Here is a 41638-nt window from a genome sequence, read left to right as displayed (position 1 = left end):
CGGTCTCGTCGTCACCGCCGGGGTCCTCGTCGTGCTGTGGCGGCGGGTGGAGAACATCGCCAGGCTCACCGTCGTGCTGTGGACGGTGATGATCGTCTCGACCGCGCCGGGCTCCATCCGGTACGTCGAGCCGCCGATGGTGAAGGTGCCCCGGTCGGCGCCGGACTCCTCGCCCGGCTGCACCGCGACGCCCGGCAGCAGATTCGCGATGTGGGCCGCCAGCCGGCGGTGCGCCGTCGGGTCCCCGACGCAGAACTCGGTGCGCGCCCCGAAGCCCTGCAGCCCGGTGTCGTGCGGGGCGACCTCCGGGTGCGCCCCGCAGTTCTCGATGACCGCGGCAAGGCCGAGCAGCGCCAGCGCGTCGTGCCGCGGGATGCTCCAGTGGGCCGAGGTGCTGTCCCGGTGGGTGACCAGCACGCACTCCGAACCGGACGGTAGCCCGAAGAAGCTCTGCTCGCGGGTCAGCTTCCGGCGGGCCGCCGCCGATTGCGCGGCCCAGCCGGCCGCGAGGCCCACGATGAGGGCCACGCCGGCCGCGGTCAGGAGCAGCAGGGTGTCGTCCATGGCGGGGGAGCGTAGCGGCTGTACGGGTGTGTGTTCGAGGGTGGGGCGGGCTGTGGGGGAGGCTCCTGGGCCCCCTTGTCCTGATCCATGCGGGCATATCCGTACGCGCCAACGGAACGGGTGCTGCGATGCCCTCTGTCGTCGCGCAGTTCCCGCGAGTAGGCTCCGGCCCCTGCCGCCGCCGCGCTCGCGCCCTGGAGGACATTCCGGTATGTCGAAAGCCCGTCGTCTCACCGTCCTTGGAGCGGCCGCAGCGTTGGCAGGCTCCCTGGTGGCGGTTCCGGTCAGTGCCCGGTCGGTGTCCCCGCATCCCGGCCCCTCGGCGCACGACCGCTCCACCACAGCCACACCGGCCAAGACCCCGGTCGCCGTCGGCCGCGGCGGGGCGGTGTCCAGCGTCGACCCGGACGCCTCGGCCGCCGGCATCGAGGTGCTGGTGAAGGGCGGCAACGCCGTGGACGCCGCGGTCGCCACCGCTGCCGCCCTCGGCGTCACCGAGCCCTACTCCGCGGGCGTCGGCGGTGGTGGCTACCTCGTCTACTACGACGCGAAGTCGCGCGGCGTACGGACCCTCGACGGGCGGGAGACCGCGCCGCGCTCGGCGGGCAAGGACCTCTTCCTGGAGAACGGCAAGCCCATCCCGTTCGACGACGCCGTCACCAGCGGCCTGGGCGTCGGCACGCCGGGCACCCCGGCCACCTGGGACGCCGCCCTGGACAAGTGGGGCAGCCGCTCCCTCGGGCAGGTGCTGCGGCCGGCGCAGAAACTGGCCCGGCAAGGATTCACGGTCGATGAGACCTTCCGCCGGCAGACCGCGGACAACGAGGACCGCTTCCGCGACTTCCCGGCCAGCGCCGACCTCTTCCTCCCCGGCGGCGAGCTGCCGGTGGTCGGCTCGACCCTCAAGAACCCCGATCTGGCCCGTACCTACGGGCAGTTGGCGCACCGTGGCGTCGAAGCGCTCTACGAAGGAGAGCTCGGCAAGGACATCGTGCGGACCGTCCGGAAGCCCCCGGTGCGCGACGGTGCCGAGCGCACGGTGCGGCCCGGCGACCTGACCGCGAACGACCTGCGGACCTACGAGGCACTCAGCCAGGCGCCGACCCGCACCGCCTACCGCGGCCTGGACGTCCACGGCATGGCGCCGTCCTCCTCGGGCGGCACCAGCGTCGCCGAGGCGCTCAACATCCTGGAGCGGAGCGACGTTTCACGGCTGAGCGAGAAGCAGTACCTGCACCGCTACATCGAGGCCGGGCGGATCGCGTTCGCCGACCGCGGCCGCTGGGTCGGCGACCCGGCGCACGAGGACGTGCCGACCAAGGGCCTCACCGCGCAGCGGTTCGCCGACTCGCGCGAGTGCCTCATCGACGACGACAAGGCGCTGACCAGCCCGCTGGCACCCGGCGACCCGCGCCACCCCGCGCGTTGCGGCAGCACGGGCGAGGCCGCGCCGACGACGTACGAGGGCGAGAACACCACGCATCTGACCGTCGCCGACAAGTGGGGCAACGTCGTCGCCTACACGCTGACCATCGAGCAGACCGGCGGCAGCGGGATGGTCGTTCCCGGCCGCGGCTTCCTGCTCAACAACGAGCTCACGGACTTCTCCTTCGCGCCGGCGAGCCCCACCGTGCACGACCCCAACCTGCCCGGCCCCGGCAAGCGACCCCGCTCGTCGATGTCGCCGACGATCGTCCTGCGCGACGGCCGGCCGGTGGTCGCCCTCGGCTCACCGGGCGGCGCGACCATCATCACCACGGTCCTGCAGACCCTCCTCAACCACCTGGACCGCGGAATGCCGCTGGTCGACGCCATCGCCGCACCGCGTGCCAGCCAGCGCAACGCCGCGACCACCGAACTCGAACCGGGCTTGTGGAACAGCACGGTGCGCGGCCAACTCGAAGCGCTCGGGCACGCGTTCAAGCAGAACCCGGAGATCGGCGCGGCGACCGGCATCCAGCGACTGCCCGACGGCCGCTGGCTGGCCGCGGCCGAGAAGGTACGGCGCGGCGGCGGATCGGCCATGGTGGTCCGCGGGTCGTAGCCGGACTGCTCTCCCGCACACCGTGTGCGGCGTCCGTGTGTCGTCGAGGCACCCGCCGCGCGGCGTCATTGCTGGCCCCCACCCCGGCGACTAGCCTCCTGGGACCGTTCGTTCGAACAGCGACGGTCCCAGGGAGGGCACGCACCATGAGCGTTGACGACAGCCGTGACAGCAAGGCCGGAGCAGCGTCGGCGGGCCCACCGCGGGCCGGGGAGTGCGAGGGCCTCGCCGAGCAGGCGCCGGCGCTGGCCGACGGACGGGTGAGTTCGACCGCGCTGGTCCTGCGGTCACTGGACCGCATCGAGGCCACCCAGGGCAGCGTCAACGCCTTCCGGCGGGTACGGGCCGAGGCGGCGATGGCGGAGGCCGAGGAAGCCGACCGCCGGCTCGCGGCCGGCGAACGGCTGCCGCTGCTCGGTGTGCCGGTCGCGGTCAAGGACGACACCGATGTGGCGGGTGAGCCGACCGCGTTCGGCTGCGCCGGGGAGTTCCCGCCGAAGCAGCGGGACGCCGAGGTGGTCCGGCGGCTGCGTGCCGCCGGGGCGGTCATCGTCGGCAAGACCAACGCCTGCGAGCTGGGGCAGTGGCCGTTCACCGAGGGCCCGGCCTTCGGCGAGACGCGCAACCCGTGGAACCTCGGCCATACGCCGGGAGGTTCCTCCGGCGGCTCGGCCGCCGCCGTCGCCGCGGGTCTGGTGCCCGCCGCGCTGGGCACCGACGGCGCCGGCTCGGTCCGCATCCCCGCCGCCTGGTCCCATCTGGTCGGCATCAAGCCGCAGCGTGGCCGCATCTCCACCTGGCCGGACGCGGAGGCGTTCCAGGGCATCACCGGCATCGGCCCGCTGGCCCGCACGGTCGAGGACGCGGCCCTGCTGCTTGACGCGGCGAGCGGAAACCACGACGGCGATCTGCACCGGCCGCCCGCGGTCGCGGCACGGGAGGCTGCCGGCCGGGACCCGGGCCGGCTGCGCATCGCACTGTCCTGGAAGCCGGCCTTCACCGGAACACCCAAACCCCTGCACCCCGACGTCCGGACGGCGGTCACCGCGCTGGCCCGCACCCTGGCCCGGCTCGGCCACTTCGTTGAGGAGGCCGAACCGGACTACGGGCTGGTGGGCCTGGCGTTCGTCCCTCGCGCCACGGCGGGTGTGGGGGAGTGGGCGGCCAGGGTCCCCGACCGCTCACTGCTGGACCGCCGCACCCGTGGGGCGGTGCGGCTGGGGCGGCTGCTCGGCGGGCCGGTGCTGCGCCGGGCGCGGGCCGTGGAGAAGCGTCAACAGGGGCGTATCGGGGCCCTGTTCGGGTCCTACGACGTCTTGCTGACGCCGACCACCGCAACGCCGCCACCGCGCATCGGCACGCTCGCCAAGCTCAGCGGGTGGCGCACGGACCAGGCCATGATCGCGGCTTGCCCGTACGCCTGGCCGTGGAACGTCCTCGGCTGGCCGGGCATGAGCGTGCCCGCCGGGTTCAGCGCGGACGGGCTGCCGCTGGGCGCGCAACTCCTCGGTCCCGCACACAGTGAACCGCACCTGATCTCCCTGGCCGCGCAGCTCCAGGACGACATGCGCTGGCACGAGCGCCGGCCGGCGGTGCATCCGGCGCGGTGAAGCGGGATGCGCCGCCGGCGGCGCTGATCTGCCGTTGGGTCGGCCGTCTCAGCGCCCCACCGGCCTCATCGGCCGCCGTCGAGGAGGGCGAGGATCGCGTCCGTCGTGTCGGTCTCGCCCAGCCGGGGGAAGATCTTCTCCAGGGCGCGGCGGTGTGCCTCCTCGTCCAGGTCGGTGACCGCGTCGGTGGCGACCGTGACGTGGTAGCCGTGCTCGTGCGCGGCACGGGCGCTGGACTCCACTCCGATGCTGGTGGCGATGCCGGCGAACACCACCTGCGTCACGCCGCGGCGGCGCAGCTCCAGGTCGAGGCCGGTGCCGTGGAAGGCGCCCCACTGCTTCTTGGTGACCTGGATGTCCTCGGGCTGCCGGTCGAGTGCGTCGACCAGCTCGGCCCAGTCGGCCGGCGGGGTGCCACCGCGCGCCGCCGTCTCCGTACGGCCCGGGGCGCCGCCCGTGACGTTCACCAGGACGACGGGCAGCCCGTGCGCGCGGAAGGCGGCGGCCAGCCGCGCGCCGCGTGCGATGACCTCGTCGGCGGGGTGGACGGTGGGCAGCGCGGCGATGCCCTTCTGCAGGTCGATCAGGACCAGCGCGGACCTGGCATCGAGCGTGGTGGCGGGCATGGTGGCTCCTCGTGGGGGTGTGGGGCGGTGCGCGGAACGGTCCGTGGCGGTCAGCCGCCCGGTCCGGCTGGCCGGGTGACGGCGGCAGGTCATTCCTGTGTCAGCCGGCGCATCAGCTCGGCCGCCGCGGCGAGTGTGCGGCGTTCCTCGGCGGTCAGCCGGTCGGCGATGGCCACGGTCAGCCAGTCGTGCTTGGCGCGGCGGACGGCGGCGAGCGTCCTGCGGCCCTCGTCGGTGAGGGAGAAGACGACCTGTCGTCCGTCGGTCGGGTGCGGGCTGCGGGCGAGAACGCCGCGCTCCTCCAGCGCGGCGAGGGTCACCCGCATCGACTGCGGGCGGACCAGCTCCGCGCGGGCGAGCGCCGCGGTGGTGGCCGGCCCCCCGGTGTCGATGCGGGAGAGGACCGAACGCTGGGTGGGGGTGAACTCGCCCTGGGGGGACGCCGCGCGAAGGTGTCGCATCAGCTGCGCCACGGTGGCGCCCACGTCGGCGGCAAGCTCTTCCGGCTCGTTTTCCGGCATGCCGCCAGCCTAAAAGTTCAACAGCTAAACTTGCAAGTTCGACTGTTATGTGCGGCGCAGGAAAACTCCCCGTAGCACGACGGTCACCCTCGCGGAAACATCGCTGGTGTCGAATGCGGGCGGGATGGCGGAGTCCGGTCGCAGGGGAGGGGTGCAGGCATGTCGGAGACTCAACTCCGTCGGCCGGTGGTGGAGTTCGCGCACTTTCTGACCGATCTCGCGCACCGGCTCGACCCGGCGGCCGGCTGGTACGGAGTCTTCCTGCACCGCGACCCGGAGGGTCTGCGCGCCTGTCTGGAGGGGCGCGACGTGCCTCCGTGGGACGTGGTGGAATCGATGCTGTACGACCTTGCGGGGCTGCGCGGCGACCAGTCCCTGGGGGCCGAGGGGCCGAGGGCCCGGCAGTTGCACGCACGGGCGTCCGCGGACCACGACGCCGGGCCTGGCGGCCGTCACGCGCTGCGCGAGCGTCTGGAAATCATGCGGGGCGAGCACCAGCAGGCGGCGCTCCGCGCCCGCGAACTCCAGGGCGCGGTGTGGGCGGCGACGGGCACGCCCGAAGGGGAGCGGCTGGCCGAGGAATTGGCCTGGGCCGAGGATGACCACACCCGCGCGGGCGTGCGCGTCCGCGAGCTCGGCACCCGGCTGGAGGCGCTCGGCAGGGCCGAGGCGGAGGCGAAGGGCGGCACGGCCGCACTGACGGAGCCCCCGGCCCCGCTGCGGGCGGTGGGGCCGGTCGCGGCAGCGGGGGCCGTCGTGGAGGCTTCCGCGGACACCGTCGTGGCGGCCGTACCGCAGCAGGCGCCCGAGCGGGGCGCGCGGACCAAAGCCAAGGGCAAAGGGAGGAAGTCACCCAAGGGCAAGGGGGCCGGACGGCCGCGTGGCGCACGTTTCGCGGGGCTGGAGCCGACCGAGGAGGCCGCAGGGGCAGCGGATGCCGCGCCGCTGCTCCCGACCATCGGTCCGTTCGCCACGCCGGCCCCGGCGCCGGACGGTCCCGCGGAGGGCGACGGGCAGGGCGTACCCGCTGCGGCTACCCCACGCGGAGCCCGGTTCGCCGGTGCGTACGACGACGTGCCGCCGGCCGAGGACGCCGCCCCCACCGCCATCGATCCCGTCGCGCACCGGGCCGCCGCCGACGCCGTGGCGCGGCTCGCGCACCTGCGCGCAGCCGGCGACGGCGGCCTCGCGCACGCCGAACTGTGCGCCGCTGCGAACCGCCCCGCCCCCGAACTCCCGCTCCTCGTTGGCGAACTGGAGCGCGCCGGATTGGGCTCCGATGTGCCCACCCTGCTCTGGGAAGCGGCCTGCCTGCCGCCCGACGGGCTCGCCGCAGCCGCCGACGCGCTGGCCGGCGCGGGCCGTACGGAGGACAGCGCGAAGCTGCTCCGGCAAGGGGTGGCCCGTCCCGTCGCCGAGGTGGGCCGGGCCGCGCTGGAACTGCTGGCGCGAAACCGCACGGCACAGGCCCGCGAGCTGCTCGCCGCCCTCGTCCGTGCCCGCACACCGGAGGAGTCCGCCGCCATGGCCGCGGTCGCCCCCGACACGCTCGGGCCCCTGCTCCTGGACGCGGCCACCGAGGTCTCGCCGCACCGGCACAGCGACATCGCGCACGCGCTGCGCACCATAGGTCACGACGGCCCCATCTGACCGCGCCTGCGCGGACGCGCCGCAGCGAGAGATGGTCTTGCCACCGTGCGTGACGGGGCTTACGGTCACCTCCACACGCGTAGACCCGCGTGGCCTGCAGGCTGACGCACCGACAAAGGAGCAGCTCATGGCCGATGTTGTGCGTGCCGCACTGGTCCAGGCGACCTGGACCGGCGACACCGAATCGATGATCGCGAAGCACGAGGAGTACGCCCGGGCGGCGGCCGCGCAGGGCGCGAAGGTGATCGGCTTCCAAGAGGTCTTCAACGCTCCGTACTTCTGCCAGGTGCAGGATCCGGAGCACTACCGCTGGGCCGAGCCGGTGCCGGACGGGCCGACCGTACGCAGGATGCAGGACCTCGCCCGGGAGACCGGCATGGTGATCGTGGTCCCGGTCTTCGAGATCGAGCAGTCCGGCTTCTACTACAACACCGCGGCCGTCATCGACGCCGACGGCACCGTCCTCGGGACGTACCGGAAGCACCACATCCCGCAGGTCAAGGGCTTCTGGGAGAAGTTCTACTTCAAGCCGGGGAACGCCGGCTGGCCGGTCTTCGACACCGCCGTCGGCAAGGTCGGCGTCTACATCTGCTACGACCGCCATTTCCCCGAGGGATGGCGCCAGTTGGGTCTCAACGGCGCCCAGCTCGTCTACAACCCCTCCGCCACCTCCCGCGGCCTGTCCGCCTATCTGTGGCAGCTGGAGCAGCCCGCCGCCGCGGTCGCCAACGAATATTTCATCGCGGCGATCAACCGGGTCGGTGTGGAGGAGTACGGCGACAACGACTTCTACGGGAGCAGCTACTTCGTCGACCCGCGTGGCCAGTTCGTCGGCGAGGTGGCCAGCGACTCCAAGGAGGAGCTGATCGTCCGCGACCTCGACTTCTCGCTGATCGACGAGGTGCGCCGGCAATGGGCGTTCTACCGCGACCGCCGCCCCGACGCGTACGAGGGACTGGTGCAGCCGTGACGCACGACTCCCCGAGCCTGCACAGCAGGCACCGCGCGGTGTTGCCCTCCTGGCTGTGCCTCTACTACGAGCGGCCCCTGGAGATCACCCACGGTGAGGGCCGGTACGTCTGGGACGCCGAGGGCAACCGCTACCTCGACTTCTTCGGCGGCATCCTCACCACCATGACGGCGCACGCGCTGCCCGAGGTCACCAAGGCGATCAGCGATCAGGCCGGCCGCATGATCCACACCTCGACGCTCTACCTCTCGCGCCCCATGGTGGACCTGGCGGAGCGGATCGCCGCGCTCTCCGGCATCCCCGACGCCCGCGTCTTCTTCACCACCTCCGGCACGGAGGCCAACGACGCGGCCCTGCTGCTGGCCACCACGCACCGCCGCTCCAACCAGATCCTGGCGATGCGCAACAGCTACCACGGCAGGTCGTTCTCCTCCATCGGCGTCACGGGCAACACCAGTTGGTCCCCGACCAGCCTCTCGCCGCTGCAGACCCTCTACGTCCATGGCGGGGTGCGCAGCCGTGGCCCGTACGCGCACCTGGGCGACGGCGAGTACATCGCTGCCTGCGTCGCGGACCTGGAGGACATGCTGGAGCAGACCGCTGGCGGTGTGGCCGCGCTGATCGCCGAACCGATCCAGGGAGTCGGCGGGTTCACCGCGCCGCCGGACGGCCTCTACGCGGCGTTCCGCGAGGTCCTCGCCCGGCACGGCATCCTCTGGATCAGCGACGAGGTGCAGACCGGCTGGGGCCGCACCGGCGACCACTTCTGGGGCTGGCAGGCGCACGCCGACAACGGCCCGCCCGATCTGCTGACCTTCGCGAAGGGCATCGGCAACGGCATGTCCATCGGCGGCGTGGTGGCCCGCGCCGAGGTGATGGACTCGCTCAGCGCGAACTCCATCTCGACCTTCGGCGGCAGCCCGGTGACCATGGCCGCGGGCCTCGCCAACCTCAACTACCTCCTGGAACACGACCTGCAGGGCAACGCCCGGCGGGTCGGCGGCCTCCTCATCGAACGGCTGCGGGCGATCACCGCCCGGCTCGACGTCGTACGGGAGGTGCGCGGCCGCGGTCTGATGATCGGTATCGAGATGGTCCGGCCGGGCACCGACGAGCGGTCGCCGGAGGCGGCGATCCTGGCGATGGAGGCCGCCAGGGAGCGCGGCCTGCTCATCGGCAAGGGCGGTCGGGGCGGGGCGTCGCTGCGGATCGCGCCCCCGATGTCGCTGAACGTTGCCGAGGCCGAGGAGGGCGCGGACCTGCTGGCCGAGGCGTTGCAGGAGGCGCAGGTGAAGTCGGCCGCGTCGTAAGCGGTGCGAGGGGTGACCGCGGTCGGGGCGAGGGCGTCGTCCCGGCCGCGGCGTGCGGGGCAGGAGTGTGCAACCGGCCCCACGGCCCATCGTCCTGCGCGGCGGCGAGCAGGAAGTGCCCACGAACCGTCGACGGACCGAGGATCCGCCGGCAGCCTCACCCCGTGGTGGCCGCTTCCCGCACGGCGTCCGCCACCTGGGTGAAGAATCGGGTATGAGCGCTCCGGCTGCACGGAGCCTCGGGGTTCCACGGCAGCACCCGGGCCCTGGCCTCGATCGCCCTCCAGTGGGCGTCGGTCCGCAGCCGCTCGGGGCGCGCGGCGTTGACCCGCACGTCCATCAGCACGATGTCGGGGTCCATGGCCGCGGCCTCCGCCCAGCCGACCGTGGACCAGTTCGCGCCCGACCCGGCCGCCGGTTCCACCAGGCCGACGCCGTGCTCGGTGAGCGCCCGCAGGTCCGGCCAGGCCCCGGGCCTGGCCAGGTGCACGCGGTCCGGGCCCGCGGGGGACAGCGCCACCACCCGCGGCCGCACCGGGCCGGCGCAGACCTGCCGAAGGGCGTCCTCCGCCGCGTCCAACTCCCGCGCCACGGACATCGGTTCACCCTGCCCCAGGGAGCCGGCGAGCGCGGCGAAGCGCTCCCGCACCTCCGCGAGCCCGCGCCCCGGGCCCACCGCGACGCAGGCCACCGGGACGTGTGTCTCCAGCTCCAGCGCGGTCTTCTGCTCCAGCCCGTAGACCTGGTTGCCGTCGTAGGTGACGGCCACCACGAGGTCGGGCTCCGCCTCCAGCAGGGTGTCCGGATGCAGCGCTCCGCCGGATCCGAGGTAGGCGATCTCCGCCAGCGGCAGCTCTCCGCCCTTGGCGGGGTCGGGGGCGGCGCCGTCGTGCTGGGACCCGAACAGCCCCACGGGGCGGATGCCGTGGTCCCACAGCGTCGCCCCCGCCTGTATGTACGCCACGATCCGTAACGGTCGCTCCCCGGCCACCGCCAGGCGCCCGCGGTCGTCGGAGAACTCCCACGGTGTGCTCTGCTCCATGACGTGTCGCCTTTCTGACGTCCTGTGGTCCTCGTCCCGAAGACCTCCCCGGCGCCGTCGGCCGGCTCGGTCCGTGCGGCCGGCGCCGGGCCCGTCGCGCGGCCGTGGCCCCGGGGGTGCGGCGCCACTCGCGCCCGCCGGTGCCGTCCGTCGATCCCGCTCCGGTCGAGAGGGCTCGGCCGGCTTCGGCGATTACCTGCCCAGTGCGGCGCCCTCGCACCCCTCAGCGGACGGCCCGGCGGCGTGCGGGCCGGGCCGCCCCGCCCCGCACGTGGTTCAACCGTCCAGCCGATCATCAGGGCAACACGAACGTCTCCGCTGATTAACGGTCACGGTATTGCCACCGTGGGTGACATGCTTCTACGGTCTCCTTCTCGACCGGAATCTACGGGTGTAGACCGGTTGTGGCGCGGCGTCAGCGGAGCAGGCATGCCGAGGGGATGGTGCGCGTCGAGCTTCGCCTCCCGGTGCCGCCGATGTTGCTCGTGTGGAAGGGAGCAGGGATTGTGAGCCGTACGGTCATCAGCGGTGGTCTGGTCATCACCGCCGCCGACGAGATCCACGCCGACGTCCTCGTCGAGGACGGCCGGGTCGCCGCCCTCGCGGCCGAGGGCAGCCCGGCCGCCGAGAGCTGGCGGGAGTCCGCGGACCGCCGCATCGACGCCACCGGCAGGTACGTCATCCCGGGCGGCGTTCGACGCGCACACCCACCTGGACTTCCCCTTCGGCGGGACGTTCTCCTCGGACAGCTTCGAGACCGGAACCCGGGCCGCGGCCTGGGGCGGTACGACCACGCTCGTCGACTTCGCCGTCCAGTCCCGCGGCCAGGCGCTGCGCGAGGGCCTGGATCTCTGGCACGCCAAGTCGGACGCGCAGTGCGCCATCGACTACGGCTTCCACATGATCCTCTCCGACGTGAACGAGCACACCCTCAAGGAGATGGACCTGCTCGTCGCCGAGGGCGTCACCTCCTTCAAGCTGTTCACCGCCTACCCCGGCGTCTTCTACAGCGACGACGGCCAGATCCTCCGCGCCATGCAACGCGCCGCGGGCAACGGCGGGCTGGTGATGATGCACGCCGAGAACGGCATCGCCATCGATGTGCTCGTCGAGCAGGCGCTGGCCGAGGGCAGGACCGACCCGCGCTACCACGGCGAGGTCCGGCGCGTGCTGCTGGAGGCCGAGGCCACCCATCGCACGATCCAGCTGGCGCGGGTCGCCGAAGCGCCGCTGTACGTCGTGCACGTCTCCGCGGAGGAAGCCGTCGCGGAGATCGCCCAGGCGCGGGACAAGGGGCTGAACGTCTTCGGCGAGACCTGCCCGCAGTACCTCTTCCTGTCGACGGACAACCTCGCCGAACCGGATTTCGAGGGCGCCAAGTACGTGTGCAGCACGCCGCTGCGGCCCAAGGAGCACCAGGCGGCGCTGTGGCGGGGGCTGCGTACCAACGACCTCCAGGTCGTCTCCACCGACCACTGCCCCTTCTGCTTCCAGGGGCAGAAGGAACTCGGCCGCGGAGACTTCTCCAAGATCCCCAACGGTATGCCCGGTGTGGAGCACCGTATGGACCTCCTCCACCAGGGCGTCGTGGAGGGCCGGATCAGCCGCCGGCGCTGGATCGAGATCGCCTGCGCCACCCCGGCCCGGATGTTCGGCCTCTATCCCAAGAAGGGCACCATCGCCCCCGGCACCGACGCCGACATCGTCATCTACGACCCCGCGGCCGAACAGACCCTCTCCGTCGAGACCCATCACATGAACGTCGACTACTCCGCCTACGAGGGCAAGCAGCTCACCGGGCAGGTCGAAACGGTCCTCTCGCGCGGTGAACTCGTCATCGACCGACGGGAGTTCGCCGGGCGTGCGGGACACGGGCAGTACATCCCGCGCGGCACCTGCCAGTACCTCATCTAAGGAGCGCCGCCGTGGACTTCGGAGTTGTCCTGCAGGCCGACCCGCCCGCATCCGCTGTCGTCTCCCTGATGCGCCGCGCCGAGCGCAACGGCTTCCGCTACGGCTGGACCTTCGACTCGGTGGTGCTGTGGCAGGAGCCGTTCGTCATCTACAGCCGCATCCTGGAACACACCGAGCGTCTGATCGTCGGCCCCATGGTCACCAACCCCTCCACACGAGCCCCGGAGGTCACCGCCTCCACCTTCGCCACCCTCAACGAGATGTACGGCAACCGCACCGTCTGCGGCATCGGGCGTGGTGACTCCGCGATGCGGGTGGCCGGCCGGCCGCCGAACACCCTCGCCAGGCTGGGTGAGGCGATCGGCGTCATCCGCGACCTGGCCGAGGGCCGGGAGGCGGAGGTGGGCGGGCACCGGATCCGGATCCCCTGGATCAAGGACGGCAAACTGCCGGTCTGGATGGGCGCCTACGGACCCAAGGCCCTGGAGATGACCGGGCGGCTGGCGGACGGCTTCATCCTCCAGCTCGCCGACCCCTTCCTCACCGAATGGATGATCAAAGCGGTCCGCAAGGCTGCCGTGGACGCCGGACGCGACCCGTCCGACGTCACGATCTGCGTGGCCGCTCCCGCCTACGTCGGCGACGACCTCGCGCACGCCCGCGAGCAGTGCCGCTGGTTCGGCGGGATGGTCGGCAACCACGTCGCCGATCTCGTCAGCCGCTACGGCGAGCACTCCGGCATGGTGCCCGACGAACTGACCGACTACATCAAGGCCCGCGCGGGCTACGACTACTCCCATCACGGCAGGGCGGGCAACCCGGACACCGCGTTCGTCCCGGACGCGATCGTCGACCGCTTCTGTCTGCTGGGCCCGCCCGACGCGCACATCGACAAGCTCCGCGCACTCAAGGCTCTGGGAGTGGACCAGTTCGCGGTCTACGCCATGCACGACGCCAAGGAATCCACCCTCGACGCGTACGGAGAACGGATCATTCCCGCACTCGCCGACTGAACGGGTCCCGGGCCGGGGGGAGTTGCGGACCTGCGTCGCGGTGGCCGGGGGCGGCCCGGCGCCGCGCGGAGGGCCGCCGCGCCCCGGCGGCCGGCGGCCCGTGTCCGGACGAAAGGTCTCCGCATGACCGCCACCTCGCCATCCGTCCCGCCGGACGTTCCCGAGCCGTCCACGCACGCACGCCCCGCGGACGGCCGCGTGGAGCCGGCGCCCGGCGCGATCGAGCCGCACGGCCGGTACGTCAACGCCGATCTGCGCCCGGTGCCCCTGGCCGAACGCCGCTGGACCACCTACAACTTCGCCGCCCTCTGGATCGGCATGGCCCACAACATCCCGTCCTGGACGCTCGCCTCCGGCCTGGTCGCGCTCGGTATGGACTGGAAGCAGGCGGTCTTCACCATCGCCCTGGCCAATGTCGTCGTCCTCGGGCCGATGCTGCTCACCGGCCACGCCGGGCCGAAGTACGGCATACCGTTCCCCGTTCTGGCCCGTGCCTCGTTCGGGCTGCGCGGCGCCAACCTCCCGGCACTGATCCGGGCGGCGGTCGCCTGCTGCTGGTTCGGCATCCAGACCTGGATCGGCGGTCAGGGCATCTACATCCTGCTGGGCAAGATAACCGGCGGCAGCTGGGCGGACGCCGCGGTCATCGGTGGCTACCCCTGGACGCTGTGGCTCTGCTTCCTCGCCTTCTGGGCCCTCGAACTCGCCATCATCCACCGGGGGATGGAGACGCTCCGTCGCTTCGAGAACTGGGCGGCCCCCTTCGTCCTCGTCGGCGCCGTGGTGCTGCTGATCTGGATGGCCGGCAAGGCCGGCGGCCTCGGCCCGCTCCTCGACCAGCCCGGCACCCTCGGCTGGGACGAGGACTTCTGGCCGGTCTTCTTCCCGTCCCTGATGGGCATGATCGGCTTCTGGGCGACGCTCTCGCTCAACATCCCGGACTTCACCCGCTTCGGCGCCGGGCAGCGGGCCCAGATCTGGGGCCAGACGCTCGGCCTGCCCACCACCATGACCGCCTTCGCGCTGCTGTCGGTCTTCGTCACCTCCGGCTCGCAGGCCGTCTACGGCGCCCCGATATGGGACCCGGTCGCCCTGGCCGGCAAGACCGACAACGTCTTCGGCCTGGTCTTCGCGCTGGTGACCGTCCTGATCGCGACGATCTCGGTGAACATCGCGGCCAATGTCGTCTCGCCCGCCTACGATCTGGCCCATCTCGCCCCGCGGTTCCTCACCTTCCGCCGGGGCGCCCTGATTACCGGCGTCGTCGGCGTCCTGATCCTTCCGTGGAAGCTCACCGCAACCCCCGAGCTGTACATCTTCCTGTGGCTCGGTGTGGTCGGCGGTCTGCTCGGCGCCGTCGCCGGCATCCTCATCGCCGACTACTGGATCGTCCGTCGCACCCTGCTCGATCTCGCCGACCTCTACCGGCCCGACGGCCGCTACTGGTACGCGCGCGGCTGGAACTGGCGGGCGGTTGCCGCCTTCGGCGTCGGCGGGCTGCTCGCCGTCGGCGGCTCGTACTCCCAACCGGGAAAGGGGCCGTTCCCGGCCGACGGGCTCGTCCCCGCCCTCAAGCCGCTCGCCGACTACGGCTGGGCCGTGGGGCTGACCGCCTCACTGCTCCTCTACACGCTGCTGATGCTGCCCACGGCGCGCGCCCACCGCAGGCCGGCGACGCGGACCGCAGCGCCGCACTGAGCCCGTCCGGCGTCCACGCCCCTGCACGTAACGGGCCCCGCGGTACGGCAGCGTGACCCGCCGTATCGCGGCGCCCCCGGCCCCGGAACAGCCGGGCCCCGCTCGGGCCGGCGCGTCAGGCGAGGTCCGCCAGCAGTCCCGGGAGCGCGCTGCCGATCGGCTCGCGGATCACCTCGTCGGCGAGTTCGTCGTACGGCGTCGGCTCGGCGTTGATGATGATCAGCCGGGCGCCGTGCTCGGCCGCCACCCCGGCGAGGGAGGCCGCGGGCTGCACCTGGAGCGTCGTGCCGACCGCCAGGAAGACGTCGGCGGCCTTCGCCACGCCCAGGGCCGTGCCCAGCACCTGCGGGTCGAGCCGCTCACCGAACATCACCGTCGCCGACTTCAGGATGCCGCCGCACACCAGGCACGCGGGGTCGGGGTCGCCCGCCGTCACCCGGGCCAGCGCCTCCTCCATCGATGACCGGGCGTGGCAGCGGGTGCAGGTCACGGCACGGATGGTGCCGTGCAGCTCCAGGACCTTGCGCGGGGGCACCCCCGCCAGTTGGTGCAGCCCGTCGACGTTCTGGGTGATGACACGCACCGGCGTACCGGACCGCTCCAGCCGGGCGACGGCCTTGTGGGCGGCGTTCGGCCGCGCCCGGAACGCCGGGCTGTCCTGCCGCATCCGCCAGGAGCGGCGGCGGATCTCCGGATCGGCCATGTACGAGTCGTAGGTGACGAGCTTCTCCGCCTCCGGGTCGCGTCGCCACACCCCGTTCGGGCCGCGGTAGTCGGGGATCCCGGAGTCGGTGGAGATGCCCGCCCCGCTCAGGATCGCCACCAGCGGGCGGCGGGACGGCTGCGGGGACGACGGCTGGTCGGGAGTCGGGTCGGTGCCGGTCATGCCGCGAGCGTACGCAGCCGGTGTGCCTGTCGTCCTGTCACTTCTGCGCGCTTCTCGGTGTCGGGACGCCCGGAGGGAGGAGCGAGCGGAGGGGGAGTCCGGCAAGCGGCGAGTCCGGCGTCGGACGCGGGGCGGCTCTTCGGGCGGCCGCCACCGCCGAACCACGCCGAATGCGGCGGCGGGCCCGGTCTCCGTGTCGGCGACTCGTGGGTGTGCATACGATCCGGCCGACCGGGGAGGTGGGCCGACGAGGAGGCGGGCGGCCCGACGGCCACCCTCCCCCCCCCCGCTCAGCCCAAGCCGCCCCCGCGCACAGCGACTGCCCGACCCGCCCGCCCGCACAGACCGAGGAGCCCCGTGTTCACCACCCGCCCGACTCTCCAAGGCACCTTCGGGATGGCCTCCACGACGCACTGGCTGGCTTCCCAGTCCGCGATGGCCGTCCTGGAGGACGGCGGCAACGCCTACGACGCCGCGGTGGCGGCGGGGTTCGTGCTGCATGTCGTGGAGCCGCATCTGAACGGGCCTGCGGGCGAGGTGCCGATCATCCTGGCGCCGGCCGAAGGCCCGGTGCGGGTGCTCTGCGGCCAGGGCCCGGCCCCGGCCGGTGCGAGCGTGGCGCACTACACGGCGCTCGGCCTCGACCTGGTCCCCGGCACCGGGCCGCTCGCCGCCGCCGTGCCCGGCGCCTTCGACGCCTGGATGCTGCTGCTGCGCGACCACGGCACCAAGACCCTCGCCGAGGTGCTGCGGTACGCGATCGGCTACGCCGAGCACGGGCACCCCGCCGTCGAACGGATCGGTGAGACGGTCGAGACGGTCCGCGAGCTGTTCGAGACGGAGTGGACCACCTCCGCGGAGATCTACCTCCCGGGCGGCAGGTCCGTCGCCCCGGGCGGCCTGTTGAGGAACCGGCCGATGGCCGCGACCTGGCGCCGGCTGATCGCCGAGGCGCAGGCGGCGTCCGCTGGCCGTGAGGCGCAGATCGACGCCGCCCGCCAGGTATGGCGCGAGGGCTTCATCGGCGAGGCCCTCGCCGACTTCGCCGCCCGGCCGGCCAAGGACACCTCCGGGGAGCGCCACGCGGGCACCCTCTCCGGCGACGACCTGGCCGCCTTCTCCGCCACCTACGAGGACCCCGTCACCCATGACTGGAACGGCTGGACCCTCGCCAAGGCCGGCGGCTGGTCCCAGGGACCGTCTTTCCTCCAGCAACTCGCCCTGCTTCCCGATGAGTTGCCTGAGTACGGCAGCCCCGAATACGTCCATCTGCTGATCGAGGGCACCAAGCTCGCGATGGCCGACCGCGAGGCCTGGTACGGCGACGCCGACGACGTGCCGCTCGACTCGCTGCTCGGTGCCGAGTACAACGCCGCCCGCCGGGCCCTCATCGGTGAGCGCGCCTCGTACGCGCTGCGGCCGGGCAGCCCCGACGGCCGTACCCCCCGGCTGAGCAAGCACGCGCTGGCGGTCGCGGCCGGCGAGGACGTGTTCGACGCGACAGGGGTCCGCGGCAGCGGCGCGGGGGAGCCGACCGTCGCCCGCGGCGTGCCCTCCGAGGTCGCCCCCGAGATCGACCGGGACGGCGCCACCCGCGGTGACACCTGCCACATCGACGTCGTGGACCGCTGGGGCAACCTCGTCTCCGCGACGCCCTCCGGCGGCTGGCTCCAGTCCAACCCCGTGATTCCGGCCCTCGGCTTCCCCCTCGGCACCCGGCTGCAGATGGCCTGGCTGGAGGACGGGCTGCCGAACTCCCTCACGCCCGGGCGCCGCCCCCGCACCACCCTCACACCCTCTCTCGCGCTGCGTGACGGGATCCCGGTCATGGCCTTCGGCACCCCCGGCGGCGACCAGCAGGACCAGTGGCAGGTGCACTTCTTCCTGGCCGCCGTGCTCCGCCCGGAGGTCCGCGGCGGGCTCGACCTGCAGGGCGCCATCGACGCCCCGAACTGGCACAACGACTCCTTCCCCGGCTCCTTCTTCCCCCGCGCCATGCGGCCCGGCAGCGTCACCGTGGAGTCCCGCATCGGCGCGCCGGCCATCGAGGAGCTGCGCCGGCGTGGTCACCATGTCACGGTCGGTGACGCCTGGTCGGAAGGGCGGCTGTGTGCCGTGCTGAGGGATCCGGAGACCGGCGTGCTCTCCGCCGGGGCGAATCCGAGGGGCATGCAGGGGTACGCGGTGGGGCGCTGAGCAGGAACGGAAGCGGGGAAGGGGCCGGGGCGGCGGGTGGCACGCCCCGCCCCGCGGGCCCCGGCGGCGTCGGGCCGTGCCTTCCGCGGCATCCGGAGTTCACCTGCCGTCCAGACCTCGTGTCAGTGGGGCGTGGTTCGATGGATACATGATCGATGCACTTCGTACCCAACCTTCGGGAGAAACCGCGAACACCACCGACGTGGCCGCCGTCACCCCGACCGCCGCCACCCCCGCCGTTCCCCGGTCCGCCGCCCCCGACCTGTCGGCGCTCGATTTCGCCGCCGTGGAGACCGCGATCCGCCGGGCCGCCGCCGACGAGATCATGCCGCGTTTCCGGCGGCTCGCCGCCGACGACATCATCGAGAAGAACGGCCCGCACGACCTGGTCACCAGCGCCGACCGGCTGGCGGAGGAGCACCTCACCGCTGCGCTGACCGCCCTGCTCCCCGGTTCCCTGGTCGTCGGCGAGGAGTCGGTCCACGCCGACCCCGCCGTCCTCCAGGCGCTGCACGGCGACGCCCCGGTCTGGATCGTCGACCCCGTCGACGGCACCCGCCAGTTCGTCCACGGCGACCCCGGCTTCGCGACCCTGGTCGCCCTCGCCCACCGCGGTGAGGTGCTCGCCTCGTGGACGTACGCCCCCGCACTGGAGTTGATGGCCATCGCCCGCCTCGGCGCCGGCGCCGAGCTGAACGGCGTCCCGCTGCGCACCGGTGCCGCCGCCTCCGGCGCGGTCCTCGATGTGGCCATCTCCCACTACGACTTCACCGACGACGACCAGAAGCGGGTGCTCGCCGCCCTGGACACCGGCGGCATCGCCCCGCGCCCCTGCGGTTCGGCGGGCCTGGAGTATCTGCACGTCGCCCGCGGCGAGATCGACGCCACCGCGTTCAGCTGGGAGAACTGCTGGGACCACGCCGCCGGGCTGCTCCTGGTGCACGAGGCCGGCGGCGCCAGCGGCACGGTCGCCGGGAAGCCGTTCCGCATCGAGGGCGACAACGCGCTGCCCTTCACCGCGGCGAGGGACGAGGAGACGGCGCGGCGTATCCTCGGACTGCTGGCAGCCGCCAACTGACCCTCGACGGCGAGGGCCGGACGTGAGGGGAGTGGCGCAGGTGCCGAGGATGCTCGATGCCGTGGTGATCGGGGCGGGGCCCAACGGTCTGACGGCGGCGGTCGAACTGGCCCGCCGTGGAATGTCCGTCGAAGTCTTCGAGGCCCGCGACACCATCGGCGGCGGAGCCCGCACCGAGGAGCTGACCCTCCCCGGTTTCCGCCACGACCCCTGCTCGGCCGTGCACCCGCTCGGCCTCGGCTCGCCCGCCTTCGCCACCATGCCGCTGGAGCGGTACGGCCTGGAGTGGCTGCAGCCCGACCTCCCGATGGCCCACCCCTTCCCGGACGGCACGGCCGCCATACTGAGCCGGTCCGTGGGCGAGACCGCGATGTCCTTCGGCCCGCGCGACGCCGGGACGTACCGCAGGCTCGTCGCGCCGTTCATCGGCAAATGGGACGCCATGGCGCGCGACTTCCTCCGCACCCAGTGGCTCGGCCTCCCCGGTGACCCGCTGACCTACGCCCGCTTCGGGCTGGTCGCGATGCAGCCGATCCCCCTCCTGAACCGCCGCTTCCACGACGACAAGGCGCGCGGGCTGCTGGCCGGCCTCGCGGCGCACTCCATGGCGCCGCTCGGCGGTCTGGGCACCTCCGGCATCGCCCTGATGTTCGCCCTCGCCGCGCACTCGCACGGCTGGCCGATCCCGCGCGGCGGATCCCAGGCCATCTCCGACGCGCTCGCGGGCCTGCTGCGCGCCCACGGCGGTGTGGTGCACACCGACTTCGAGGTCAAGCGCCTCGACGATCTGCCGCCGGCCCGCGCCTATGTCTTCGACACCTCGCCGACCGCCCTCGCCAGGATCGCCGGCCTGGGCAACGCCTACCGCGACGTGCGGTACGGCGCCAGTGTCTTCAAGATCGACTACGCGCTGTCGGGTCCCGTGCCGTGGGCGGCGAAGGAGGCCCACCGGGCCGGCACCGTCCACATCGGCCCCACCAGCGGGGAGATCGGCGCCGCGCTGGACGCCGCCACCCAGGGCCGGGACCCCTCCGTGCCGTTCCTGATCACCGCTCAGCCCAGTCTGACCGACGCCACCCGCGCCCCCGAGGGCAAGCACGTCTTCTGGGCCTACGGCCATGTCCCCAACGGCTGGGAAGGCGACGCCACGGCCGTCGTCGAGCGACAGATCGAGCGCTTCGCCCCCGGCTTCCGCGACCTCGTCCTGGCCCGCGCGGTCGCAGGACCGCCCCAACTCGCGTCCCGCAACGCCAACTACGTCGGCGGCGACACCGCCACCGGCTCCGCGGCCGGTCTGCGCCTGCTCGTCCGGCCCAAGCTGACCCGCGTCCCCTACGAGACGGCCCACCCCGCCGTGTTCCTCTGCTCCCAGGCCGTCCCGCCCGGCCCCGGGGTCCACGGCATGTCCGGGCACCACGCGGCCAAGGCGGTGTGGCGCCGCCTGCGCGCGACGGGCCGGTAGACGCAGCGGGCCGGGCCGACGACCCGGCCACGCGTCGTCCACCGGCAACTCCGCGGGCCACGCCCTAGGCTCGGCACCATGAGCGCCTCCGACTCCGGTCACGACTCCGCCGTCGCCCTCACCCTCGTCCAGGGTGACATCACCGAACAGGCCGTGGACGCCGTGGTCAACGCCGCCAACTCCTCCCTCCTGGGCGGCGGGGGAGTGGACGGCGCGATCCACCGCCGCGGCGGTCCCGAGATCCTGGCCGCCTGCCGTGCCCTGCGCGCCTCCCATTACGGCCGGGGCCTGGCCACCGGCGCGGCCGTCGCCACCACCGCAGGCCGGCTCCCGGCCCGCTGGGTGATCCACACCGTGGGCCCGGTGTACGCGGCCTCCGAGGACCGCAGCGACCTGCTGGCCTCCTGCTACCGCGAGTCGCTACGGGTCGCCGACAAGCTGAGCGCCCGCACCGTCGCCTTCCCCGCCATCTCCGCCGGTGTCTACGGCTGGCCTCTGGACGACGCCGCCCGGATCGCGGTGGAAACGGTGCGGGACGCGAGGACGGCGGTGGAGGAAGTGCGCTTCGTCCTCTTCGACGAGCGCGCGTACGCGGCGTTCGCCGCGCGGGTGCGCTGACGCCGGATGTCTCCCTCGCCGGCCCCGGCCGGTGGCGGCCTGGTCCGATGCGGTCCGTATCCGAGGGACGGGGCCCGTCGTGGTTCCGCGGCCCAACGGGTGGGCAGAGGTGACGCAGAAGATCCGCAACGGCCGAAGATCCGCAACGGCAGGAGAGCGACATGTCCGAACAGCACTGGAGCGCGGAGACCAGCCAGTTGCTCGAAGACGCCAAGGAATTGGCGACCAAGATCACGGACCCGGGGGCGAAGGCTGCGGCGTTGACGCAGATCGCCCAGGCGCTCCACCAGCGGGAGGTGCTGCGCGAGCTGACCGGTATCCGGGCCCAGCTGGAAACCATCAGCAGCAACCTGGGGGACGGCGCGGGCCGGTGACGGGGGCGTGGGCGAAGCCCCCGCCCCGTACCGCCCCGCACTGACCCGTCCCGCATCCCTCAGCCGGCCGCCCGCAGCGCGTAGGCGCGGACGTCCGCGTCCGCGTCGGACGCCATCCCCGCGAGGGCCTCGCGGACGCCCGGCCGCCCGGCGTGGGCCGCGAGGGCGCGTACCGCGGCCTTGCGTACGTCGGCGTGCCGGTCGGTCAGCGCGGACAGCAACGCGGGGGCGGCCGGGTCGGCGTCGGCGGCCGCCAAGGCGGTGGCCGCACCGGTGCGGACCTGCCAGGCCGGGTCGCCGAGCGCGGTCACCGCCGCCGCGTCGAAGGGCGGCGGGCAGCCGGTGGTCGCCAGGGCGGTGAGGGCCGCGGCCCGTACGAGGATGTCGCCGTCGTCCACCAGGTCCTTGAGCCCCTCAGGACCGCCGACGGTGCCCAGGCCGTGTGCCACGGCCACCCGTACCTCGCGTGCGGGGTCCGCGGCGGCGCGGGCCAGGGCGCCGGCCGCGTCGACGGAGACCAGGGCGCGCACGGCCTGGACGCGCACCTCAACTGCGGGATCGTCGAGCGCGGCCGTGAACAGGGCGGCGTCGCCCAGGCGCAGGGCGCGCAGCACATCGAGGGCCGCCGAGCTGACGCGCGGGTCGTCCCGGCCGAGGGCGGCGGCGAGCGGTTCGCGCAGCGCGGGCTCCGCCGGCAGCACCTCCACCAGCTCCCTTAGGGACGCGGCGGCGGCGGCGCGGACGGCCGGATCGACGTCGGCGAGAAGCGCGGCGAGCACCGGCCCTGTGCCGTCCGGGAGGCTCTCGGTGAGTGCGGCGACGGCGGCGCGGCGGACCGCCGGGTCGGCGTCGTCGAGGTAGCTGCGGAGCGCCGCGAGACCGGGCTGCTCCTCGGTGAGGGCGAGCAGCTCCAGGATGCGCGGACTGCGGCCGGGGACGTGCGCGCCCTCGCTCTCCCCGTCTGCGCCCGCCGGGGGTTCCGCGTCGCCGCCCGGCGCCGTGGTGCCGGAAGCACCTGGCGCGGTCTGCGCGCCGGATCCCACCGGAGGGACGTCACGACGGCCGGCCGTGGCGACCTGTTCGGGATGGACCTCCCCGATGAAGCGGGATGCGCCGCCCACCGGGGCGTACTCCTCGACGGGGACGAGATAGGGATCGACCGGCCGTGCGGTGAACTCCATGGCGCCCGACGCCGACTTGCGCAGGTCCAGGTGGTGCAGCCAGTCGGTGTCGTCGCTGTGCGGGTGGTCGGTGCGCTCGTGGTAGAGGCCCCAACGGGACTCGGTACGGGCCAGTGAGGACCGCGCGGCCATCTCGGCGCAGTCGCGGATGAAGCTGACCTCCGCGCACCGCATCAGCTCGTGCGGCGTGCGGGCGCCCATGCCGTCGATGTCCTCCCGCATCCGCTCGAAGTGCTCGACGGCGAGCGACAGCCGGGCGCCGCTCTTGGGCGGCGCGACGTAGTCGTTGACGAAGCGGCGGAGCTTGTATTCGACCTGCGGCTGCGGCGGCCCGTCGGGGTGGCGCAGCGGACGGTAGATCAGCTCGTGGGCGTCACGCAGCTGGGTGGCGGGCAACGCGCCCCGGTACGGCGTGCACCGGGCCGCGTCGGCGCCCGCCAGGTCACCGAAGACGAAGGCGCCGATCATGTAGTTGTGCGGCACACAGGCCAGGTCGCCCGCCGCGTACAGGCCGGGAACCGTGGTGCGGGCGTGCTCGTCGACGCGTACGCCGGATGCCGAATGCCCGCCGCACAGCCCGATCTCGGAGATGTGCATCTCGATGTCGTGAGTGCGGTAGTCGTGCCCGCGCCCGGCGTGGAAGGTGCCCCGGGTGGGGCGTTCGGTGGTGTGCAGGATCCCTTCGAGGGCCGCGACGGATTCCTCCGGGAGGTGGCTGAGCTTGAGGTAGACGGGGCCGCGTTCCGAGGCGACCTCGGCGGCGAACTCGGCCATCATCCGGCCCGACCAGTAGTCGGAGTCGACGAACCGCTCGCCGTGCCGGTTGACCTGGTAGCCGCCGAAGGGATTGGCGACGTAGGCGCAGGCAGGGCCGTTGTAGTCCTTGATCAGCGGGTTGATCTGGAAGCACTCGATGCCGGTGAGTTCGGCCCCCGCGTGATAGGCCATGGCGTAGCCGTCGCCGGCGTTCGTGGGGTTCTCGTAGGTGCCGTAGAGGTAGCCGCTCGCGGGCAGGCCGAGACGGCCGCAGGCGCCGGTCGCGAGGATCACCGCGCCCGCGCGGACGGTGACGAACTGTCCGGTGCGGGTGTTGAATCCCGCCGCGCCCACCGCCCGGCCGCCGGCGGTCAGCACACGTACCGGCATGACACGGTTCTCGATGCGGATCCGCTCGCGCATCTCGCGGCGGCGCAGCTGCCGGTAGAGGACCTTCTTGACGTCCTTGCCCTCGGGCATGGGCAGGACGTACGAGCCGGAGCGGTGCACCTGGCGCACCGCGTACTCGCCGTGCTCGTCCTTCTCGAACTTCACGCCGTACGACTCCAGCCGCTGCACCATCGCGAAGCCGCGGGTCGCGGTCTGGCGGACGGTGGACTGGTCGACGATGCCGTCGTTGGCGCGGGTGATCTCCGCGACGTAGTCGTCCGGCTCGGCGCGTCCTGGGATGACCGCGTTGTTGACGCCGTCCATGCCCATGGCCAGCGCGCCGGAGTGGCGGACGTGGGCCTTCTCCAAGAGCAGGACGGACGCGCCGTGTTCGGCGGCGGTGAGGGCCGCCATGGTGCCGGCGGTGCCGCCGCCGATGACGAGGACGTCGCAGGACAGTTCCTCGGCGCTGTCGAGGGCGGGGATCTCCATGGCGTTGCCTTTCAGTTGCCGTGTCACGCCGGTCGGGGGTGTGACGAGCCGGCCCGTTGACGGGCGCGGGAGCCGGGTGGCGGTGCGGGTGTCCGTGGGGCGCGGGTCGGGTGCGCCGTTCAGTCGGTCGTGCGCTCGCCGAGCGAGGCGAGGATCTCGCGGCGCAGCGCGACCGTCGCGGCGTCACGGTGTGCGGCGCGCTCCCGTGGCCGGGGGACCGTCCGCACCCGCCCGGTGCCGAGCAGCGCGACCCGGTCGCCGAGGAACAGCGCCTCGTCCACGTCATGGGTGACGAAGACGACGGTGGAGTGCGTGCCGCGTAGCACCGACACCAGCAACTCCTGCATCCCGGCGCGGGTTTGGGCGTCGAGGGCGCCGAACGGTTCGTCCATCAGGACGGCGCGCGGTTCCCCCGCCAGGGCGCGCGCAAGCTGCGCGCGCTGCCGCTGACCGCCGGAGACCTGGTGCGGCAGCCGGGCGGCGTGCTCGGCGAGCCCGACCCGCGCCAGCCAGTCGTCCGCCCGCGCACGGCGCTCCGCGCGCGGTACGCCCCGGATGGCCAGTGGCAGGACGACGTTGGCGCGCAGACTGCGCCAGGGCAGCAGCGCGTCCTCCTGGAAGACCAGCGCCCGGTCGGCGGCGGGCCGGTCGATCGGCCCGCCCTCCTGCCCGACCTGCCCGCCGAGGGGCGGCAGCAGGCCGGCGAGAGTCCGCAGCAGGGTGGATTTGCCGCAGCCGGACGGTCCGACGACGGTCAGAATCTCGCCGGGGGCGACATCGAGGTCCAGGCCGCGCAGTACGGGACTGCCGGGACGGCCGAGCACTGCGTCACGGAGCGTCAGCCGCACGCCGCGGCCCGGCGCCTGGGAGGGAACGGAGGTGGTGACGTCGGTACTGGTCACGACGGTGCTCGCTCTCCACGGGTAGGGGCGGTCCGGCCGGGCCGCCGGCGGGCGCGGCCGGTGGACGGCTCCGGACGGCCGGAGGCGGTGCGCGGCAGCCAGCGGGTCACCCGGCGGCCCAGCACCTCCACCGCCGTGGAGGTGAGCCAGCCGAGCAGCCCGATGGTGGCCATGCCGACGAAGACGCCCGGATAGTCGACGATCGTGTAGTCCTGCCAGGTGCGGTAGCCCACGCCGTACTCGCCGGAGATCATCTCGGCGGAGATCACACAGATCCAGGCGACGCCGATGCCCACCGAGAGCCCGCCGAGGATGCCGGGCAGTGCCCCCGGAAGCACCACCGACCACAGGACGCGCCACCGCCCGCCGCCCATGGTGCGCACCGCTTCCTCCCACACCGGCGTCAGCGCCCGTACGGCGTGCCGTGTGGAGACGGTGACCGGGAAGAACGCCGCGGCGAAGGTGATGAAGACGATGCCCTGCTCATTTCCGGGGAACAGCAGGATCGCGACCGGCACGAGCGCGATCGCCGGTATGGGGCGCAGGACTTCGAGCAGCGGGCCGAACAGATCGGCGGCGAGCGGCGACCGGGCGACGGCGGTACCGACGGCGACGCCGAGGACCGCCGCGAGGGCGAAGCCGCTGAGGATGCGCGTGAGGCTGTCGGTGAGGTCCTGCCAGTAGGTGGCACGGGCGAGCCGCAGGCCGAACTCGTGGGCGGTCTCGGTGACGGTCGGCAGCTGCGAGAAGCGCAGCCATCCGTTGACGCCGAAGTGCGTCAGCAGCTGCCACAGCGCCAGCGCGGTGAGGAGCGAGGCGGCACGGCGGGCGTGGCGGCCCCAGGGCCGCCGCCCCTCGTTGCGCGCCGGAGCACCGGTCTTCTCAGCCCCCGTCACGGGTGCTGCTTCCTCGGTCGGGGCGCTCACGTGGCACGCTCCAGCGCGTCGGCGTAAGCGAGGGTGCGGGCGCCCGGATGGCCGTCCACCCAGTGCCGGGCGGTCGCGGCGGTGGCGAAGGGCAGGAGCCGCTCGCCGTCGCGGACCCAGACCGACCGGTTGGCGAACCAGCGGGTACCGGTCGTCGCGTCGGCGACGTACGCGGCCCGGACCCGGCCGGGGTGTGCGGCGGCGAACCGCAGCAGGGCCGCCGGTGTGGCGAAGGAGTGCGTCCGGTCCTCGCCGCGCAACCACACCTCGTGCGCCGACGGATGGGCGGTGGAGCGCCGCGCCTTGGCGTAACCGCTGCCGTACGACTGCTTGACGTAGTGGTCGTCGACGAACGCGTCCACGTCGACGGGGCCGGTCAGCTTGGCCGCCCGGAGCACCGCGACGTCCTTCTTCAGGGCCGCGACGAGGGCCGGCTTCAGCGTGGGATCGAAGGTCGCGATGCCGCCCGCGCCGTTGTAGAGGTAGACCACCTCAGGGGGCAGCCCGGTGGACTTCGCCACCCGCTGGGCGGCGTCGACGGGATGGTCCTGCAGATAGCGCGTCGCCTCACGCTGCGCCGTCAGGAACGCCTTGACCACGGCCGGCCGCTGGTCGGCGAACGCGTCGCGCACGGTGACGCCGTGGAACGTGGGCAGCTTCAGCGCGCCACCGTCGTACAGCGCCTTCGCCTTGCCCTGGAAGGCGAGCAGCCCCGGCCAGGCCACGAACTGCGAGAGGGCGTCCGCGCTGCCCGACTGCAGGGCCGAAGCACCCACCGCGGGCTGCTGGTTGAGCTTGCGGATGCCGCGCTCGGGGTCGATCCCGGCCTGCTGGAGAGCCCGTACGAGGGTGCCGTCGGCGGCCGAACCGACGCTGGTGGAGACCTTCTTGCCGCGCAGGTCCGCGAGCGAGCGCAGCCGGGAGCCGGGCGCGGTGACGACGGTGTTGAGCGCGCCGCGCAGGTTGTAGCCGGTGGTGGAGATCAGCCTGGTGGGGGCGTCCAGTTGCTTGCCGCGGGCCGCGTTGAGCAGCAGCGGGAAGTCGCCCATCGAGCCGATGTCGACCTTTCCCGCGACCATCTGCGCCGTGATCGGCGCGCCGGTGGCGTAGTCCTGCCACGCGACCTCGTACGTCGTGCCGTCGCGGCGGCCCTGGGCGCGCAGCTCGCGTTCGAAGGAGCCGAGCGAGCGAAGCAGGGTGCCGGCGGTGACGGTGTTGATGGTCTTGGACTGGTAGCCGACGGTCACCGTGACCGTGTTGCCGTCCGAGGCGTCGGCGGCGGTGCCGCAGGCGGTCAGCGAGGACAGCAGGGCCGTGGACAGGGCGGCGGCGAGCGCGGCACGGCGGGCCGGACGGCCGGCCGGCGGCGGCGCGGCCGGCGCGGACGGGGGCGGCAGCATGAGCGGGAGACCTTTCATCGCAACAGGTAGGGCATGTTGACCGTGACCGCGCCGGTGGGGCAGCGGGCAGCGCACGGGCCGCAGTACCAGCACTCGTCGACGTGCATGTACGCCTTGTCGCTGGCCGGGTCGATGGCGAGCGAGTCGAGCGGACACATGTCGACGCAGAGTGTGCAGCCGTCGATGCACTTGGACTCGTCGATGGTCACGGGCACGTCGGCGCGTTGGGGTGCGAGAGGCATGGCGGTCTCCAGGACACGGTGCGGATGGGCGGATGCGCGTAGGCAGAGCAGCGCAGAGGGGGCAGAGCGGGGGGGGGCGGGTGCGGCGAGATGGGCCGGCCGGGCGGTGGGATCGGGCGCGTACGGATCGCAAGCAGCGCGCTGTCCACCGTCGGAGGGTGTGCGCTCGGTCGGCAGGGCGCGGGCTGACCTGGCACGCCCGGGTCGTGCTGCGGTCCCCGCGCCGGGGGCTACTGCTCTCCCGGGGCGCCTTGCCCCCTACGACCTTGGGGGAGTACGGAGTTCGAGCCTGCGGGCAGGTCGACCGGGTGCCTGCTGCGCGCCCGCAGCAGGACAGCCGTACGGCGCGGGGCTGCCGGCACACCCGGCCGGGCGCCCGCGCGTCGCCGGGTAGGCGAGCTGCCGGGCGCGGTCGGCGCGGAGCCGGCCGCGGCGGGTGGCCGGGACCTGGCTCGTGTGCTGGCGGATGCGTTCGGCTGGCATGCGGTGGACCATACCGACGCGAGGGCGCACATGGTGTTGCTGAAGTGTTGCGCCACCTGACGTTCCCCAGTCACTCCTTTGACCTGCTGCTTTGTCGCGTCGACGGCAAGATCTGCCACTTGCGCCGCATCGGGTACGGGCACGGCGGCGGCTCGCGGGCAGCAGCGGAAGCAGGCGCACGGCTGTCACCATGGCAGGGTGAACGCCGTCGAGGACTCAGCCGAGGTCACCGTTCGCGCCGCCACCGGTGACCTGCTGCCCGTGGTGGAACGGCTGGCGCAGTTGGAGCGCCACGACCTGTCCGAGTTCCGAGGGACCGGGCCGTACGCCGACGGCCGGTTCCACGTCGGCGAGCTGCCGCTGTTCTTCACCGCGCGCGATCGCGCCGCCCACCTCATCCATCACGGCTCCCGGCTCGCCGGCTTCGCGCTGACCCGGCGCCTCGACACCGCCACCTCCGTCAGCGCGTTCTTCGTCGTCCGCGCCCTGCGCCGGCGCCGCGTCGGGCACAGGGCCGCCCTGGAACTGCTGCGCCGGCAGCCCGGCCCCTGGGCGATCGCCTTTCAGGAAGAGAACCCGGCAGCCGCGCATTTCTGGCGAAAGCTGGCCACCGCGGCCGTCGGCCCGTCCTGGCGCGAGGAACGGCGTCCGGTCCTCGGCAAGCCCGAACTGCCCTCGGACGTATGGCTGTTGTTCGATACCTGGAGTTAGCGGTCGACCGGTGGCGGTGAGGGGGCCGGGCAGTCGGCGCCCGTCGTCACCGGCCGACCGGTCCGCGCGGGTGGGAGGAGAAGAGAAGGTGAGCGAGCTGCGGTATCCGGAGATCGAGCCGTACGACACGGGGATGCTCGACGTCGGCGACGGCAACCTCGTGTATTGGGAGGTCTGCGGCAATCCCGACGGCAAGCCCGCCCTGGTCGTCCACGGTGGGCCGGGGTCCGGCTGCACGGCCGGCGCACGCCGGCACTTCGACCCCGGCCGCTACCGCACCGTCCTGTTCGACCAACGAGGCTGCGGCCGGAGCACCCCGCACGCCAGCGACCCGGCCACCGACATGCGGCACAACACGACCGGTCATCTGCTCGCCGACATGGAGCGGCTGCGGGAGCACCTCGGCATCGAACGCTGGCTGCTGTTCGGCGGTTCGTGGGGTTCGACCCTGCTCCTGGCGTACGCGCAGCGCCACCCGCACCGCGTGTCGGAGATCGTCGTCCCCGGGGTCACGACCACCCGGCGCTCGGAGATCGACTGGCTCTACCGGGGTGTCGGCCGGTTCTTCCCCGAGGAGTGGGAGCGCTTCGCCGCAGGCGCCCGCGGCGCGCCCCGCGACGGCGACCTCGTCGGGGCGTACGCCCGCCTGGTGGCGGACCCCGACCCCGCCGTCCGGGAGCGGGCGACCGCCGACTGGTGCGCCTGGGAGGACGCGGTCCTCTCCCTGGAGCCGTCCGGCAGCGCCCATCCGTACGGCGACCGGCCGTCCGCGGCCCGGATGGCTCTGGTCCGGATCTGCTCGCACTACTTCTCCCACGGCGCGTGGCTGGAGGAGGGCGCCCTGCTGCGCGACGCCGGACGGCTCGCCGGCATCCCCGGGACGCTCATCCACGGCCGCCAGGACATGGCCGGCCCCCTCGGCACCGCCTGGGAGCTGTCCCGGGTCTGGCCCGACGCCCGGCTGATCGTCATCGACGACGCCGGGCACAAGGGGAGCGACGCCACGCAGGCGCAGGTGATCGCGGCGCTCGACCGGTACGCCGGGAGCTGACCCGGCGGCGCCCGTCGGCGGGGGCGACCGGTCCAGGGGCGCCGCGACCTCGATGTCGGATTCTCGCCAGCCGGAGCGGTGGCGACTGAGGAATCCTGAGGTCATGCACACCGACACCGAGCGCTGCGTGCGCGCCGTGCAGTCCAAGGACGCCCGCTTCGACGGCTGGTTCTACACCGCCGTGCTCACGACCCGTATCTACTGCCGCCCCAGCTGCCCGGTGGTGCCGCCCAAGCCCGAGAACATGAGCTTCTACCCGAGTGCCGCCGCCGCTCAGCAGGCCGGATTCCGTGCCTGCAAGCGCTGCCGCCCGGACGCCAGCCCCGGCTCGCCGCAGTGGGACGAGCGGGCCGACCTCGTCGCCCGCGCGATGCGGCTGATCGCGGACGGCGTCGTCGACCGCGAGGGCGTCCCGGGCCTGGCCGGCAGGCTCGGCTACAGCCCCCGCCAGGTGGAGCGCCAGCTCCTCGCCGAACTCGGCGCGGGGCCGCTCGCCCTGGCCCGCGCCCAGCGCGCCCAGACCGCCCGGCTGCTGGTGGAAACCACCCCACTGCCGATGGCCGATATCGCCTTCGCCGCCGGCTTCGCCAGCATCCGCACCTTCAACGAGACCGTACGGGAGGTCTTCGCGCTCGCCCCGACGGCGCTGCGCGAGCGCGCCAGGCCGGGCCCGCGCACCGCCGCCCCCGGCACGCTCACGCTGCGGCTCCCCTTCCGGCAGCCGCTGAACCCCGACAACCTCTTCGGACATCTCGCGGCCACCGCCGTCCCTGGCGTCGAGGAGTGGCGGGACGGCGCCTACCGTCGCACCCTGACGCTGCCCTACGGCCACGGCATCGTCGCCCTCTCGCCCCGCCCCGACCACATCGACTGCCGGCTGTCCCTCACCGATCTGCGCGACCTGGCGGGCGCCATCGCCCGCTGCCGCCGGATGCTCGACCTCGACGCGGACCCGGAGGCCGTCGACGCCCTGCTGCGCGAGGATCCGCAGCTCGCCCCGCTCGTCGACAAGGCGCCGGGCCGACGCGTCCCGCGCACCGTCGACGCCGACGAGTTCGCGGTCCGCGCCGTCCTCGGCCAGCAGGTCTCCACCGCGGCCGCCCGCACCCACGCCGCCCGGCTGGTCCTCGCCCACGGCGAGAAGATCGACGACGCGGGCGGCGGCCTCAGCCACCTCTTCCCGTCCGTCGCGGCACTTGCCGAGCTGGATCCGGGATCCCTGGCCATGCCCCGCACCCGCCGCGCCACGCTCACCGGCGTCATCGCGGCCCTGGCCTCCGGCGGCCTGCACCTCGGCGTGGGCAGTGACCGGGAGGAGGCCCGCGCGCGGCTCGCGGAGCTGCCGGGCGTCGGGCCGTGGACCGTCGAATGCATCGCGATGCGAGCCCTCGGCGATCCCGACGCCTTCACCCCCACCGACCTCGGTCTGCGCCGCGCCGCCGCACGGCTCGGTCTGCCCGACACGCCCGCGGCACTCGTCAAGCACTCCGCGATCTGGAGCCCCTGGCGTGCCTACGCCGTCCAGTACCTCTGGGCCACGGACGACCACCCCATCAACCGTCTCCCCACGAACTGAGCCCGCTGCCATGACCCTTCCCATGCCCCGGCACACCCGGCACTCCGACCTCGACCGGCACTCCGAGCACAGCGCCGACGCGCCGGTTCGCACCCACACCGTCCTGGACGACACACCGGTCGGCCCGCTGACCCTCGTCGCCGAAGGCTCCGCCCTCACCGGCCTCTACATGACCGACCAGCGCCACCGCCCGCCCCAGGAGGCCTTCGGCCTTCCCGCGGACCCCCGCGAGGAGCCCTACGCCGCCACCATCGCCCAGCTCACGGCATATTTCCGCGGCGAGTTGACCACCTTCGATCTCCCGCTGGCGCTGCGCGGCACGCCGTTCCAGCGGCGCGTCTGGGCAGCCCTGTGCACCATCCCGTACGGCGAGACGCTCGGCTACGGACAGCTCGCCGCACGTCTCGGCGCCCCGACGGCGGCCCGTGCGGTAGGACTGGCCAACGGACGCAACCCGGTCGGGATCATCGTCCCCTGCCACCGCGTCGTCGGCGCCAACGGCAGCCTCACCGGCTACGGCGGCGGCCTGGACCGCAAGCGCCGTCTGCTCGCCTTCGAGCGCGAGGACAGCGCCCTGTTCCCGGCGGAGACCTGCGGCTGAGGCACGGCAGCCAGGAGCGGGAGCCGCGTCACACCCCGCGGCACACGGGCGGCGTGGCCCCTGCTCGCAGCCGCCGCGGAACAGCGCAGGTCATGCCGATGGGCCGGAAGCACCCGCGGGCGGCACGCCGTCCTCCAGCTCCGCGGGGCCGCCGCCCTCCGCGAGGACCTTGAGGGCGGCAGCGAGGCGCAGTGCCATCTGCGCGCTCACCAGAGTCTGCGCCTCGTCGAAGTGCACCAGGCGCCAGGACAGCAGCTCCTCCTCCTGGAGCCGGACGGCGGCGAGCCGGTCCGCGTCCAGCACCCCACCGTCGAAGAGGTACGACACCAGCGGCGGCCGCCCCTCCCCTCGCACCCAGTCGACGGTGAGCAGCGCGCCCAGCTCGACGTCCAGGCCGATCTCCTCGGCGGTCTCGCGGCGGGCGGCCTGCCGGGGCGACTCGCCGGCGTCCGACTCGACGGTCCCGCCCGGCACGAGCCAGGTGTCCCGATAGTTGGGCTCCACCAGCAGGATGCGGCCCTCCGCATCCCGGAAGACGGCACCCGCACCCGCGAGCACACGGGGCAGTCCGGCGAGGTAAGTGGCGTAATCCATGGTCGTCACGGCGCGAGCCTAGAGCGTGTCCCGCGGATCTTCGAGCTGCACGAGGACGCGTCCGACCCCGCCTGCGACCGGTGTGCCCTGTTCGCCGGGCCGCAACCCGGATAAGGTCACAGCGGCGCGACTGCCAGTTCGAAAGCAAGGGGAAACACGGTGGCGGACGCAGCAAGGACCAACACAGCACATGTGCTGATCGCCGCGGACAAGTTCAAGGGTTCGCTCACGGCCGTCGAGGTCGCCGAGCACGTCACGGCCGGCCTGCGACGCGTGATCCCCACGCTGGACGTGGCGGCCATCCCGGTCGCGGACGGCGGCGACGGCACCGTCGCCGCGGCGCTCGCGGCCGGCTTCACCCGGCACCAGGCCCGGGTCACCGGCCCCACCGGAAGTCCGGTGACGGCCACCTTCGCGCTGCGCGCCGACGGCACCGCGGTGGTGGAGATGGCGGAGGCCTCCGGACTGCAACACCTCCCGGAGGGCGTCTTCACCCCCCTCACGGCGACCACGTACGGCACCGGCGAGCTGCTCCTCGCGGCGCTCGACGCGGGCGCGACCTCGATCGTCTTCGGCGTCGGCGGCAGCGCCACGACCGACGGCGGCGCCGGGATGCTCGCGGCGCTCGGCGCCCGGTTCCTGGACGCGGACGGCCAGCCGGTGGCACCCGGCGGCGGCCCGCTCAAGGCTCTCGCCACGGCCGACCTGTCGGGCCTCGACCCCCGGCTGGCGCACACCGACATCGTGCTTGCCAGCGACGTGGACAACCCGCTCACCGGCCCGAAGGGCGCGCCCGCGGTCTACGGCCCGCAGAAGGGCGCGAGCGAGGAGGACGTCGCGGCGCTGGACGCCGCCCTCGCGCACTACGCCGAGGTGCTGGAGCGCGCCGTCGGCACCAAGGCCGCGGAGCATGCCCTGGCGCCCGGAGCGGGCGCGGCGGGCGGTATCGGATACGGCGCGCTGGTCGGCCTGGACGCGGCGTTCCGCCCCGGCATCGACGTCATGCTCGATGTGCTGGGCTTCGCGCCCGCCCTGGCCCGCGCGACCTTCGTCATCACCGGCGAGGGCTCGCTCGACCAGCAGACGCTGCACGGCAAGGCGCCCGCGGGGGTGGCCGCCGCCGCACGGGCCGCGGGCATCGACGTGGTCGCGGTCTGCGGCCGGCTCGCGCTGCCGCAGGACGCTCTGGTCGCGGCCGGCATCCGGCGCGCCTACGCGCTGACGGAGCTGGAGCCGGACCCGGCGCGCTGCATGGCCGAGGCAGGCCCCCTGCTGGAGCGGGCGGCGGAGAGCCTGGCCCGCGACTTCCTGCTCTGAGCGAGCGGCAGGGACGGCCGGCACCGGGTGATTCCCACCCGGCACCGGCCGTCCCTGCCCCTTGCGGGCGGGAAGAGCCGGCACCGGCCTTCCCCCAGCCCTCAGCCGGGAGAAGCTCTCAAGGGCTCTCCCGGCCCTCCAGGGGTCCACAGAGGCCCGCGCAGCCGCACTCGACTTCCCCGGGTCGCACAAAGCCCTCTCCGCCCACACACGGCCTGCCACGCGCCGTTCGTGGGCGCCCGGAAACGCGAGAGCCCCGAGCGCGGATGCGCTCGGGGCTCTCGGCGTTGTGGTGCGAGTGCGCTACGGAAGCTGCGCGGCACGCGCCTCGCGCCGGTTGTCGCGGAAGGTGTTGACCCGCCGGGCAGTGGCGAACAGCGGGATCATCGCGCCCATCACCACCTGCAGGGCGCAGCCGGTCTGCAGCAGCAGCTGGCCGCCGGGGGCGTCCAGCGCCCAGGCCGCGAGCATGCCCATGCTGAGCACGATCCAGCTGAGCATCGCCACCGCGAGCCGCCCCCGCGGCTTGGGGTACTCCACCCGGCTCACCATCAGCCAGGCCACCCCGATGATCGCCAGCAGCGTCGGCAGGAACGGCAGCTCCAGCAGCACGATGGCGACGACGGTCAGGGCGCCGAACGGACTCGGCATGCCCTGGAAGATCCCGTCGCGCAGCGTGACGCACGAGAACCGCGCGAGCCGCAGCACCACCGCGAGCAGCACCACGACAGCCGCGACCACCGACACCCGCTGATGCGCGTCCTGGGCGACCATGCCCCAGGTCACGACGAAGTAGGCGGGTGCCAGGCCGAAGCTGATCAGGTCGGAGAGGTTGTCCAGCTCGGCCCCCATCGCGGAGCTGCGCAGCTTGCGGGCCACCAGTCCGTCGAAGAGGTCGAACACCGAAGCGAGCAGCATCAGGATCACGGCCATGGCCGCGCTGTGCCGGGCCATGCCGCCGTCCTCGGTCCCCGTCAGGTGCGGGATGAGGACGCCGGTGGTCGTGAAGTACACGGCCATGAAGCCGCAGATCGCGTTGCCGAGGGTGAGGGTGTCCGCTATTGACAGCCGCGTGGACAGCGGCATGTCGTCCTCTTCCTCGGTCTCGGGTGCCCAGCCCGCCTGCGTCTCGGGATCAATCACGGTCAAGACGAGTCACCCCCGCGGTGGTGGCCTGGCCGACCTCGACCGCCGCCTCGACGCCCTCCGGGAGGTAGACGTCGACCCGCGAGCCGAAGCGGATCAAACCGATGCGCTCGCCCTGCTCGACCTTGGTGCCCTGGGGCACGTAAGGGACGATGCGGCGCGCGACCGCGCCGGCGATCTGCACCATCTCGATATCGCCGAGCTCGGTGTCGAAGTGCCAGACGACCCGCTCGTTGTTCTCGCTCTCCTTGTTGAACGCCGGAACGAATCCACCGGGGATGTGCTCCACCGACGTCACCGTGCCGGCCAGCGGCGCGCGGTTGACGTGTACGTTCAACGGGCTCATGAAGATCGCGACGCGGGTGCGCCCGTCCTTCCACGGCATGATGCTCTGCACCACGCCGTCGGCCGGGGAGATGACGCGGCCCTGAGCGATCTCCCGCTCCGGGTCGCGGAAGAACCACAGCATGCCCGCCGCCAGTGCGGTGGTGGGCACGGCGACAGCAGCCCAGCGGCCCGACCGGCGGGACCGGGCGAGGCTGACCGCTGCCGTGGCGACGGTCGGCAGGAGCCACGGCGACGCTCCGCGCGCGAGGCGGACACGACCGCGTTGTGCAGAGGATTGGCTGTGGGGCATGGATGACCTTCGTAGCGGAGGATGCCGCGTATGGGTACGGGGGACGGCGGCTTTCCGGGGATGCTATCGGTTGCGGGCGGCAACTGGCCAAGAGCCAGAGCCAATCCATGGCCGAAGAACGATGACGGGGTGTGATCTTCGTCAAGACGAAAGCGCCCCAAACAGGGCGTTCACCCCTGGATTCGGTACTCCTCCAGTAGCCGGCGACCAATGATCATTTTCTGGATCTCGGCGGTACCTTCACCGATCAGGAGCATCGGGGCCTCGCGGTAGAGACGCTCGATCTCGTACTCCTTGGAGAAGCCGTAGCCGCCGTGGATGCGGAAGGCGTCTTCGACGACCTCCTTGCAGTACTCGGAGGCCAGGTACTTCGCCATACCCGCCTCGAGGTCGTTGCGCTGACCCGAGTCCTTCTTGCGAGCGGCGTTCACCATCATTGCATGGGCCGCTTCGACCTTTGTGGCCATTTCGGCCAGTTTGAACTGGATAGCCTGATGCTGGGCGATGGGCTTGCCGAAGGTGTGTCGCTGCTGGGCGTAGGAAACTCCCAGCTCGAAGGCGCGCTGCGCGACACCGCAGCCGCGCGCGGCCACATTCACGCGGCCGACCTCGACGCCGTCCATCATGTGATAGAAGCCACGTCCGGTCTCGCCGCCGAGCACCCGGTCGGCCGGGATCCGCAGGCCGTCCATGATCAGCTCGGTGGTGTCGACCCCCTTGTAGCCCATCTTGTCGATCTTGCCCGGAATGGTCAGGCCGGGTCGCACCTCGCCGAAGCCCGGCTCCTTCTCCACCAGGAAGGTCGTCATCGACTTGTGCGGCGCGGTGCCCTCCGGGTGGCCCTCGTCCGTCTTGCACAGAACCGCGACGAGGGTGGAGGTGCCACCGTTGGTGAGCCACATCTTCTGGCCGTTGAGGACGTACTCGTCGCCGTCCCGCACGCCCTTGGAGGAAATCGCCGAGACATCCGAGCCCAGTGCCGGCTCCGACATCGAGAAGGCGCCGCGGATTTCGCCCGCCGCCATCTTCGGCAGGAAGTGGTCCTTCTGCTCCTGCGTGCCGTGTTGCTTGAGCATGTACGCCACGATGAAGTGGGTGTTGATGATGCCCGAGACGCTCATCCAGCCGCGCGCGATCTCCTCGACCGTCAGCGCGTAGGTCAGCAGGGACTCCCCGAGGCCGCCGTACTCCTCGGGAATCATCAGGCCGAAGACACCGAGTTCCTTGAGGCCCTCGACGATCTGCGTGGGGTACTCGTCCCGGTGCTCCAGCTCCGTGGCGACCGGAATGATCTCCTTGTCCACGAAGTCACGGACGGTGGAGAGGATTTCCCGCTGAATGTCGGTCAAGCCCTCGGTCTGCGAAAGACGACTCATCGCTACTTCTCCTTCTTGGCCGGAGGAGCCTGCATCTCCGGGCGGCCGGGCTGCTCGCCGCCGCGCTCCTTGATGTAGGTCTCGGTGGGGACCATCACCTTGCGCCGGAAGACGCAGACCAGGGTGCCGTCCTGCTTGTAGCCCTTGGTCTCGACGTACACGATGCCGCGGTCCGTCCTGGACTTCGACGGCGTCTTGTCCAGCACCGTCGTCTCGCCGTAGAGCGTGTCGCCGTGGAAGGTCGGCGCGACGTGCTTGAGGGACTCGATCTCCAGGTTGGCGATGGCCTTTCCGGAGACGTCCGGCACCGACATGCCCAGCAGCAGGGAGTAGATGTAATTGCCGACCACGACATTCTTTCCGAAGTCGGTGGTCTTCTCCGCGTAGTTGCTGTCCATGTGCAGCGGGTGATGATTCATCGTGAGCAGACAGAAGAGGTGGTCGTCGTATTCCGTGACGGTTTTCCCCGGCCAGTGCTTGTAGACATCGCCGACGGTGAACTCTTCGTAGGTACGGCCGAACTGCATCGCGCTTACGCCTCCGGGGCCTCGAACTTGGACGTGCGGGTCATGCCGGCGGCCCGGCCCTTGCCGGAGATGACCAGCGCCATCTTGCGGCTCGCCTCGTCGATCATCTCGTCGCCGAGCATCGCCGAACCCTTGGCGCCGCCCGCCTCGGAGGTGTGCCACTCGTAGGCGTCCAGGATCAGCTCGGCGTGGTCGTAGTCCTCCTGCGAGGGGGAGAAGACCTCGTTCGCGGCGTCGACCTGGCCGGGGTGCAGCACCCACTTGCCGTCGAAGCCGAGCGCGGCGGCGCGACCGGCGACCTCGCGGTATCCGTCAACATTCTTGATCTGAAGGTAAGGGCCATCGATCGCCTGCAGATCGTAGGTGCGAGCCGCCATCAGAATGCGCATCAGAATGTAGTGATAGGCGTCGGCGCCGTAGCCGGGCGGCTGCTCACCGACCACCAGGGACTTCATGTTGATGGAGGCCATGAAGTCGGCCGGACCGAAGATGATGGTCTCCAGGCGGGGCGAGGCGCCGGCGATCTCGTCGACGTTCACCAGACCCTTGGCGTTCTCGATCTGCGCCTCGATGCCGATCTTGCCGACCTCGAAGCCCATGGTCTTCTCGATCTGCGTCAGCAGCAGGTCGAGCGCGACGATCTGCTGGGCGTCCTGCACCTTCGGCAGCATGATGCAGTCGAGGTTGGGGCCCGCGCCCTCGACGACCGTGATGACGTCCCGGTACGTCCAGTGCGTGGTCCAGTCGTTGACCCGCACGACCCGCGTCTTGCCGGTCCAGTCACCGTTGTTCAGCGCGTCCACGATGGTGTGGCGGGCGCCTTCCTTGGCGAGCGGCGCGCAGGCGTCCTCCAGGTCCAGAAAGACCTGGTCGGCCGGCAGGCCCTGGGCCTTCTCCAGAAAACGCGGGTTGCTGCCGGGGACCGCGAGGCAGGAGCGGCGCGGGCGCAGACGGTTGACGGGGGTGCTCATGCGGGGACCTCCAGGGGGTCGAGCTTGTTCGCCTTCCGGATCTCGTCGACGATACGGCCGATGATCTCCGTGATACCGAAGTCCTTGGGTGTGAATACCGCCGCGACTCCGGCTTCGCGGAGGGCGGTGGCGTCGGCGGACGGGATGATCCCGCCGACGATGACCGGCATGTCGTCGACGCCGGTGCGGTGCAGCCGGGCCAGTACGTCCGGCACCAGCTCTGCGTGCGAGCCGGAGAGGATCGAGAGCCCGACGCAGTGCACGTCCTCGGCGACCGCCGCCGAGACGATCTGCTCCGGCGTGAGCCGGATGCCTTGGTAGATCACCTCGAAGCCCGCGTCGCGGGCCCGTACGGCGATCTGCTCGGCGCCGTTGCTGTGTCCGTCGAGGCCGGGCTTGCCGACCAGCAGGCGCAGCTTGCCGCTGCCGAGTTCCTCGGCGGTCCTGGCGACCTTCTCGCGGACGGCCGCGAGCGGGGTGCCCGTCTCGGCGGCGACCGCCACCGGTGCGCTGGAGACTCCCGTGGGTGCCCGGAACTCGCCGAAGACGTCCCGCAGCGCCCAGGCCCATTCGCCGGTCGTGACGCCGGCGCGGGCGCACTCCAGGGTGGCCGCGAAGAGGTTGCTGTCGCCCGCCGCGGTCTTCTTGAGTGTCGACAGCGCCTCCTGGGCGCGTGCCTCGTCACGGTTGTCCCGCCAGTCGTGCAGGGCCTTGACGACGCGCGCCTCGTTGGCGGGGTCGACGGTCATGATCGCGGTGTCGAGGTCCGCGGTGAGCGGGTTGGGCTCGGTCGACTCGTAGCAGTTGACGCCGACGATCTTCTCCTCGCCGGCCTCGATCCTGGCCCGCCGCTCGGCGTGCGCGGAGACCAGCTGCGACTTGAGGTAGCCGGACTCCACGGCGGCCATCGCGCCGCCCATCTCCTGGATCCGGTCGATCTCGGTCAGGCACTCGTCGACCAGGGCGTCGACCTTGGCCTCGATGACGTGCGAGCCGGCGAAGATGTCCTCGTACTCCAGCAGGTCGCTCTCATGGGCCAGCACCTGCTGGATGCGCAGCGACCACTGCTGGTCCCACGGCCGCGGCAGTCCCAGCGCCTCGTTCCAGGCGGGGAGCTGGACGGCGCGGGCGCGGGCGTCCTTGGAGAGCGTGACGGCGAGCATCTCCAGCACGATGCGCTGGACGTTGTTCTCCGGCTGCGCCTCGGTCAGGCCGAGCGAGTTGACCTGAACGCCGTAGCGGAAGCGCCGCTGCTTGTCGTTCTCGATGCCGTAGCGCTCACGGGTGATGCGGTCCCAGATGCGGCCGAAGGCGCGCATCTTGCACATCTCCTCGACGAAGCGGACGCCGGCGTTGACGAAGAACGAGATCCGGGCGACGACGTCCCCGAACTTCTCCGCCGGCACCTGCCCGGAGTCGCGGACGGCGTCCAGCACCGCGATGGCGGTGCTCATCGCGTACGCGATCTCCTGGACCGGCGTGGCGCCCGCTTCCTGCAGGTGGTAGCTGCAGATGTTGATCGGGTTCCACTTGGGGATGTTGGCCACCGTGTACGTGATCATGTCGGTGGTCAGGCGCAGGCTGGGGCCCGGCGGGAAGACGTGCGTCCCCCGCGACAGGTACTCCTTGACGATGTCGTTCTGCGTCGTCCCCGACAGCTTGGTGATGTCGGCGCCCTGCTCCTCGGCCACCACCTCGTACATCGCCAGCAGCCACATGGCCGTGGCGTTGATGGTCATCGAGGTGTTCATCTTGTCCAGCGGGATGTCCTGGAACAACCGCCGCATGTCACCGAGATGGGACACCGGAACCCCGACCCGGCCGACCTCGCCGCGGGCGAGGATGTGGTCGGGGTCGTAACCGGTCTGCGTCGGAAGATCGAACGCGACCGACAGACCGGTCTGGCCCTTGGCGAGGTTGCGCCGGTACAGCTCGTTGGACGCCTCGGCGGTGGAGTGTCCGGCGTACGTCCGCATCAGCCACGGACGATCCTTCTGACGCTCAGTCATGTGAGACCCGTATCTTCGTGGTTCAGACGCTTCAGACGTTCCGGAACCGGTTGATGGCGTCGAGGTGCTTGGCGCGCATCTCCTCGTCGCGCACACCCATGCCCTCCTCGGGGGCCAGCGCCAGCACGCCGACCTTGCCCTGGTGGAGGTTGCGGTGCACGTCGTAGGCGGCCTGACCGGTCTCTTCGAGAGTGTAGGTACGCGACAGGGTCGGGTGGATCTTGCCCTTGGCGATCAGACGGTTGGCCTCCCACGCCTCGCGGTAGTTGGCGAAGTGCGAGCCGACGATCCGCTTCAGCGACATCCACAGGTAGCGGTTGTCGTATTCGTGGTTGTAGCCGGAGGTGGAGGCGCAGGTCACGATGGTGCCGCCCTTGCGGGTGACGTACACGGACGCGCCGAAGGTCTCCCGGCCGGGGTGCTCGAAGACGATGTCCACGTCCTCGCCGCCGGTCAGCTCGCGGATGCGCTTGCCGAAGCGCTTCCACTCGCGCGGGTCCTGGTTGTGCTCGTCCTTCCAGAACTTGTAGCCCTCGGCGTTGCGGTCGATGATCGCCTCGGCGCCCATCTTCCGGCAGATCTCCGCCTTCTGGTCGCTGGAGACCACGCAGATCGGGTTGGCGCCGCCGGCCAGCGCGAACTGGGTGGCGTAGCTGCCGAGGCCGCCGCTGGCACCCCAGATCAGGACGTTGTCGCCCTGCTTCATCCCGGCGCCGTTCTGGGAGACCAGCTGGCGGTACGCGGTCGAGTTGACCAGACCGGGCGACGCCGCCT

General features: G+C 72.4%; 36 protein-coding genes and 1 pseudogene (1 of these 37 only partly in view). 18 read left to right on the top strand and 19 right to left on the bottom strand.

What is annotated here, in order from left to right; all coding sequences use genetic code 11:
• The coding region (locus ACGFZW_RS06045) for a hypothetical protein (RefSeq protein WP_393891804.1) at positions 1-564 on the bottom strand (564 nt) is incomplete at its 3' end.
• Positions 565-775: 211 nt separating this feature from the next.
• Between ACGFZW_RS06045 and ggt the strand changes: the two genes are divergently transcribed.
• The gene (gene ggt, locus ACGFZW_RS06040) at positions 776-2608 is read left to right on the top strand and encodes a gamma-glutamyltransferase (RefSeq protein ID WP_393891803.1); all 1833 of its coding nucleotides are present in this window, start codon (positions 776-778) and stop codon (positions 2606-2608) included.
• A gap of 146 nt (positions 2609-2754) precedes the next feature.
• On the top strand, positions 2755-4218 hold the full coding sequence (locus ACGFZW_RS06035; protein WP_393891802.1) for an amidase: 1464 nt from the start codon (positions 2755-2757) through the stop codon (positions 4216-4218).
• A gap of 65 nt (positions 4219-4283) precedes the next feature.
• Here the strand turns inward: ACGFZW_RS06035 and ACGFZW_RS06030 are convergent, their stop codons facing one another.
• Both ACGFZW_RS06030 and ACGFZW_RS06025 read right to left on the bottom strand, forming a co-directional pair.
• Positions 4284-4844 carry an isochorismatase family protein gene (locus tag ACGFZW_RS06030; protein ID WP_393891801.1) on the bottom strand — a complete coding sequence of 187 codons (561 nt, stop codon included), beginning with the start codon at positions 4842-4844 and terminating at the stop codon, positions 4284-4286.
• An 89-nt stretch (positions 4845-4933) separates the two neighbouring features.
• A complete protein-coding gene (locus tag ACGFZW_RS06025; RefSeq protein WP_393891800.1) occupies positions 4934-5365 on the bottom strand; it encodes a MarR family winged helix-turn-helix transcriptional regulator in 432 nt (143 codons plus the stop codon).
• 159 nt (positions 5366-5524) lie between these two features.
• Here ACGFZW_RS06025 and ACGFZW_RS06020 point away from each other — a divergent pair, with 159 nt between their 5' ends.
• From ACGFZW_RS06020 to ACGFZW_RS06010, 3 genes are all read left to right on the top strand, one after another.
• On the top strand, positions 5525-7015 hold the full coding sequence (locus ACGFZW_RS06020; protein ID WP_393891799.1) for a hypothetical protein: 1491 nt from the start codon (positions 5525-5527) through the stop codon (positions 7013-7015).
• 127 nt (positions 7016-7142) lie between these two features.
• Complete coding sequence (locus ACGFZW_RS06015) at positions 7143-7985, top strand: nitrilase-related carbon-nitrogen hydrolase (protein ID WP_393891798.1); 843 nt, start codon at positions 7143-7145, stop codon at positions 7983-7985.
• Positions 7982-9295 (top strand): aspartate aminotransferase family protein, encoded by a 1314-nt coding sequence (locus tag ACGFZW_RS06010; protein ID WP_393891797.1) that lies wholly within the window; start codon positions 7982-7984, stop codon positions 9293-9295. Before ACGFZW_RS06015 ends, ACGFZW_RS06010 begins: the two co-directional genes overlap by 4 nt.
• Before the next feature lie 157 nt (positions 9296-9452).
• Here ACGFZW_RS06010 and ACGFZW_RS06005 read toward each other — a convergent pair whose 3' ends face one another.
• Positions 9453-10337, bottom strand: coding sequence for an ABC transporter substrate-binding protein (locus tag ACGFZW_RS06005; protein ID WP_393891796.1), 885 nt, complete (start codon positions 10335-10337; stop codon positions 9453-9455).
• Positions 10338-10843: 506 nt separating this feature from the next.
• Between ACGFZW_RS06005 and hydA the strand changes: the two are divergent.
• The 3 genes and pseudogenes from hydA (at position 10844) to ACGFZW_RS05990 (ending at position 14962) form a co-directional block, all read left to right on the top strand.
• Positions 10844-12251, top strand: a pseudogene (gene hydA, locus ACGFZW_RS06000) (dihydropyrimidinase).
• Positions 12252-12262: 11 nt separating this feature from the next.
• Positions 12263-13264 (top strand): TIGR03842 family LLM class F420-dependent oxidoreductase, encoded by a 1002-nt coding sequence (locus ACGFZW_RS05995; RefSeq protein WP_393891795.1) that lies wholly within the window; start codon positions 12263-12265, stop codon positions 13262-13264.
• Positions 13265-13387: 123 nt separating this feature from the next.
• The gene (locus tag ACGFZW_RS05990) at positions 13388-14962 is read left to right on the top strand and encodes an NCS1 family nucleobase:cation symporter-1 (RefSeq protein ID WP_393891794.1); all 1575 of its coding nucleotides are present in this window, start codon (positions 13388-13390) and stop codon (positions 14960-14962) included.
• Positions 14963-15077: 115 nt separating this feature from the next.
• Here the strand turns inward: ACGFZW_RS05990 and ACGFZW_RS05985 are convergent, their stop codons facing one another.
• Positions 15078-15848: an NAD-dependent deacetylase gene (locus ACGFZW_RS05985; RefSeq protein WP_393891793.1), complete on the bottom strand. Its 771-nt coding sequence runs from the start codon at positions 15846-15848 to the stop codon at positions 15078-15080.
• Between the two features lie 357 nt (positions 15849-16205).
• On the opposite strand from ACGFZW_RS05985, the gene ACGFZW_RS05980 reads away from it, so the two are divergent.
• The 5 genes from ACGFZW_RS05980 (at position 16206) to ACGFZW_RS05960 (ending at position 21576) form a co-directional block, all read left to right on the top strand.
• The gene (locus ACGFZW_RS05980; protein WP_393891792.1) at positions 16206-18044 is read left to right on the top strand and encodes a gamma-glutamyltransferase family protein; all 1839 of its coding nucleotides are present in this window, start codon (positions 16206-16208) and stop codon (positions 18042-18044) included.
• 148 nt (positions 18045-18192) lie between these two features.
• On the top strand, positions 18193-19122 hold the full coding sequence (locus ACGFZW_RS05975; protein ID WP_393891791.1) for an inositol monophosphatase family protein: 930 nt from the start codon (positions 18193-18195) through the stop codon (positions 19120-19122).
• A gap of 49 nt (positions 19123-19171) precedes the next feature.
• Entirely contained in the window at positions 19172-20584 is a 1413-nt protein-coding gene (locus tag ACGFZW_RS05970; RefSeq protein ID WP_393891790.1) for a phytoene desaturase family protein, read from the top strand.
• Positions 20585-20662: 78 nt separating this feature from the next.
• Positions 20663-21202, top strand: a complete 540-nt coding sequence (locus ACGFZW_RS05965) for an O-acetyl-ADP-ribose deacetylase (protein WP_393891789.1) — start codon at positions 20663-20665, stop codon at positions 21200-21202.
• Between the two features lie 161 nt (positions 21203-21363).
• Positions 21364-21576 carry a hypothetical protein gene (locus tag ACGFZW_RS05960; protein ID WP_393891788.1) on the top strand — a complete coding sequence of 71 codons (213 nt, stop codon included), beginning with the start codon at positions 21364-21366 and terminating at the stop codon, positions 21574-21576.
• 59 nt (positions 21577-21635) lie between these two features.
• Here the strand turns inward: ACGFZW_RS05960 and ACGFZW_RS05955 are convergent, their stop codons facing one another.
• The 6 genes from ACGFZW_RS05955 to ACGFZW_RS05930 all read right to left on the bottom strand — a co-directional run bounded on the left by ACGFZW_RS05955 (position 21636) and on the right by ACGFZW_RS05930 (position 28348).
• The gene (locus ACGFZW_RS05955) at positions 21636-24395 is read right to left on the bottom strand and encodes a fumarate reductase/succinate dehydrogenase flavoprotein subunit (RefSeq protein WP_393891787.1); all 2760 of its coding nucleotides are present in this window, start codon (positions 24393-24395) and stop codon (positions 21636-21638) included.
• A 119-nt stretch (positions 24396-24514) separates the two neighbouring features.
• Positions 24515-25297, bottom strand: coding sequence for an ABC transporter ATP-binding protein (locus ACGFZW_RS05950; RefSeq protein WP_393891786.1), 783 nt, complete (start codon positions 25295-25297; stop codon positions 24515-24517).
• Positions 25294-26193, bottom strand: coding sequence for an ABC transporter permease (locus ACGFZW_RS05945; protein WP_393891836.1), 900 nt, complete (start codon positions 26191-26193; stop codon positions 25294-25296). Before ACGFZW_RS05945 ends, ACGFZW_RS05950 begins: the two co-directional genes overlap by 4 nt.
• Before the next feature lie 26 nt (positions 26194-26219).
• Positions 26220-27623, bottom strand: coding sequence for an ABC transporter substrate-binding protein (locus ACGFZW_RS05940; protein WP_393891785.1), 1404 nt, complete (start codon positions 27621-27623; stop codon positions 26220-26222).
• 14 nt (positions 27624-27637) lie between these two features.
• A complete protein-coding gene (locus ACGFZW_RS05935; protein WP_393891784.1) occupies positions 27638-27865 on the bottom strand; it encodes a ferredoxin family protein in 228 nt (75 codons plus the stop codon).
• A gap of 258 nt (positions 27866-28123) precedes the next feature.
• Positions 28124-28348, bottom strand: a complete 225-nt coding sequence (locus ACGFZW_RS05930; RefSeq protein WP_393891783.1) for a hypothetical protein — start codon at positions 28346-28348, stop codon at positions 28124-28126.
• Between the two features lie 198 nt (positions 28349-28546).
• Here ACGFZW_RS05930 and ACGFZW_RS05925 point away from each other — a divergent pair, with 198 nt between their 5' ends.
• From ACGFZW_RS05925 to ACGFZW_RS05910, 4 genes are all read left to right on the top strand, one after another.
• Complete coding sequence (locus ACGFZW_RS05925) at positions 28547-29059, top strand: GNAT family N-acetyltransferase (protein ID WP_393891782.1); 513 nt, start codon at positions 28547-28549, stop codon at positions 29057-29059.
• A gap of 88 nt (positions 29060-29147) precedes the next feature.
• Complete coding sequence (pip, locus tag ACGFZW_RS05920) at positions 29148-30110, top strand: prolyl aminopeptidase (RefSeq protein WP_393891781.1); 963 nt, start codon at positions 29148-29150, stop codon at positions 30108-30110.
• Between the two features lie 103 nt (positions 30111-30213).
• Positions 30214-31686, top strand: coding sequence for a DNA-3-methyladenine glycosylase 2 family protein (locus tag ACGFZW_RS05915; RefSeq protein ID WP_393891780.1), 1473 nt, complete (start codon positions 30214-30216; stop codon positions 31684-31686).
• A 10-nt stretch (positions 31687-31696) separates the two neighbouring features.
• Positions 31697-32287, top strand: a complete 591-nt coding sequence (locus ACGFZW_RS05910) for a methylated-DNA--[protein]-cysteine S-methyltransferase (RefSeq protein WP_393891779.1) — start codon at positions 31697-31699, stop codon at positions 32285-32287.
• A gap of 90 nt (positions 32288-32377) precedes the next feature.
• Here ACGFZW_RS05910 and ACGFZW_RS05905 read toward each other — a convergent pair whose 3' ends face one another.
• Positions 32378-32881 carry an NUDIX domain-containing protein gene (locus ACGFZW_RS05905; RefSeq protein WP_393891835.1) on the bottom strand — a complete coding sequence of 168 codons (504 nt, stop codon included), beginning with the start codon at positions 32879-32881 and terminating at the stop codon, positions 32378-32380.
• A gap of 192 nt (positions 32882-33073) precedes the next feature.
• Here ACGFZW_RS05905 and ACGFZW_RS05900 point away from each other — a divergent pair, with 192 nt between their 5' ends.
• Complete coding sequence (locus ACGFZW_RS05900) at positions 33074-34198, top strand: glycerate kinase (protein WP_393891834.1); 1125 nt, start codon at positions 33074-33076, stop codon at positions 34196-34198.
• 303 nt (positions 34199-34501) lie between these two features.
• Here ACGFZW_RS05900 and pssA read toward each other — a convergent pair whose 3' ends face one another.
• From pssA to ccrA, 7 genes are all read right to left on the bottom strand, one after another.
• Positions 34502-35347, bottom strand: a complete 846-nt coding sequence (pssA, locus tag ACGFZW_RS05895; protein WP_393891778.1) for a CDP-diacylglycerol--serine O-phosphatidyltransferase — start codon at positions 35345-35347, stop codon at positions 34502-34504.
• Positions 35334-35981 (bottom strand): phosphatidylserine decarboxylase, encoded by a 648-nt coding sequence (locus ACGFZW_RS05890; RefSeq protein ID WP_042161276.1) that lies wholly within the window; start codon positions 35979-35981, stop codon positions 35334-35336. The genes pssA and ACGFZW_RS05890 overlap by 14 nt, the downstream gene beginning before the upstream one ends.
• Before the next feature lie 170 nt (positions 35982-36151).
• Complete coding sequence (locus tag ACGFZW_RS05885; protein WP_393891777.1) at positions 36152-37357, bottom strand: acyl-CoA dehydrogenase family protein; 1206 nt, start codon at positions 37355-37357, stop codon at positions 36152-36154.
• A 2-nt stretch (positions 37358-37359) separates the two neighbouring features.
• Positions 37360-37884, bottom strand: a complete 525-nt coding sequence (locus ACGFZW_RS05880; protein WP_393891776.1) for a MaoC family dehydratase — start codon at positions 37882-37884, stop codon at positions 37360-37362.
• A gap of 5 nt (positions 37885-37889) precedes the next feature.
• Positions 37890-38855, bottom strand: a complete 966-nt coding sequence (locus ACGFZW_RS05875; protein ID WP_393891775.1) for an HpcH/HpaI aldolase/citrate lyase family protein — start codon at positions 38853-38855, stop codon at positions 37890-37892.
• Positions 38852-40864 carry a protein meaA gene (locus ACGFZW_RS05870; RefSeq protein WP_393891774.1) on the bottom strand — a complete coding sequence of 671 codons (2013 nt, stop codon included), beginning with the start codon at positions 40862-40864 and terminating at the stop codon, positions 38852-38854. Before ACGFZW_RS05870 ends, ACGFZW_RS05875 begins: the two co-directional genes overlap by 4 nt.
• Before the next feature lie 31 nt (positions 40865-40895).
• Positions 40896-41638, bottom strand: partial view of a crotonyl-CoA carboxylase/reductase gene (gene ccrA / locus ACGFZW_RS05865; protein WP_393891773.1) — the 3' portion only. Its footprint extends 595 nt past the window's final position; the window shows 743 of its 1338 coding nt (coding positions 596-1338); its start codon lies off the right edge, out of view — the gene reads right to left on this strand; its stop codon occupies positions 40896-40898.

This window comes from Streptomyces sp. NPDC048248 (assembly GCF_043201875.1).
Taxonomy (GTDB): Bacteria; Actinomycetota; Actinomycetes; order Streptomycetales; family Streptomycetaceae; genus Streptomyces.
Note: the sequence above shows the minus strand (reverse complement) of the source record. Positions and strands in the feature narration are given on the sequence as shown.

Excerpts from the sequence above, each read along its gene's own strand:
- ACGFZW_RS05975 (WP_393891791.1), top strand. The coding sequence starts at position 18,193 with ATGATCGATGCACTTCGTACCCAACCTTCGGGAGAAACCGCGAACACC.
- ACGFZW_RS06030 (WP_393891801.1), bottom strand. The coding sequence starts at position 4,844 with ATGCCCGCCACCACGCTCGATGCCAGGTCCGCGCTGGTCCTGATCGAC.
- ACGFZW_RS05960 (WP_393891788.1), top strand. The coding sequence starts at position 21,364 with ATGTCCGAACAGCACTGGAGCGCGGAGACCAGCCAGTTGCTCGAAGAC.
- ACGFZW_RS05930 (WP_393891783.1), bottom strand. The coding sequence starts at position 28,348 with ATGCCAGCCGAACGCATCCGCCAGCACACGAGCCAGGTCCCGGCCACC.
- ACGFZW_RS05940 (WP_393891785.1), bottom strand. The coding sequence starts at position 27,623 with ATGCTGCCGCCCCCGTCCGCGCCGGCCGCGCCGCCGCCGGCCGGCCGT.
- ACGFZW_RS06035 (WP_393891802.1), top strand. The coding sequence starts at position 2,755 with ATGAGCGTTGACGACAGCCGTGACAGCAAGGCCGGAGCAGCGTCGGCG.
- ACGFZW_RS05915 (WP_393891780.1), top strand. The coding sequence starts at position 30,214 with ATGCACACCGACACCGAGCGCTGCGTGCGCGCCGTGCAGTCCAAGGAC.
- ACGFZW_RS06005 (WP_393891796.1), bottom strand. The coding sequence starts at position 10,337 with ATGGAGCAGAGCACACCGTGGGAGTTCTCCGACGACCGCGGGCGCCTG.
- ACGFZW_RS05965 (WP_393891789.1), top strand. The coding sequence starts at position 20,663 with ATGAGCGCCTCCGACTCCGGTCACGACTCCGCCGTCGCCCTCACCCTC.
- ACGFZW_RS05885 (WP_393891777.1), bottom strand. The coding sequence starts at position 37,357 with ATGAGTCGTCTTTCGCAGACCGAGGGCTTGACCGACATTCAGCGGGAA.
- ACGFZW_RS05970 (WP_393891790.1), top strand. The coding sequence starts at position 19,172 with ATGCTCGATGCCGTGGTGATCGGGGCGGGGCCCAACGGTCTGACGGCG.
- ACGFZW_RS05985 (WP_393891793.1), bottom strand. The coding sequence starts at position 15,848 with ATGACCGGCACCGACCCGACTCCCGACCAGCCGTCGTCCCCGCAGCCG.
- ggt (WP_393891803.1), top strand. The coding sequence starts at position 776 with ATGTCGAAAGCCCGTCGTCTCACCGTCCTTGGAGCGGCCGCAGCGTTG.
- ACGFZW_RS05880 (WP_393891776.1), bottom strand. The coding sequence starts at position 37,884 with ATGCAGTTCGGCCGTACCTACGAAGAGTTCACCGTCGGCGATGTCTAC.
- ACGFZW_RS05870 (WP_393891774.1), bottom strand. The coding sequence starts at position 40,864 with ATGACTGAGCGTCAGAAGGATCGTCCGTGGCTGATGCGGACGTACGCC.
- ACGFZW_RS05910 (WP_393891779.1), top strand. The coding sequence starts at position 31,697 with ATGACCCTTCCCATGCCCCGGCACACCCGGCACTCCGACCTCGACCGG.
- ACGFZW_RS05955 (WP_393891787.1), bottom strand. The coding sequence starts at position 24,395 with ATGGAGATCCCCGCCCTCGACAGCGCCGAGGAACTGTCCTGCGACGTC.
- ACGFZW_RS06020 (WP_393891799.1), top strand. The coding sequence starts at position 5,525 with ATGTCGGAGACTCAACTCCGTCGGCCGGTGGTGGAGTTCGCGCACTTT.
- ACGFZW_RS05935 (WP_393891784.1), bottom strand. The coding sequence starts at position 27,865 with ATGCCTCTCGCACCCCAACGCGCCGACGTGCCCGTGACCATCGACGAG.
- ACGFZW_RS06025 (WP_393891800.1), bottom strand. The coding sequence starts at position 5,365 with ATGCCGGAAAACGAGCCGGAAGAGCTTGCCGCCGACGTGGGCGCCACC.
- ACGFZW_RS05875 (WP_393891775.1), bottom strand. The coding sequence starts at position 38,855 with ATGAGCACCCCCGTCAACCGTCTGCGCCCGCGCCGCTCCTGCCTCGCG.
- ACGFZW_RS05990 (WP_393891794.1), top strand. The coding sequence starts at position 13,388 with ATGACCGCCACCTCGCCATCCGTCCCGCCGGACGTTCCCGAGCCGTCC.
- ACGFZW_RS06015 (WP_393891798.1), top strand. The coding sequence starts at position 7,143 with ATGGCCGATGTTGTGCGTGCCGCACTGGTCCAGGCGACCTGGACCGGC.
- ACGFZW_RS05890 (WP_042161276.1), bottom strand. The coding sequence starts at position 35,981 with ATGCCCCACAGCCAATCCTCTGCACAACGCGGTCGTGTCCGCCTCGCG.
- ACGFZW_RS05905 (WP_393891835.1), bottom strand. The coding sequence starts at position 32,881 with ATGGATTACGCCACTTACCTCGCCGGACTGCCCCGTGTGCTCGCGGGT.